The sequence below is a fragment of the Brenneria uluponensis genome (assembly GCF_032395385.1).
Classification (GTDB): domain Bacteria; phylum Pseudomonadota; class Gammaproteobacteria; order Enterobacterales; family Enterobacteriaceae; genus Prodigiosinella; species Prodigiosinella aquatilis.
Genome location: NZ_CP135917.1, coordinates 4607713 through 4665383 on the forward strand (window position 1 = coordinate 4607713; position 57671 = coordinate 4665383).

At 49.9% G+C, this 57671-nt stretch carries 49 protein-coding genes (1 of these 49 running past the window's edge); 29 read left to right on the forward strand and 20 right to left on the reverse strand.

The window, feature by feature from the left end; all coding sequences use genetic code 11:
• The 3 genes from RS889_RS21510 to RS889_RS21520 all read left to right on the forward strand — a co-directional run.
• Window positions 1-1907, forward strand: the 3' portion of a protein-coding gene (locus RS889_RS21510; protein ID WP_315708660.1) for an LTA synthase family protein. The gene continues 82 nt to the left of window position 1, outside the view; the window shows 1907 of its 1989 coding nt (coding positions 83-1989); its start codon lies beyond the left edge, outside the window; its stop codon occupies window positions 1905-1907.
• A 225-nt stretch (window positions 1908-2132) separates the two neighbouring features.
• Window positions 2133-3839, forward strand: coding sequence for a bifunctional ornithine lipid synthase OlsF (gene olsF / locus RS889_RS21515; RefSeq protein ID WP_315708661.1), 1707 nt, complete (start codon window positions 2133-2135; stop codon window positions 3837-3839).
• Window positions 3840-4002: 163 nt separating this feature from the next.
• Window positions 4003-6327 (forward strand): Tex family protein, encoded by a 2325-nt coding sequence (locus tag RS889_RS21520; protein WP_315708662.1) that lies wholly within the window; start codon window positions 4003-4005, stop codon window positions 6325-6327.
• A 97-nt stretch (window positions 6328-6424) separates the two neighbouring features.
• Here RS889_RS21520 and bioH read toward each other — a convergent pair whose 3' ends face one another.
• Entirely contained in the window at window positions 6425-7198 is a 774-nt protein-coding gene (gene bioH / locus RS889_RS21525; RefSeq protein ID WP_315708663.1) for a pimeloyl-ACP methyl ester esterase BioH, read from the reverse strand.
• A gap of 57 nt (window positions 7199-7255) precedes the next feature.
• Here bioH and gntX point away from each other — a divergent pair, with 57 nt between their 5' ends.
• Window positions 7256-7957 carry a DNA utilization protein GntX gene (gntX, locus tag RS889_RS21530; RefSeq protein WP_315708664.1) on the forward strand — a complete coding sequence of 234 codons (702 nt, stop codon included), beginning with the start codon at window positions 7256-7258 and terminating at the stop codon, window positions 7955-7957.
• 59 nt (window positions 7958-8016) lie between these two features.
• A complete protein-coding gene (nfuA, locus tag RS889_RS21535) occupies window positions 8017-8592 on the forward strand; it encodes a Fe-S biogenesis protein NfuA (protein ID WP_021014118.1) in 576 nt (191 codons plus the stop codon).
• A gap of 196 nt (window positions 8593-8788) precedes the next feature.
• Here nfuA and malQ read toward each other — a convergent pair whose 3' ends face one another.
• The 4 genes from malQ to glpG are packed head-to-tail and all read right to left on the reverse strand — an operon-like array spanning window position 8789 to window position 15018.
• Window positions 8789-10906, reverse strand: coding sequence for a 4-alpha-glucanotransferase (gene malQ / locus RS889_RS21540; protein WP_315708665.1), 2118 nt, complete (start codon window positions 10904-10906; stop codon window positions 8789-8791).
• A 12-nt stretch (window positions 10907-10918) separates the two neighbouring features.
• Window positions 10919-13363 (reverse strand): maltodextrin phosphorylase, encoded by a 2445-nt coding sequence (malP, locus tag RS889_RS21545; RefSeq protein WP_315708666.1) that lies wholly within the window; start codon window positions 13361-13363, stop codon window positions 10919-10921.
• 46 nt (window positions 13364-13409) lie between these two features.
• Window positions 13410-14168 carry a DeoR/GlpR family transcriptional regulator gene (locus tag RS889_RS21550; RefSeq protein WP_021014115.1) on the reverse strand — a complete coding sequence of 253 codons (759 nt, stop codon included), beginning with the start codon at window positions 14166-14168 and terminating at the stop codon, window positions 13410-13412.
• A gap of 25 nt (window positions 14169-14193) precedes the next feature.
• Window positions 14194-15018 (reverse strand): rhomboid family intramembrane serine protease GlpG, encoded by an 825-nt coding sequence (gene glpG / locus RS889_RS21555; protein WP_315708667.1) that lies wholly within the window; start codon window positions 15016-15018, stop codon window positions 14194-14196.
• 486 nt (window positions 15019-15504) lie between these two features.
• Between glpG and rbsK the strand changes: the two genes are divergently transcribed.
• From rbsK to RS889_RS21570, 3 genes are all read left to right on the forward strand, one after another.
• Complete coding sequence (rbsK, locus tag RS889_RS21560) at window positions 15505-16716, forward strand: ribokinase (RefSeq protein ID WP_315708668.1); 1212 nt, start codon at window positions 15505-15507, stop codon at window positions 16714-16716.
• Window positions 16717-16771: 55 nt separating this feature from the next.
• Window positions 16772-17707 (forward strand): dihydrodipicolinate synthase family protein, encoded by a 936-nt coding sequence (locus RS889_RS21565; RefSeq protein ID WP_315708669.1) that lies wholly within the window; start codon window positions 16772-16774, stop codon window positions 17705-17707.
• 81 nt (window positions 17708-17788) lie between these two features.
• On the forward strand, window positions 17789-19087 hold the full coding sequence (locus RS889_RS21570; protein WP_315708670.1) for an MFS transporter: 1299 nt from the start codon (window positions 17789-17791) through the stop codon (window positions 19085-19087).
• Between the two features lie 51 nt (window positions 19088-19138).
• Here RS889_RS21570 and glpE read toward each other — a convergent pair whose 3' ends face one another.
• The 3 genes from glpE to ulaG all read right to left on the reverse strand — a co-directional run bounded on the left by glpE (window position 19139) and on the right by ulaG (window position 21609).
• Window positions 19139-19459 (reverse strand): thiosulfate sulfurtransferase GlpE, encoded by a 321-nt coding sequence (glpE, locus tag RS889_RS21575; protein WP_021014112.1) that lies wholly within the window; start codon window positions 19457-19459, stop codon window positions 19139-19141.
• 76 nt (window positions 19460-19535) lie between these two features.
• Window positions 19536-20291 carry an HTH-type transcriptional regulator UlaR gene (gene ulaR, locus RS889_RS21580; RefSeq protein WP_021014111.1) on the reverse strand — a complete coding sequence of 252 codons (756 nt, stop codon included), beginning with the start codon at window positions 20289-20291 and terminating at the stop codon, window positions 19536-19538.
• A gap of 253 nt (window positions 20292-20544) precedes the next feature.
• On the reverse strand, window positions 20545-21609 hold the full coding sequence (gene ulaG, locus RS889_RS21585; RefSeq protein ID WP_021014110.1) for an L-ascorbate 6-phosphate lactonase: 1065 nt from the start codon (window positions 21607-21609) through the stop codon (window positions 20545-20547).
• A gap of 452 nt (window positions 21610-22061) precedes the next feature.
• Between ulaG and RS889_RS21590 the strand changes: the two genes are divergently transcribed.
• The 6 genes from RS889_RS21590 to glpD all read left to right on the forward strand — a co-directional run bounded on the left by RS889_RS21590 (window position 22062) and on the right by glpD (window position 27576).
• A complete protein-coding gene (locus RS889_RS21590) occupies window positions 22062-23459 on the forward strand; it encodes a PTS ascorbate-specific subunit IIBC (RefSeq protein WP_021014109.1) in 1398 nt (465 codons plus the stop codon).
• A 16-nt stretch (window positions 23460-23475) separates the two neighbouring features.
• Window positions 23476-23796 carry a PTS ascorbate transporter subunit IIB gene (ulaB, locus tag RS889_RS21595; RefSeq protein ID WP_021014108.1) on the forward strand — a complete coding sequence of 107 codons (321 nt, stop codon included), beginning with the start codon at window positions 23476-23478 and terminating at the stop codon, window positions 23794-23796.
• Entirely contained in the window at window positions 23793-24263 is a 471-nt protein-coding gene (ulaC, locus tag RS889_RS21600; protein ID WP_021014107.1) for a PTS ascorbate transporter subunit IIA, read from the forward strand. The genes ulaB and ulaC overlap by 4 nt, the downstream gene beginning before the upstream one ends.
• A 10-nt stretch (window positions 24264-24273) precedes the next feature.
• A complete protein-coding gene (locus tag RS889_RS21605; protein ID WP_315708671.1) occupies window positions 24274-24927 on the forward strand; it encodes a 3-keto-L-gulonate-6-phosphate decarboxylase UlaD in 654 nt (217 codons plus the stop codon).
• A 9-nt stretch (window positions 24928-24936) separates the two neighbouring features.
• Entirely contained in the window at window positions 24937-25797 is an 861-nt protein-coding gene (locus RS889_RS21610; protein ID WP_315708672.1) for an L-ribulose-5-phosphate 3-epimerase, read from the forward strand.
• A gap of 279 nt (window positions 25798-26076) precedes the next feature.
• On the forward strand, window positions 26077-27576 hold the full coding sequence (gene glpD / locus RS889_RS21615) for a glycerol-3-phosphate dehydrogenase (protein WP_021014104.1): 1500 nt from the start codon (window positions 26077-26079) through the stop codon (window positions 27574-27576).
• 59 nt (window positions 27577-27635) lie between these two features.
• Here glpD and aaeB read toward each other — a convergent pair whose 3' ends face one another.
• The 3 genes from aaeB to aaeX are packed head-to-tail and all read right to left on the reverse strand — an operon-like array spanning window position 27636 to window position 30764.
• Window positions 27636-29594, reverse strand: coding sequence for a p-hydroxybenzoic acid efflux pump subunit AaeB (aaeB, locus tag RS889_RS21620; RefSeq protein WP_315708673.1), 1959 nt, complete (start codon window positions 29592-29594; stop codon window positions 27636-27638).
• An 11-nt stretch (window positions 29595-29605) separates the two neighbouring features.
• The gene (aaeA, locus tag RS889_RS21625; protein ID WP_315708674.1) at window positions 29606-30553 is read right to left on the reverse strand and encodes a p-hydroxybenzoic acid efflux pump subunit AaeA; all 948 of its coding nucleotides are present in this window, start codon (window positions 30551-30553) and stop codon (window positions 29606-29608) included.
• Window positions 30554-30560: 7 nt separating this feature from the next.
• Window positions 30561-30764: a p-hydroxybenzoic acid efflux pump operon protein AaeX gene (gene aaeX / locus RS889_RS21630; protein ID WP_021014101.1), complete on the reverse strand. Its 204-nt coding sequence runs from the start codon at window positions 30762-30764 to the stop codon at window positions 30561-30563.
• Between the two features lie 420 nt (window positions 30765-31184).
• On the opposite strand from aaeX, the gene aaeR reads away from it, so the two are divergent.
• Window positions 31185-32129 (forward strand): HTH-type transcriptional activator AaeR, encoded by a 945-nt coding sequence (gene aaeR / locus RS889_RS21635; protein ID WP_021014100.1) that lies wholly within the window; start codon window positions 31185-31187, stop codon window positions 32127-32129.
• 78 nt (window positions 32130-32207) lie between these two features.
• On the opposite strand, the gene tldD is transcribed toward aaeR, so the two are convergent.
• The 7 genes from tldD to mreB all read right to left on the reverse strand — a co-directional run bounded on the left by tldD (window position 32208) and on the right by mreB (window position 42342).
• Window positions 32208-33653: a metalloprotease TldD gene (gene tldD, locus RS889_RS21640; RefSeq protein WP_315708675.1), complete on the reverse strand. Its 1446-nt coding sequence runs from the start codon at window positions 33651-33653 to the stop codon at window positions 32208-32210.
• 46 nt (window positions 33654-33699) lie between these two features.
• Window positions 33700-37536: an AsmA2 domain-containing protein YhdP gene (gene yhdP, locus RS889_RS21645; RefSeq protein WP_315708676.1), complete on the reverse strand. Its 3837-nt coding sequence runs from the start codon at window positions 37534-37536 to the stop codon at window positions 33700-33702.
• Between the two features lie 132 nt (window positions 37537-37668).
• Window positions 37669-39138 (reverse strand): ribonuclease G, encoded by a 1470-nt coding sequence (gene rng / locus RS889_RS21650; RefSeq protein WP_021014097.1) that lies wholly within the window; start codon window positions 39136-39138, stop codon window positions 37669-37671.
• Entirely contained in the window at window positions 39128-39721 is a 594-nt protein-coding gene (locus tag RS889_RS21655) for a Maf family protein (RefSeq protein ID WP_315708677.1), read from the reverse strand. Before RS889_RS21655 ends, rng begins: the two co-directional genes overlap by 11 nt.
• Before the next feature lie 9 nt (window positions 39722-39730).
• Entirely contained in the window at window positions 39731-40219 is a 489-nt protein-coding gene (gene mreD, locus RS889_RS21660) for a rod shape-determining protein MreD (protein WP_315708678.1), read from the reverse strand.
• On the reverse strand, window positions 40216-41202 hold the full coding sequence (mreC, locus tag RS889_RS21665) for a rod shape-determining protein MreC (RefSeq protein ID WP_021014094.1): 987 nt from the start codon (window positions 41200-41202) through the stop codon (window positions 40216-40218). The genes mreD and mreC overlap by 4 nt, the downstream gene beginning before the upstream one ends.
• Before the next feature lie 96 nt (window positions 41203-41298).
• Window positions 41299-42342, reverse strand: a complete 1044-nt coding sequence (mreB, locus tag RS889_RS21670; RefSeq protein ID WP_021014093.1) for a rod shape-determining protein MreB — start codon at window positions 42340-42342, stop codon at window positions 41299-41301.
• Between the two features lie 34 nt (window positions 42343-42376).
• Here mreB and RS889_RS21675 point away from each other — a divergent pair, with 34 nt between their 5' ends.
• The gene (locus tag RS889_RS21675) at window positions 42377-42538 is read left to right on the forward strand and encodes a hypothetical protein (RefSeq protein ID WP_157831353.1); all 162 of its coding nucleotides are present in this window, start codon (window positions 42377-42379) and stop codon (window positions 42536-42538) included.
• A 120-nt stretch (window positions 42539-42658) separates the two neighbouring features.
• On the opposite strand, the gene csrD is transcribed toward RS889_RS21675, so the two are convergent.
• Window positions 42659-44608, reverse strand: a complete 1950-nt coding sequence (csrD, locus tag RS889_RS21680) for an RNase E specificity factor CsrD (RefSeq protein WP_315708679.1) — start codon at window positions 44606-44608, stop codon at window positions 42659-42661.
• 158 nt (window positions 44609-44766) lie between these two features.
• On the opposite strand from csrD, the gene acuI reads away from it, so the two are divergent.
• The 11 genes from acuI to fis all read left to right on the forward strand — a co-directional run bounded on the left by acuI (window position 44767) and on the right by fis (window position 54589).
• Window positions 44767-45750: an acrylyl-CoA reductase (NADPH) gene (gene acuI / locus RS889_RS21685; RefSeq protein ID WP_315708680.1), complete on the forward strand. Its 984-nt coding sequence runs from the start codon at window positions 44767-44769 to the stop codon at window positions 45748-45750.
• Window positions 45751-45969: 219 nt separating this feature from the next.
• Entirely contained in the window at window positions 45970-46971 is a 1002-nt protein-coding gene (gene msrP / locus RS889_RS21690) for a protein-methionine-sulfoxide reductase catalytic subunit MsrP (RefSeq protein WP_315708681.1), read from the forward strand.
• Complete coding sequence (msrQ, locus tag RS889_RS21695) at window positions 46972-47571, forward strand: protein-methionine-sulfoxide reductase heme-binding subunit MsrQ (RefSeq protein WP_315708682.1); 600 nt, start codon at window positions 46972-46974, stop codon at window positions 47569-47571.
• Between the two features lie 240 nt (window positions 47572-47811).
• Complete coding sequence (gene aroQ, locus RS889_RS21700) at window positions 47812-48264, forward strand: type II 3-dehydroquinate dehydratase (protein ID WP_021014088.1); 453 nt, start codon at window positions 47812-47814, stop codon at window positions 48262-48264.
• 21 nt (window positions 48265-48285) lie between these two features.
• A complete protein-coding gene (accB, locus tag RS889_RS21705; protein WP_021014087.1) occupies window positions 48286-48744 on the forward strand; it encodes an acetyl-CoA carboxylase biotin carboxyl carrier protein in 459 nt (152 codons plus the stop codon).
• Between the two features lie 11 nt (window positions 48745-48755).
• Window positions 48756-50099 carry an acetyl-CoA carboxylase biotin carboxylase subunit gene (gene accC, locus RS889_RS21710; RefSeq protein WP_021014086.1) on the forward strand — a complete coding sequence of 448 codons (1344 nt, stop codon included), beginning with the start codon at window positions 48756-48758 and terminating at the stop codon, window positions 50097-50099.
• Between the two features lie 295 nt (window positions 50100-50394).
• Entirely contained in the window at window positions 50395-50637 is a 243-nt protein-coding gene (locus RS889_RS21715; protein ID WP_037380501.1) for a YhdT family protein, read from the forward strand.
• Window positions 50627-52078 (forward strand): sodium/pantothenate symporter, encoded by a 1452-nt coding sequence (gene panF, locus RS889_RS21720; protein ID WP_315711155.1) that lies wholly within the window; start codon window positions 50627-50629, stop codon window positions 52076-52078. Before RS889_RS21715 ends, panF begins: the two co-directional genes overlap by 11 nt.
• A gap of 16 nt (window positions 52079-52094) precedes the next feature.
• Window positions 52095-52982 carry a 50S ribosomal protein L11 methyltransferase gene (gene prmA / locus RS889_RS21725; protein WP_021014083.1) on the forward strand — a complete coding sequence of 296 codons (888 nt, stop codon included), beginning with the start codon at window positions 52095-52097 and terminating at the stop codon, window positions 52980-52982.
• Between the two features lie 321 nt (window positions 52983-53303).
• Window positions 53304-54269 (forward strand): tRNA dihydrouridine synthase DusB, encoded by a 966-nt coding sequence (gene dusB, locus RS889_RS21730; protein ID WP_315711157.1) that lies wholly within the window; start codon window positions 53304-53306, stop codon window positions 54267-54269.
• 23 nt (window positions 54270-54292) lie between these two features.
• Window positions 54293-54589: a DNA-binding transcriptional regulator Fis gene (fis, locus tag RS889_RS21735; protein WP_012883002.1), complete on the forward strand. Its 297-nt coding sequence runs from the start codon at window positions 54293-54295 to the stop codon at window positions 54587-54589.
• Window positions 54590-54719: 130 nt separating this feature from the next.
• Here the strand turns inward: fis and RS889_RS21740 are convergent, their stop codons facing one another.
• Entirely contained in the window at window positions 54720-55865 is a 1146-nt protein-coding gene (locus RS889_RS21740; RefSeq protein WP_021014081.1) for an endonuclease/exonuclease/phosphatase family protein, read from the reverse strand.
• A 290-nt stretch (window positions 55866-56155) separates the two neighbouring features.
• On the opposite strand from RS889_RS21740, the gene RS889_RS21745 reads away from it, so the two are divergent.
• Both RS889_RS21745 and RS889_RS21750 read left to right on the forward strand, forming a co-directional pair.
• Complete coding sequence (locus tag RS889_RS21745) at window positions 56156-56926, forward strand: amino acid ABC transporter substrate-binding protein (RefSeq protein ID WP_021014080.1); 771 nt, start codon at window positions 56156-56158, stop codon at window positions 56924-56926.
• A 26-nt stretch (window positions 56927-56952) separates the two neighbouring features.
• Window positions 56953-57618: an amino acid ABC transporter permease gene (locus tag RS889_RS21750; RefSeq protein ID WP_021014079.1), complete on the forward strand. Its 666-nt coding sequence runs from the start codon at window positions 56953-56955 to the stop codon at window positions 57616-57618.
• Window positions 57619-57671 lie beyond the last annotated feature (53 nt).

A 57671-nucleotide genomic window follows, 5' to 3' on the forward strand; every position in this document is an offset into this window, starting at 1 on the left:
GTTTTATCATGTTCCACACTTTTGCGGATCAACAGCAGTTGGCAGGGCACGGTAATGCCATTAGCCGAATGTGGCTGACCGGGTTACGCTATGATTTACGCGCCATCTCTATTTTACTGTCACCTTTACTAGTATTCGGTCTGCTGATGAGTTTACACGCCACCAGTTGGCGTTGGCTGTGCCGTCTGGCTCCGATTTATCTTGGGCTGGTCACCGTCATCACCATCACTATCGCCATCAGTAACTACTTCTATTACCAGACCTATCACACCTACATTGATATTTTCGCTTTCGGGCTGATTGACGATGATACCGACGCCATATTAATGAATATCTGGCAGGATTATCCCGTCGTCATCGCACTCCTGACGGTTATGCTGTTTTGTCTGCTGTCGGTACGGTTGGGCAAGAGAGCATTCGCTCCAGAGGCGACCCCGCCACAGCCTTTTTCCCGGCTCGTATTTATCGGCTATCTACTGATCAGCCTGATGCTGTTTTTTGCCATGATTCGTGGCAGCATGAATACCTTCCCACTGCGTCGTAATGACTCACAAATTTCCTCTATTACCATTCTCAACAAACTGGTTCCCAATGGGTTAATGGCATCAGCGTGGGCGATGGGCGACCGTGATGAGGATGTCAGCTTCAACGCTGTCTCGCATCAGGACGGCGCAGCGTTGCTGCAACAGACTGGGCTGGCGTCGCTGGACGCACGTACCCCAGCCAATCCCTGGCTGGCGCAACACAAGCCTAATGTGGTTGTCGCTCTGATGGAAAGCATGGGAAGCAACATGCTGGCCTTCGACCATCTACCGGATAACGACATGCTGGGAGCCTTGCGTACGCACTTCACCAGCGATTTTGTTTTTCGCCGTTTCGTTTCCGAAGGAAATGGCACCGCACCGTCTTTTGCGGGACTGTTTTTCCACAGTCCGGTGCAGAATATCAGTCACTCGTCCGCCCAGTATGTGGTGTTGAATAACACACCGTACGCCACATACAAAAAAGCGGGCTACAAGATCATTTTCATCACGTCCGGCAGCCGGATGTGGCGCAATTTTGGTAACTATCTGCCGCGCCTGGGCGTTGATCAGATCTATGATCAAAGCTCACTGATGGAAACTTATCCTGAATCCGCTAAATCTTTAACCGACTGGGGCGTACCAGACGAATATGCCTTCCGCATGGCGGAGAAACTGCTATCTGAGGCCAAACAGCCGCTGTTTATCAGTATTCTGACTATCACCAACCATCCCCCGTACAAAGTGCCAACGACATATCGCCCGAATCCAGTACATGCCGGGCCGGACATGATGGCCCATGCCGAAGTCAGTCAGGAGGAACAGGAGGAAATCAGCCGGACTTACCAGTATGCGACTAATGCGCTGGGTGAATTTGTTTCGGCAGTAAAAGCCTCTGGCAGCGGTGAAAAAACGCTGATTGCGGCCAGCGGCGATCATCAGATGCGCCGGTTAAAAGCACTCTCTTCACACGAACGCTTTCTGGATCGCGCGGTTCCCTTTTATCTTTATATTCCCAAGACAATCCTGGAGCACAGCGCCTGGCGTTTTGATCCCACCCGTCCCGGATCACACAAGGACATTATGCCGACACTGTATGCCTACAGCTTGTCCGATACGCCTTATCAGGCACTGGGTGGCAGGAATATGCTCGCTCCGCAAGACGACCCTAGCCGGGCGTTTGGTTACAACCAGGTACTGTGGATCGATGCGCAGGGCGCGATGCCTATTGGCAGTACAGTTCGTTACCCCTGGAGTGCAACCAACCCGATGATGGTAGAAAGTGAAAGTCGGACCACGCCCCCGGAAATTCAACAAAAAAGCACAGCTTACCCTGCACTACTACGCTGGCAAATCAACGCTCAGGAGAAAGGCTTTACGGATTGAATGCCCGGTCTGTGTAGTTTCTCCTAGCCAGACATGCTGTTGATATTATTTCCGCGCAACAGCGTTCCATGCTGAGCTTACTCCCTGATTAACAAGGCTTCTCTTTCCTGTCTGGAAGAGCGGCGTTGTTAATTGCTTACTATCGGTAAAAATTATTTGTACTTTGACATAAAGATGTCATTTCCATCACTTAGCGTGTCGTCAGTCGGTTATGGAGAGCTATTTATGTTTAGTCTAGATGCCATACTGCAAGACGTCGCACCTCATCGCCACACGCCACCTTGGCAACGCTCGGTTTTACGCACACTGTTATTCGAAAATGAAATGCAAGAGTTTGCCCAACGTTATCCACATCTGAAAGGATTGGATCTGGTTGAGCAGATACTGGATCACTTACATCTTGATTGCGAGATGATCGATGGTGATCTGGAAAACATCCCCAGTCAGGGCCCGGTGGTAATGGTCGCCAACCATCCAATCGGATCACTCGACGGTCTGGCGCTACTGCGTACCGTCGCCAGTGTCCGGCCGGATGTGCGTATTGTTGCCAGCCAACTATTATCTTACGTAGAACCACTGAAACAGTTATTTTTCTCGGTGGATAACTTTAGCAACCGCACTAAACGCCATCAAATTGCCGCAATTCAGGAGCACCTGAGCAACGACGGTGCCGTCATTTTGTTCCCGGCTGGCGAAGTTTCCCGTATCAGTCTGAAAGGGATCCGTGACGGTCACTGGCACAGCGGCTTTATTCGCATGGCCGCCAAAGCACGGGCGCCAATAGTGCCGGTTCATATTAGCGGTCGCAACAGTGGCCTGTTCTATCTCTCCTCGCTGATATATCGACCACTGTCCACGCTGCTGTTAGTGCGGGAAATGTTTCTCCAGCAGGGTAATAAACTGCGGATTAAGATTGGTGCCCGTATTCCTTACGCCATCTGGAGTCAGGGCGACTTTCAACCTAACGATCTGGCCGCCCGTTTTCGACGTCATGTTTACCGTCTGGGGCAGGGAAAGCCAGGTTGTTTTTCTGGTGAGAAGCCCATCGCGCTGGCAGAAGATCGCATATTACTCAAGCGAGCGCTGGCGAATTGCGAAACATTAGGTACCACACCGGATGGCAAAACGGTTTATCTGTACCGGCGTGGTAATGAAGATTATGTCCCACTCCTGAGAGAACTGGGCCGACTGCGCGAAATCGCCTTTCGGGCCGTGGGTGAAGGCTCCGGTAAACGACGAGATCTGGATAGTTTTGACGATGACTATCTGCACCTGATTTTGTGGGATGAAAGTGATCTGGAAATTGTTGGCGCTTATCGTTTTACACCGACGGCACAGTTAGTTGCCGAAAAAGGCGAGAGCGGTCTCTATAGCCATAGTTTGTTCCATTATGGCGAAGAGATGAATCCAGTACTTGCTAGTGGTATAGAGCTCGGTCGCAGCTTCATCCAACCTCAATACTGGGGCAAACGCGGCCTGGAGTACCTATGGCTGGGTATTGGCGCTTATTTGGCCCGTTATCCACAGTATCGTTACCTATTTGGCCCGGTTTCGCTGTCTAGCGCACTACCGCCGCCCGCACGGGATTTGCTAATCGCCTTTTACCGGCTACATTTTGCACCTGACCAATTGCTAGCCCGGTCACGGCGACCCTATCCAGCATCATTACCCGATGTGCTGAAACAGTTTGAAGGTATTGATTATCAAAAGGATCTGGCCCGTCTGAAAAACATTCTCGGTAATATGGGTTTTTCTATCCCCACGCTCTATAAGCAGTATTCCGAATTGTGTGAACCCGGCGGCGTTCGATTTATCGATTTTGGTGTTGATCCCGACTTCAACAACTGCATTGATGGGCTGGTGCTGGTGGATCTTCAGAAACTCAAAGAGTCTCGCTATCAACGTTATATCGCGCCATTTTGTACGCCATAATCCATACCTGATAATCATTCCAGCCCTGCAATAACGCAGGGCGCTTCTTTGATCGTTCACGAAAAACCACCTCGCCATACAACTGGCAATTTGTGTCATCAATACGTATAACTGTCCCCCAGCGTTTTATCCTTAAATCAACGACTCACTACCCGACAACATTATGAATAACGTATTAAACAAGATTATTGCTGGCGAATTACAGGCACGTACCGAACAGGTCAGCGCGGCCATTCAGTTGCTGGATGAAGGCAACACGGTTCCGTTTATCGCCCGCTACCGTAAAGAAGTTACCGGTGGGCTGGACGATACTCAACTACGTCAGTTGGAAACTCGTCTCGTCTATCTGCGCGAGCTGGAAGAACGCCGGCAGACCATCCTGAAGTCGATTGATGAACAAGGCAAATTAACCGAACCACTGGCGGCTGCCATCAATACGACGCTTAGCAAAACGGAACTGGAAGATCTCTATCTCCCATATAAACCCAAACGCCGCACCCGGGGGCAGATTGCCCTTGAAGCCGGACTGGAACCACTGGCTGACAGCCTGTGGAATGACCCGAGCCAGACACCGGAACAGATCGCCGAAACCTACATCAATGTCGACAACGGTGTGGCGGATGTCAAAGCCGCGCTGGACGGCGCACGCTACATTCTGATGGAGCGCTTTGCCGAAGATGCGGCCTTGCTGGCCAAAGTGCGTAACTACCTATGGAAAAACGCGCATCTGGTTTCCGGTGTGGTGGCAGGCAAAGAGGAAGCCGGTGCCAAATTCCGCGACTATTTCTCACACCACGAACCGATTGCCCAGGTTCCTTCTCACCGAGCGCTGGCCATGTTCCGTGGTCGTAATGAAGGCGTGTTGCAATTATCACTGAATGCCGATCCGCAATTTGATGAACCGCCCCGTGAAAGCCATTGCGAACAGATAATCATCGACCACCTGGGCTTGCGTCTCAATAACGCCCCGGCAGATGATTGGCGGCGTGCGGTAGTGAACTGGACCTGGCGTATTAAAGTGCTACTGCATCTGGAAACTGAATTGATGAGCAGCGTGCGTGAAAAAGCGGAAGATGAAGCCATTAACGTTTTCGCCCGTAATATGCACGATTTGCTGATGGCGGCACCAGCTGGGATGCGAGCCACTATGGGACTGGATCCCGGTCTGCGTACTGGTGTAAAAGTGGCGGTGGTGGATGCCACTGGCAAATTGGTCGCCACCGACACCATTTATCCGCACACCGGTCAGACTGCCAAAGCCGCATCCTCCGTCGCCGCATTGTGCATCAAGCATCAGGTTGAGTTGGTAGCGATTGGTAACGGCACCGCCTCGCGTGAAACCGAGCGTTTCTTTCTGGATACCCAAAAACAGTTCCCAGATATCAAGGCACAGAAAGTGATCGTCAGTGAAGCTGGTGCGTCAGTGTATTCGGCTTCTGAACTGGCGGCGCTGGAATTCCCCGATTTGGATGTTTCCTTGCGTGGGGCGGTATCTATCGCCCGTCGCCTGCAAGACCCGCTCTCCGAACTGGTCAAAATCGATCCGAAATCCATCGGTGTCGGCCAGTATCAACATGATGTCAGCCAAAGCCTGCTAGCGAAAAAACTGGATGCCGTGGTAGAGGACTGCGTAAATGCCGTCGGCGTCGATCTGAATACCGCGTCAGTACCACTGCTGACCCGTGTAGCCGGTCTCACCCGCATGATGGCACAAAATGTGGTGGCTTGGCGTGATGAAAATGGACGCTTCCGCAACCGTGATCAACTGTTAAAGGTCAGCCGTTTGGGCCCGAAAGCCTTTGAACAGTGTGCAGGGTTCCTGCGCATCAACCACGGCGACAACCCACTGGATGCCTCTACCGTTCATCCGGAAGCCTATCCGCTGGTAGAGCGTATTCTGGCGGCAACCGAGCAGAAATTGCAGGATATCATGGGCAATGCCAATGCGTTGCGCAGCCTTAAACCGACGAATTTCATTGACGAACGTTTCGGTCTGCCAACCGTCACCGATATTCTGAAAGAACTGGAAAAACCAGGGCGCGACCCACGGCCAGAGTTCAAGACTGCCAGCTTCGCCGAAGGTGTGGAAACGATGAATGATCTGATGCCGGGTATGATTCTGGAGGGCGCAGTCACCAACGTGACCAATTTCGGCGCTTTCGTAGATATTGGGGTGCATCAGGACGGTTTGGTACATATTTCGTCGCTAGCCGACCGTTATGTAGACGACCCGCACAAAGTCGTGAAGGCCGGTGACATCGTGAAAGTAAAAGTGCTGGAAGTGGATCTGCAACGTAAACGCATCGCGCTCACCATGCGCCTGGATGAGCAGCCGGGAGAAGCCACCAGCCGTCGGAGCAGTGAGGCTCGGGACAATACACCACCGCGGCAGCCTGGCGGTAAAAACCGGCCCCGCAGTGGGAACAACGCACCGGCAGGTAACAGCGTCATGGGTGACGCGCTGGCCGCCGCATTTAAAAAACGCTGATAATCAAACGGGAATGGCGCCGCCATTCCCGCTGTTTCAATTGCGAGCCAGATATAGCCACATCCAGAGGATCAGTGAAAACCGCACCCACCAGCGTCTAGCGTAACGAATGGGTAAACGACAATAACTGCTCAATAAAGATGTCTGGGTGCGAAATAAATGGCGCATGGGCAGCTTTAGGTATCACAACTGATGTCGATTGCGGTAACTGTGCATCCAGCAAACCCGCTACTTTCCGCGGCACTAATCCATCCAATCCGCCATAAACACGCAAAAAAGGCCGTCGCAGCGCTGCCAGCGGCTGACGTAAATCTACATGGCGTAGCATCTCCAGTCCGCCAATCAGCACCTCAGCACTAGGGGCTGGTTGTCCGGTTACCACTGATTTCAACAACCGGGCATCTTGTTTCGCGCTATCCGTACCTAGCGTTTGCAACGCCAGAAAACGTTCTACCGTGCGCTGGAAATCGTCACTGAGCTGCTGCTGAAAACCCGCCAACACTTCCGGTTTGATACCCGGCCAGTCCGTCCCGGCACTGAAGCAAGGAGATGATGCCAACGTAATCAACGCGCTAACCCGCTCCGGTGCCATCAAAGCGATTTGACTGGCGACCAATCCTCCCAGTGACCACCCCAACCACACTGCTCGCTGCGGTGCCTGCGCCAAGACATGCACGGCCATCTCCGCTAACGGCATCGGGCCATATCCTTGACTTTGTCCATATCCCGGCAGATCCACCTGATGCAAGCGAAAATGCGGCGACAATCGCGTTACTATGCCATTCCATACCTGGGCATTCAGTCCCCATCCGTGCAGCAGCACAAGTTCGCAATCTCCCGAACCTTCCGTATTCCAATACAATGTCTCCATGCGTTATTGTCCACTCCGAAAATGTTGTGCGATGTTATCTTCATCAAGGAAGACGTTATGTTCACTTTCATGGCGCGATGCTGGTTGTGTCAGCAACCGATCTATCATAGCCATCATGGTATTTGCAGTCACTGCCTGCGTCACCTGCCAACACCACCGACCTGTTGCCCACGCTGCGGTCTGCCGGCCAGTTCTTCATCCCTTGCTTGTGGTCGTTGTCTGCAAAAACCTCCCCCATGGCATGCCCTGCTGTTCGTCAGCGACTATCAGCCACCCGTGAATACGCTGCTCAAACAGTTCAAGTTCCAGCGACGTATCGAGCTGGCGCCTGCGCTGGCCAGGCTGATCCTGCTACAGTGGCAGAAGCGTTACCGGCACGACTTTCTGAGTATGCCAGACACTTTTTTCAGGCCAGACATGTTGTTTACCGTACCGCTACACAAGCAACGCCACTGGTGGCGAGGATTTAATCAGACAGAACTGCTCGCGACGACGTTAGCCCACTGGCTAGGCTGTGATTATGCCCCCCATGCCTTGACGCGCACCCGCAAGACGCGACCACAGCAAGAGCTGGATGCCACCACCCGGCGCAGGAATTTACGCAATGCGTTTGACTGTAACGTATCACTGGTGGGGAAACGGGTTGTGTTGCTGGATGATGTGGTTACGACCGGCAGTACCGTCGCCGAAATCAGCCGAGTCTTGCTGGCTCAAGGTGCGTCCTGCGTGCAGATTTGGTGTTTATGCCGCACCTTGTAGTTCCGGGCAGGATGGGCGTATTATAACCCACTAGCATAGTCAACTATTGAGTTAATATTATGATCCATATTACTGACGCAGCTCAGGAGCATTTTGTCAAACTGTTGGCAAAACAAGAAGAAGGCTCGCAGATTCGTGTCTTCGTTATCAATCCCGGCACACCCAATGCGGAATGCGGTGTGTCCTACTGCCCACCCGATGCCGTTGAAGCTAGTGATACCGAGCTGAAATTTGAAAAACTGTCCGCCTATGTGGATGAACTCAGCGCACCTTATCTGGAAGATGCCGAGATCGATTTTGTTACCGACCAACTGGGTTCCCAGCTGACGCTAAAGGCACCTAACGCCAAAATGCGTAAAGTGGACGATGATGCCCCGCTGATGGAGCGTGTAGAATACGTGCTGCAATCTCAGATTAACCCGCAATTGGCCGGTCATGGTGGTCGCGTTACACTAATGGAAATTACCGATGACAATTTGGCCATCCTGCAATTCGGCGGCGGCTGTAACGGTTGTTCCATGGTGGATTACACGCTGAAAGAAGGTATTGAGAAAGAGTTACTACAGAAATTCCCAGAGCTGAAAGGCGTCCGGGATCTCACTGAACACCAGCGCGGCGAACACTCCTACTACTGATTTTTCTGTATAAATGTCCCCGCTCAGCAATCTGTCCTTTAACCTGGGACAGATTGCTGTTGGTAGTATCGGGATTATTATCCTGGCGAAAAAGGTATCTTTCTAAACTACAACATATTGATTAACATTATTTTTTAGTTTATCGGCCGTAGTGGCAATGCAATATTCGCAGGATTAACGCTAGCCAATTACCGATTCACTGGCTTTCTGATTTCTTTTTACGTTTATTCGCTGGTCGGGGCATAGATTCACCGCGACGCAGATCAATATCGCGGATCAAACGTTCCAGATAGCGATCATCAAACACAGAATCCAGCGTCCTGCTCAGCTTACGCCGCCAGTTCGGATATTCCCCTCGCCCGGTTCCCGGTACGTTCACCGGGGTTGCCATATCCAGCCAGTCTTCAATTTGCAGACCCAATAACGCACTATTGCTGTCAGCCAGATAACGCTGTACACCACGATTAAGCTGAGCGCTCATGGTTGTTAGCGAGGCATTGCGTCCTACTCGTTGCGGCAACAATCCATGTGCGTGCAAGGCATCCAATAGCCCTTGTTTCGCTTTTTCACGCGCCTTTATCTGTTCCTGCAAGATCTCGGGGCTCGGGTACAAACCGAGATCTTTGCCCAGTGTCAAATCCACACCCTGCCAGTAACCACGCAGTGTCGCCAGATCGTGAGTAGTAATGGTGGCCATCGCCCGGCGGGGATAGTCCTCCGGCGCACGAAAACGATTCTGCTTATCTTTTTCAAAAAACAGCACTTTATAGGAGTAGATCTTGCTGTCATGCAGCTTGCCAACAATCTCGTCTGGAACCGTACCCAGATCCTCACCAATCACCAGACAGCGTTGCCGCTGACTCTCCAGTGCCAATACGGCCAGCAAATCATCAACCGGATAAAAGACATAAGCGCCATTCACAGCCGGTTCTGAATGCGGAATCCACCATAAACGCAGCAGCGCCATGACGTGATCGATACGCAATGCGCCACTATGGGCCATGTTGCTGCGAATCACATCAATAAAGGGTTGATAACCATATCGCTGTAACTGCTGTGGACTCATCGGCGTAAGTTGCCAATTCTGACCCATCGGGCCCAGCGCATCCGGTGGTGCGCCGATACTGGCCTCCAGACAGTAAGTTTGCCGGTCATGCCAAGTATCGACTCCGCCCCGCGCGACACCGACAGCCAGGTCTCGATACAGACCGATAGGCATCCCCAGTTGCTTGCTATGAGCAAAACATTCCGCCAGTTGTTCATGCGCCAACCACTGTAGCCAACTATAAAAGGCAATATCGTCAGCATGCTTTAGCCGAAACGCGCTAACCGCCGCCCCTTGTACATCCCGATAACCTTCAGGCCAGTGCAACCAGTCAATAAAGTTTTCACCCTGATGATTCAGATAAGCTTGCAGTACATCATAGGTCGCTTGCTGCTCCAGGCTTTTACCACCATCTTTCACAAACTGCTGGAATGCAATAATGTGCGGATCCAGCTGGCTACGATGATTAAAATGCTGAAATGACAGACGCAGTGCGGTGAGTTTCAATGTGGTCACAACATCATAATCGACCCAGCGGTTGGCACGAGCAGCAGACAGCGTGCGTTGTGTTTCTTCTTCCTGCCACCACTGTTGAGCACTCACGCTCTGATGGAAATCATCAACCTGATTCACATCGATATAGACGATATTCAGCCAGTTACGGGATGAAGGGCTATAAGGACTGGCCGCCTCTGGATCTGCCGGATAGAGTGAATGCAGAGGATTAAGTCCCACAAAGGCCCCGCCCCGCCTGGCGATCTGTTCTACCAAAACTTTCAGATCGCCAAAATCACCAATACCCCAGTTATTCTGAGAACGCAGGGTGTAAAGCTGGATGGTTACCCCCCACCAGCGTTTCCCCTGCTCCAGGGGTTCGGGCTCATAACAACATAACGGAGCGATAATCAAGCGGCATGACCATTGCTGATTATTCTGCATCAATGTCAGTTGGTGATATCCCAGAGGAAGATTGTCAGGCAGTACCAACTTTGTACCACCAGTGATCTGACCTTCGATCATGCCGCCTTTTTCATAACTGAACGCCCAATGGTATTCGCCTTGACCTGCCAGCGGCACCACTGTCTGCTCCCCCTGCCGAAACACTTTCACTGGCGGCACCGGTGCCTGCTTATCGTTACTATCACCCAGTATTTGCAGTAGTTTTTCTTTAATCTCTCTGGCTATCACCTGTTCATTGCCGTAAGCATCGGTATAAGTCTCCGCAATTCCCACTTGCTGGGATACGGCCTTTTTCGCCTTCAGTACCATTTTATTTATTCCTTAACAACGCATTTGCCAAATGCGTTTCTGGTAATCATGAATCGCCCGATCAGCACTGAATATCCCCATTCTGGCGGTATTCAGTACACAACGATGCGTCCATTCATCCGGTTCACGATAGAGCGTATCCACACGCTGCTGTATTTGACAGTAAGGAGCGAAATCAGCCAGGACAAGGTAGGGATCGCCATTCTCCAGCAAGCTATTCAGCAAAGGCGCAAAGGCGTCTTTATTGCCCTGGCTGAAAGCACCACTGGCAAGCTCATCTAGTATGTCTTTTAACAATGCATTATCGGCGATGTAACGTGACGGTTCATACCCCTGATTTACCAATGCTTTAACCTGATCAACGGTATGGCCGAAAATAAATAGATTTTCTTCTCCTATCTGCTGCGACATTTCCACATTGGCCCCATCAAGAGTACCAACCGTCAGTGCTCCATTGAGCGCCAACTTCATATTCCCAGTACCTGAGGCTTCTTTGCCTGCCGTCGAAATCTGTTCAGATACATCAGCGGCAGGAATAATACGTTCTGCCATCGATACTCGATAATCTGGTAGAAATACGACTTTCAGACGGTCATTACACCGGGTGTCACGATTGATTTTATCTGCCACACAATTGATGGCATAGATGATATTTTTCGCCAATACATAGCCCGGTGCCGCCTTGGCGCCGAACAGAAAAAGGCGCGGCACGATATCCAGTTGTGGATTATCTCTTAATTGTCGGTACAGACCGAGAATGTGCAATAAATTCAAATGCTGACGTTTATATTCATGTAAACGTTTAATCTGCACATCGAACAGCGCATTCGGATCAATAATCAGCCCCTGTTCCCGGGTCAGAAACGTCGCCAGTCGCAACTTGTTATCCTGTTTTATCTGCCGGTAACGCTGACGAAACCCTGCATCATCCGCAAAGGGAACCAAGCCCTCCAGTGCTGGCAAATGATTCACCCATTCGGCGCCCAGCGTTTCATCAATCAGCGCCGACAACGACGGGTTACACTGTTTAAGCCAGCGGCGCGGCGTGATCCCGTTAGTCACATTATGGAATTTCCCCGGCCAGAGCTGATGGTATTCGGGAAAGAGGTCTTTTATCACCAGTTCGGAGTGCAGTTCCGCCACGCCATTAACCGCAAAACAAGCCACAACACACAGATTAGCCATGCGGATCTGACGGTGATGCAGCACCGCCAAGCGCGCCCAGACGTTTCGATCTCCCGGCCACCGCTGATCAACCAGGATCTTAAAGCGCACGTTGATTTCCCTGATGATAGCGAAATGACGTGGCAGCAGCCGACGAAACAGCCTTTCGTCCCAGTGCTCCAGCGCTTCCGGCATCAACGTGTGGTTAGTATAAGCGAACAAACGACAGGTAATCTGCCAGGCGTCATCCCAGCACATCTGGTGGTCATCCATCAACAGACGCATGGTTTCCGGGATCGCCAGTGTCGGATGGGTATCGTTTAGTTGCACGACTTCATAGTCAGGCAGCGACGTCAATTCCAGACCGGCTTGCACATGTCGGCGCAGGATATCCGCCATTGCACAAGCACACTGAAAATATTGCTGCATAAGACGCAAACGTTTACCTGCCTGATGATTGTCATTCGGGTATAACACCTTGGTCAGACTGGCGGCTGCGATCCCTTTTTGCTCGGCTTTCAAATAATGACCAGCATTGAACAAGGAGAGATCAAACGGATCCGGATCAGTCGCCTGCCATAGCCGCAACGGCTGTACGATACCATTACGATACCCAATAACCGGAATATCCCAGGCTTCTCCTGTTAGCCTCAGCGCTGGCAACCAACATTCACTGCCATCGGGCTGCCGTTCCACATGGCCGCCGAAACCGACTGCCGTGGACAGTTCCGGACGCGGGTGTGCCCACGGATAATCGTTTCGCTGCCAGTCATCCGGTGTTTCACACTGAAATCCATCTTCAAAGTGCTGGCGAAACAGGCCATATTGATAATTCAAGCCATAACCGATGGCGGGTTGCCCAACCGTCGCCATCGCATCCAGATAACAGGACGCCAAACGCCCCAACCCGCCATTACCCAACGCCGGATCGATTTCTTGTTCCAGAACATCGCTTAATACCAATTGATGCTCTGTCAGTGCATTAGCGACATCGTCATACCAGCCAAGGCTTAACAGATTATTCCCGGTCAGACGCCCAGGCAAAAACTCCATTGACAGATAATTGACATGACGCAGCACCGGTTTATCGATAGAGGATACCGTCTTGCCAGAAGCTGATGGCAGCGGTTTAGGAGAAAACGTCAACGCCATCAGTTGCTCTGAAAGTGCAGCACTTATCACCCGCCAGCACAGACGAGGAGATAACTCGCCAAGGGCTGAAACACCGTAAGCCTGCTGCTGGCGCAACAGGGTGGACGCGAACTGTAACGGATTAAATGAAGACGAAGACATCGCGCCTCTCTCCTCTGTCTGTGTGATGGGAAAAGGCACGTCGGGATTAGCACAACTCCAACTGTACCTTATGCTGCTCGATAATTTTCAGCACACTGGATGGCGGTAATTGATCGGTAAAAAGGTAGTCGATCAAGTCCATATTACCCAAATTGACCATAGCATTTCGGCCAAACTTAGAGTGGTCGGTCACCAGCATCACACAACGGGAGTTTTCGATAATCGCCCGTTTGGTGCGGACTTCGTGGTAATCAAACTCTAGCAATGACCCATCCATGTCAATGCCGCTAATTCCCAAAATGCCGAAATCCAGCCGAAACTGGGAAATAAAATCCAGCGTGGCTTCCCCCATAATTCCGCCATCACGACTACGGACTTCCCCGCCAGCCAGGATAAGACGAAAATCCTCTTTGGCCGTCAGCAACGTTGCCACATTCAAGTTGTTGGTAACCACACGCAAGTCATTATGATTCATGAGCGCATGGGCAACCGCTTCCGGCGTGGTACCGATATCAATAAAAAGTGTGGCGCCATCAGGAATCTGACTGGCAACCTTCCTGGCGATACGGTTTTTTTCATCCGACCACATCATTTTACGATCATGATAAGCGGTATTTACTGAACTGGAAGGCAACGCCGCGCCACCGTGATGGCGATGAATTTTATTCTGTTCAGCCAAATCATTAAGATCACGGCGAATAGTTTGCGGACTGACAGCGAAATGTTCCACCAACTCTTCGGTACTGACGTACCCTTGCCGACGCACCAGTTCAATAATCTCATCATGCCGTTGTGTTTGCTTCACATTCATCCCTCTCAAACATTTGGTTTTACCGCTGCCTGTTACGTGTATCCCAAAAAGCCATCAGTAGCCCGATGACCAGACCCGCTACGTGTGCCCCATTGGCAATGGACATGCCTAAGATATTGAAATACCCGGCAACCAACCACAATAGCGCAAATACCATCAAACCACGCTGCAAATGCAAGTGGCCATGTGGTTCCCGCTCGCCCCTCAGCCAGACATATCCCATCAGGGCATAAACCACTCCAGACAAACCGCCAAAGTAAATACCGCTGAACCATGATTGTACCCAGCCGCTGGCGACCGACGACAGTAACAGGATGACAAACAATTTACGGGTACCCAGCGTTTTCTCTACTGGGCCGCCCAGATACCACCACCACAACAGATTAAACAGAATGTGCAGCGGTGAGAAATGCAACAGAATATGGCTAAACCAACGCCAAAGCTGGAATCCTTGACCAGGGCCAGGGAAAGCCAACAGAGGCATAATGCGGTTCACACCATAGATCTGCATCAACAGATAAACGGCGATGGTCGCCACCATCACTGACAATGTAAGCAAACCGGCGCCTTGACACACAATTTGCAGATAAGAAAATGACTGATAACGAAGTCCTGATTTGGTAGAGCCAGTTTCCCAACTGGCCGCCTGATAACGCTGGTGGTGAGGTTCACGTAAAAATTGTTCCAATTCCTGTTGTACCCGCACCAGTTGCTTTTCATCAGGCAATAACAACTCGGCCTCGTTCCCGTTCATATGCATCACAAGTTTGACTTTCTGCGTATGCATATAATCAACAAACGCCTGAGCCAAACGCGGATTCGATAACGCAATAATTCGGATCATAGCTGCTGCAACATCCTCGTTTATCGACCTCAATAAAACTGACATTAAAACACGTATACCCACTAAATTTCAGATGCAGGAAAGCAGCAACCGAATGAATCCCCAGGAGCTTACGCAAGTCTGGAACCGGGTGGCAAGCCTGCCGGGAATATATTTGGACGTGGCTTGTCGTGGCCCTAAAAGTGCGAGATTCAGGGATGGACCGGGCAACTGAGGGCAGGCGACGCACCAACAACGTGAAAGATGGCGGGTATATCACTATCAATTCAGCATAATGGTCAACTATACCTATTACACTTTACCCTGTATGCGTGATGTTCGTCACATCTCTCCATCCTTCCATTTTATTTCCCATAACAACCTGTTCACGCATTGACATATTTTGTGCTGATTTTTGTTTACTTCCGTTTAGTCCGGCAACCTATGATCACAGTCACTTTTTAGCCAATAGCGCTCACTTAATCTCAATAGGGAGGCGTGAATATTATGTTTCTTGAAGAACGGCGAAATAAGATTCTAGAATATCTGGATAAATATGATCGTGCCAGTGTGAAATATCTAGCACACCTTTTTGACGTTACTAAAGAAACCATACGCAGTGATTTAAATGTGTTAGCTAGCCGGAATTTAATTCAACGTTGCCATGGCGGCGCTATGGTTATACGACGGCACTTGCAATCAGAACTAATTACTGAAACCGGGAAAGATTTTGAAGTTTTATTAAAAAGCATAAAAAACCCGGAAAGAAATATTGCCATAAAAAATAAAGGAAATACGATGAATGGTAAAGTTTGTATTCTTGGTTCTTTTAATGTGGATATCATTGCCAGAGTCGAACGATTCCCAAAAGGAGGGGAATCGCTATTGGCTCAGGGAAGCGCATTAGGACCGGGAGGTAAAGGCGCTAATCAAGCGATGGCCGCCAGTCGTGCTGGTGCAAAAGTGCATTTCGTCTCAAAAGTAGGAAAAGATCAATTCAGTCATTTTGCTTATGAACATCTTTCCAAATCGGAAATACATTCCTTTAAACTTTATCAGTCTGATACCGAGCCCACAGGAAACGCCATTATTTATGTTTCCCAACAGAATGGCGAAAATATGATTGCCATCTATCCCGGCGCAAATAAAACCATTACCGACGAAGAAATTGCAGAGATCATGCCTGAACTTGAAAACTCAGACGTATTGCTGCTGCAACTGGAAAATAATTTTTCATCCCTATTAAGTGTCATGAAATTAGCCAAAGCGCTAAATACAAAAATCATTCTCAATCCAGCACCTTATTCAAGTGATGTACTTTCCTGTCTGGATTACGTTGATGTCATCACGCCTAATGAAACAGAAGCGTCGTTACTCTCCAACATTGAAGTCAACGATTTAAGCAGTGCCAAAGCGGCCGCACAGAAAATCCATGCTCTCGGAGCTCCCCGCGTCATCATTACCATGGGTTCACAGGGAGCATTAATTTTCGACGGACAGCAATTTCAGCATATTCCAGCCTTCCCTGCTGTCAGTATTGATACCACTGGTGCCGGAGATGCCTTTAACGGTGCCTTTGCCGCCGCGTTGGCTGCTGGTCAAAGCGTTGTACAAGCCGCCACTTACGCCAACGCTTTTGCTTCATTATCCGTTGAACGAGAAGGCGCATCCAACATGCCAACTCATCGACAGGTCGCTGCCCGCCTTTCCCAGCACTGAGTATATGTTGTCCTTAAATTTCCCATTCTGAATTTGTTAGCCGTAAGGAGTAAAAATGAACGTTATCGAAGGTATTGTCCCCGTCATGCTGACCCCCTTTAACACGGGCAACGGCATTGATTATCCCGGTTTGGAAAGACTTATCGAGTGGTATCTGGAAAAGGACGTCGATGCCTTGTTTGCCGTATGCCAATCCAGTGAAATGCTGTTTCTGAGCTTGCAAGAACGAGTAGATCTGGCACGTTTTGTGGTTGAAAAAGTCGCGGGGCGCTGCCCGGTTATCGCCTCTGGTCACATCAGCGATGACATCAACGACCAGATAAACGAACTGACCGCCATGGCAGAAACCGGCATTGACGCACTAGTGCTGGTGACTAACCATCTTGACCCCATGCATCAGGGCAGTGATACCTTTTTCAGCACATTGCACACTCTACTGGAAGTGCTACCAGCAACGCTGCCGCTTGGTCTGTATGAATGCCCAGCACCTTATCGTCGCTTGCTGACCGACGAAGAACTCGTCCATTGTGCGCAAACGGGTCGCTTTGTGGTGTTGAAGGATGTCAGTTGCGATCTGCCAACCGTGGAGCGCCGGGTAAAACTGACAGCTGACACCCCACTGAATATTATTAACGCCAACGCCGCCATTGCTTTTCCTGCCATGCAGGCCGGGTCGAAAGGATTTAGCGGCGTATTTACCAATTTCCATCCCGAGCTCTATAAGTGGCTTTATTCCCATCGTCAGGATTCATCGCCATTCACCCAAGAGTTAGCAACATTCTTATCCCTCGCCGCGGTGACAGAGACATTGGGTTATCCCAAGAATGCCAAAATTTATCACCAGCGTTTAGGTACATTTCATCATGAATTCTGCCGTTCGAATAAAGATGACGTGCTGGAAAAATATTGGGCACTGAGCGTTATCCTCGACCAGATACATCAAGGTACAGCGCATTATCAGGAAAAGATTCGCCAGGGAATGAACCATTGAATCCTTAATATATGGCGCATCTTTTATTCGCAGAATAATAACTGAAACTCACAGAATCCTTTTTATGGATGGCTGACCATCATGAATAACGCGACCTCTACTACCCTTGAAAATAGTACCATAGTAAAAAAGTCCCCAGTGACACGCTTACGCTGGGGAATTATATTTATTCTTCTCATGTCCGCCGTGATTAATTATCTCGATAGAGCCAATTTAAGTATTGCAAATACCACTATTGCTAAAGAATTTGGTTTCAGTGCAACACAAATGGGCATGCTGCTATCTGCATTTCTGTGGCCATATGCCATCGCTAATCTTCCTGCCGGCTGGCTGGTAGATAAATTCGGGCCCAGAAAAATGTTTTCCTGGGCTGCAGGGTTATGGTCCGCTGTTACTATCATGGCCGGGTTTATTAATGGTTATTCCATGTTTTATGGATTACGCATGTTACTAGGAATATCCGAATCACCTTTTTTTACATCCGGTATAAAAATTACCCATCGCTGGTTTTCAGATCAGGAACGCGGGCTACCCACCGCGATTATTAATACCGGTTCACAGATCGCCAATGCTGTCGCCCCCCCGATATTAACCATATTGCTATTAACCCTAGGATGGCGCGGCATGTTTATCGCCATCGGCTTGACGGGAATTCCCTTGTTGTTGTCCTGGTTGAAGTTTTACCGTGAACCTACCCCGGCAGAAGAGGAAGAGATTCATACTCCATCCAACACCTTTATTCAGGCAACAGAGGAACCACAGGACAATAAACGCAGTTGGAGTAACTTGTTCAGGCACAAAACCACTTGGTTTATGATTCTGGGCAACTTCTCAATCATGTTTACCATTTGGGTCTATCTAACCTGGTTGCCCAGCTACCTGGAAAAATCGCTGGGTTTCAGCCTGAAACAGACTGGCTGGATTGCGTCAATCCCCTTCTTTGCTGGCATCGTCGGCGTCTTGTGTGGTGGTGTAATCTCGGATCGCTTGATACGACACGGCATAAGTGCCATTACTTCTCGCAAAATCCCCATCGTGCTGGGAGCGGCCCTGGCTGCCTGTTTTGTCGCACCAATCCCGTTTGTGCACAACAACACGTTCACCATTTTACTGCTCTCTCTAGGGTATTTTTGCTCTCAACTGCCCTCTGGCGTAATTTGGACACTGGCAACCGATATCGCGCCCAAACACCAGGTGGCATCGTTAGGAGCGATTCAGAATTTTGGTGGTTTCCTGGGGGCGGCCAGTGCGCCGATCATCACCGGTATCATTCTTGATACCACCGGTATGTTTACCGACGTCTTTTTCCTCGGCGCGGGACTACTCATGCTGGGGGCATTAAGCTACGGTTTGTTTGTCAGAAAACCGATTCAGGAATAAGTACGTGACGGACGGGTATGGCGTGGCTGACACGCCATACCCGAGTGATTATCAGGCTCCCACCACGTCCTGTGGAAAGCGGCGCTGCCAGGCATCAAACCCACCGTCAATGCTATACACAGATTCAAACCCCAGGCTCAGCAGATACTGCGCGGTGTTACGACTGCTGATACCGTGATAGCACATCACCATGACGGGTTGCTCAATATCGGCCTGACGAACAAAATCGGCCAACGTTTCATTGGTCAGGTGAGTCGCACCGGGCACATGGGCAACACCAAAACTTTGCGCATCACGGATATCCAACAAGGCTTCTCCTTGCTGCCAACGCTGATAGGCTCGTTCTATATCGATCGCTTCAAATTGTTCCATCACCCAACCTCATTGTTACCAGACTGTGACCATTCTAACTCACCTACCGTGGCAGGAAACCCAGTTGAATGCGGGGTTATACCAAAATGACGTCAACTTTCTGGTCACGCAGTTGCTGCACGATGTTCGGATTCGCCTGTTTGCCCGTGATAACCACGTCAATCTGGTCGGCACGACTGAACAGCATACCCGCTCGTTCGCCGACCTTGCTGCTGTCCACCACCACTACCAATTTGCCGACGAAATTCAGCATCTTTTGCTCAGCCATTGCCGTCAGCATATCGGTTTTATACAACCCTTCGGCTGTCAGCCCTTTACCACTGGTAAACATCCAGTGTCCGGCATAAAGGCTGGCGTCTCCGTCCTGCGGGGCAAGGGTGATGGACTGACTTTTATTGTACTGCCCGCCCATGATCACCACACTGTCGTGTTCCTGGTCAATCAGGTAATTTGCCAGGGGCAGATAATTCGTGATGACCTGAATATCCTTGCCACAAATCTCCTGCCCCAGCAGAAAAGCGGTGGAACCACAGTTAATCACCACGCTTTGCCCTGGGCGGCAAAGTTCGGCCGCCGCTCTGGCGATACGCATTTTTTCATCTACATTCTGCGCCTGATAAATATTCAGTGGCGTCCATGTCGGGCGCGGCAGGCTTACGGCTTCCGCACCATTACGTACCTTGCGCAATTTACCTAATTCGTTGAGCTTGTTGATATCCCGTCTCGCCGTGGCCGGAGAAATAGCGAACTGTTCAATAATATCGGCAACGGTGAACTGCCCTTGCCGCTGCAGAAAATCAATAATGGCATTATGACGCTGTGATTCAGTCATGCTGGCTCCGCCCAAATTATGCTTATCTGCCAATTATAATGAGCACTTGCGATAATTTGAATCATAACTTGTCAAAACATACGCATTGGGTTGTCGTAGAATGAAAAAGCCGTCTTATGGATTAATGCCCACCCGTTAAAAAACCGGGATACCGGGGCGATCACCACGTTCGGCTTTTCCGCCGGGAACCCAACGTGATGATTCCCCTAAAACAGGCCTAAGTGGACAGCCTCAAGCCTTATGTCTACACCCATTACAGGAATGACGTGAAGGGAAGATCCGGCTCTATAGTAAAACAATCATCAAACCCTCGTGGGTAGTGATACTCCAGCTTGTCCTTGTCCAGTGGCCAGGTAAATTTACCGCCAACCTGCCAGATGAAAGGTTTGAAACCGTATTGCAGACGATCTTTTTTCATCTCCCACAGCACGCGAATCTCCCGTGGATCGGCCTGAAAATTCGACCAGATATCATGGTGAAACGGTATCACGACTTGGGTATGTAACGCTTCGGCCATCCGCAGAATATCGGCGCTAGTCATCTTGTCCGTAATGCCACGGGGGTTTTCACCATAGGAACCCAGCGCAACATCGACCTGATACTCATTACCATGTTTGGCGTAGTAGTTGGAGTAATGTGAATCGCCACTGTGATACAGATTTCCGCCGGGGGTTTTGAAGAGGTAGTTGATGGCGCGCTTGTTCATGCCATCCGGCAATACACCCTGTGCTTTCTGCTCGGCGGGCAACGTGATCAGTGCCGTCCGGTCGAAAGCATCTAGCGCATGTATTTCAATATCTTTGATTTTTATCACGTCCAAAGGTTTCATCACAATACAGCGATCCCGTGGAACACCCCATTCGACCCACAGATTGACGCAGGTTTCCGGCCCGATAAACGGCACGCTGCTGTCACAGTTTTTCATCACCGCTGCCGCTACGTTCACATCAATATGGTCATTGTGATCATGGGTAGAAACCACCGCATCAATCTGCCGGATAGCGAAGGGATCGAGCACGAAAGGCGTGGTGCGCAAGTTCGGCTGAAGCTTCTTCACGCCAGCCATGCGCTGCATCTGATGGCCATTTTTCATCAATGGGTTACCGTGACTCTGCTTACCGGTACCACACCATAAATCCACACAGATATGGGTATCCCCTTCAGATTTAAGCCAGATGCCGGTACACCCCAGCCACCACATAGCAAAGGTGCCTGGTGCAACTTGTTCCTGTTCAATTTCCTCGTTCAGCCAGGTTCCCCATTCAGGAAACGTATTCAAAATCCATGAATCACGGGTGATGCTTTCAATCTTACTCATAGTCTGAACCTCATCGTTACTCGTCTTGATGTGTTTGCACAGTGATTATAAATCACAATAAATCATTAAAAGATTACTTATGACTGGATAATTAAAATCTATCACTGTTTAATCATGCTGACAATTCACAGACCACACACAAAAAATGCAATATCTGCTCTTTCAAATTTGTGATCCAAGCAACAAATAAAGTTTAAATATATGATATTAATCAAAATAAAAATAAGGCAACACAATAAACAAGAATCAATTTTATCTTGAATAATAATTTGCGATGTTTCTCACAAATAATCACAAATAGCCTTTTTGTGATTATTTGTGATTGCTACAGTACATCTGTCCCAACAAAAAAATGCCTGACCGCGCCAGAGTGAAGCAGGTGTGCCCAATGAATTTCAAGATGACGGGTATATGACGCGTAACAGGATTACCAAAAGCCGAACGGAGTGCTTATGGAAACCCTCTACAATATCTTTACTGTTTTTTTTAATCAGGTCATGACCAATGCCCCGCTGCTGTTGGGGATCGTCACACTTATTGGTTATCTGCTGTTGCGCAAAAGCGCCACGGTTATCATTAAAGGCACCATCAAAACCATTATCGGTTTTATGTTGCTACAGGCAGGTTCTGGCATTCTGACCAGCACCTTTAAACCTGTCGTCGCGAAAATGTCGACTGTTTTTGGTATCAATGGTGCGATTTCAGACACATATGCCGCCATGATGGCAACGGTTGAACGCATGGGGAATGCCTACAGTTGGGTCGGCTATGCCGTATTGCTGGCACTGGCGCTGAATATTCTCTATGTCTTGATGCGTCGGGTAACCGGAATCCGCACCATCATGTTGACCGGGCACATCATGTTCCAGCAAGCAGGCTTGCTGGCCGTATTCTTCTATATTCTAGGCTACCCAATGTGGACCACTATTCTCTGCACGGCAGTGCTGGTGTCGCTCTATTGGGGTATCACCTCCAACATGATGTATAAACCCACGCAGGAAGTGACAGATGGCTGTGGATTCTCCATTGGCCACCAGCAACAGTTCGCCTCTTGGCTCGCTTACAAACTGGCCCCTTACCTGGGTAACAAAGAAGAAAGTGTTGAAGACCTGAAATTACCAGGTTGGCTGAATATTTTTCACGATAACATCGTCTCGACCGCGCTTGTGATGACGGTATTTTTTGGCGCCATTCTACTTTCTTTCGGTTTAGACACCCTGCAAAAGATGGCAGGCAAAACCCACTGGACCATCTATATCCTGCAAACCGGCTTCCAGTTTGCCGTAGCGATTTTCATCATCGTACAGGGTGTACGCATGTTCGTGGCCGAGTTGTCCGAAGCATTCAATGGTATCTCCCAACGCTTGATTCCAGGCGCGGTGCTGGCCATTGACTGCGCTGCCATCTACAGCTTTGCCCCCAACGCTGTGGTGTGGGGTTTTATGTGGGGAACCGTCGGCCAGTTAATTGCCGTCGCCACGCTGATTGGCATTGGTTCTCCCATCCTGATCATCCCCGGCTTCATTCCCATGTTCTTCTCCAATGCCACCATCGGTGTATTTGCCAACCATTTTGGCGGTTGGCGCGCTGCGCTGAAGATCTGCCTGGTGATGGGAATGATTGAAATCTTCGGCTGTGTCTGGGCCGTCAAACTTACTTCTCTCAGTGCCTGGATGGGTATGGCCGACTGGTCGATTCTGGCCCCACCGCTTATGCAGGGCTTAACACTCGGCCTATGGTTTATGTCCGTCGTGATTGTCATCGCACTGATCTATATGTTCTTCGCCAGCCGCTCACTGCGTGCTGAAGAAGACGCTGAAAAGAAACTCGCTGAATCAACAGCGAACTAATTCTGGAGACATCATCATGACAGTTCGAATTCTGGCGGTATGTGGCTGTGGTCAAGGCAGCTCCATGATTATGAAAATGAAAGTCGGACAGTTTCTGACCCAGCAAGGCGTCAACCACACGATGAACAGTTGCGCCGTGGGGGAATACAAAGCTGAACTAAGCGGCGCAGATATCATCATCGCCTCTACACAGATGGCGGACGACATTACGGTCAGTGGGAACAAATATGTGGTCGGTGTACGCAACATGCTTTCCGCTACAGAATTTGGCCCCAAGCTGATGGACGTGATAAGCGCCCATTTTCCTGCCGATCTCAAACAGCAGGAGACGCCATGAAATTACGAGACTCACTGGCTGAGAACCGCTCAATACGTCTGCAAGTAGACGCGGCAACCTGGCAGGAAGCCGTGAAGGTCGGCGTAGATCTGCTGGTGGATGCCAATGTGGTGGAACCGCGCTATTACCAGGCCATTCTGGATGGCGTGAAGCGTTTCGGCCCCTATTTCGTTATTGCTCCCGGTCTGGCCATGCCACATGGCCGCCCGGAAGAGGGAGTAAAAAAAACCGGTTTTGCTCTGGTAACGCTGAAAACACCGCTGATTTTCAATCATGAAGACAATGACCCGGTCGACATCCTGATTACGCTGGCGGCAGTTGATGCCAACACCCATCAAGAAGTGGGCATTATGCAAATCGTCAATCTATTTGAAGATGAAGCCAATTTTGACCGCCTGCGTGCCTGCCGCACCGAGCAGGACGTGCTGGATTTAATTGATCAAACCGCTGCGGCGGCAACCTGTTAAGGATAAAACCATGTCTCAGTTACCGATGTTACAGGTGGCGCTGGATAACCAGACGCTGGCTCACGCTTACCAGACTACTCGGCTGATTGCCGAAGAAGTGGATATTATCGAAGTCGGCACCATCCTGTGTGTTGGCGAGGGCGTCCGTGCCGTACGGGATCTGAAAGCACTTTACCCGCACAAGATTGTGCTGGCAGACGCCAAAATCGCCGATGCCGGCAAAATACTCGCCCGGATGTGTTTTGAATCCAATGCGGATTGGGTCACGGTGATCTGCTGTGCAGACATCAATACAGCAACCGGCGCACTGGAAGTGGCCCGCGAATTCAAAGGAGATGTACAGATTGAACTGACCGGTTTCTGGACTTGGGAACAGGCACACGCCTGGCGTTCAGCCGGTATCCAGCAAGTGGTTTATCACCGTAGCCGAGACGCGCAAGCGGCGGGTATCGCCTGGAGCGATACCGACATCACAGCCATCCGGCGGCTGGCGGATATGGGCTTCAAAGTGACTGTTACCGGTGGGCTGGCGCTGGCAGACTTACCATTATTCCGCGGTATCCCGATTCATGTATTTATTGCTGGCCGCAGTATCCGCGATGCCGCCGATCCCGTGCAGGCTGCGCGCGAATTCAAACGCAGTATTGCCCAGCTCTGGGGTTAAGGGAAAACCATGCTCACGAGAACCGTACCGCTCGGAATCTACGAAAAGGCATTGCCACCCGGTGAAGACTGGTTGGCCCGGTTACAGTTGGCCGGCGAACTGGGCTTCGATTTTGTTGAAATGTCGGTGGATGAAAGTGATAGTCGATTGGCACGACTTGACTGGAATCGTGAGCAGCGCCTGCAACTGGTCAACGCTGTCGCAGCGACTGGCATACGGGTGCCGTCCATGTGCCTGAGCGCACACCGCCGTTTTCCTTTGGGGTCCGAAGATAACGCCACTCGTCATCAGGGACTGGAGATTATGAGCAAGGCTATTGCGCTTGCACAGGATGTGGGTATCCGCGTCATTCAACTGGCAGGATATGATGTGTATTACCATCAAGCCAACAACATCACCCGTGAACGTTTCCGCGACGGACTGCAACAGGCAGTGGAAATGGCCAGCCGGGCTCAGGTTACTCTGGCCATGGAAATTATGGACTATCCGCTGATGAACTCCATCAGTAAGGCTTTGGGATACGCCAACTATCTGAACAATCCGTGGTTTCAGCTCTATCCGGATATCGGCAATCTGTCTGCCTGGGATAACGATGTGCAAATGGAGTTGCAGGCGGGTAAAGGTCATATTGTTGCGGTACATGTCAAAGACACCCGTCCCGGTATATTTAAAAATGTCCCATTCGGTAGTGGTGTGGTGGATTTCGAACGTTGCTTCAGAACGCTAAGGGAATCCGGTTACTGTGGCCCTTACCTGATTGAAATGTGGAGCGAAACAGCCTCGGATCCCATCAAAGAGATAAAAGCGGCCCGTGATTGGGTAAGACAACAGATGAGCCAGGCTGGCCTGTTAGTCGAGGAGACCGCCTGATGGAGAAACATGTTAGCTTCAAGCATGGTCCCTAGGCATAAGACCGCTGACCTCCCCCTGCCTCAGATAACTCGCCGCTATCACACACATTGAGTGACTGCGGCTTTTCATATCGTAACCCGCTGAAATATCCCTGAGATTTATAAAGGAATAGCTAACAAATTGTTATTCCCATCACGCTTAAATGTTTTTATCTGGTTAACACTTGGCTATCATGTTTGTTTTCGATTACTATCATGAGCGAAAACGAACATTTATTATTACGGCGGAGGAAACAACGTGGAAACCAAAGATCTGATCGTGATCGGCGGAGGAATAAATGGTGCAGGCATTGCAGCAGACGCCGCCGGACGCGGGCTGTCTGTTCTACTGCTGGAAGCACAAGATCTAGCCAGCGCTACCTCATCCGCCAGTTCCAAACTGATTCATGGTGGCTTGCGCTATCTGGAACATTACGAGTTCCGTCTGGTGGGAGAAGCCCTCTCTGAACGTGAAGTGTTACTGAAAATGGCACCACACATCATCTTTCCGATGCGTTTTCGCCTGCCTCATCAACCACATCTGCGTCCGGCCTGGATGATTCGTGCCGGCTTGTTTATGTATGACCATTTAGGTAAACGTGTCAGTTTGCCTTCCAGTAATGGCCTGCGTTTTGGCCCGGAGTCAGTTCTGAAACCCGAACTGACACGCGGTTTCGAATATTCAGATTGCTGGGTGGATGATGCCCGACTGGTCGTGCTGAACGCTCAGGAAACAGTACGTCACGGTGGCGAAGTCCGTAATCACATGAAAGTCACTCGCGCCCGCCGTGAGCAAGGGCTATGGATAGTCGAGGCCATCGATACACTTAATGGCGAAACTCATCACTGGCAAACAAAAGGGCTGGTTAACGCCACCGGCCCCTGGGTCAGACAATTCTTTGACGAAGGGCTGGAGTTGCCTTCCCCGTATGGTATCCGTCTGATTAAAGGCAGCCATATTGTCGTGCCCCGGGTTCATGATGGGGAACAGGCTTACATTCTGCAAAATAAAGATCACCGTATCGTTTTCGTGATCCCGTGGCAGGATGAATTCTCAATTATTGGTACTACCGATGTGGAATACCACGGTGATCCCCGGCAGGTCCATATTGATGACCATGAAATCAACTATTTGTTGGATGTTTATAATGATCACTTCAAGAAACCGCTGACACGTGAAGACATAGTATGGAGCTACTCCGGTGTGCGTCCTCTGTGTGACGATGAATCCGACTCACCGCAAGCCATAACCCGTGACTATACATTGTCCGTGTCGGACGAACATGGGCAGGCACCGCTGCTGTCGGTCTTCGGTGGCAAACTCACCACCTACCGCAAGCTGGCAGAACATGCGATGGACAAACTGGCAAAATATTATCCGCACGCCAGCAATGCCTGGACGAAAAATGCCATACTGCCGGGCGGTGATATCAACGGTAGCCGTGATGAATATGCGGCTAAACTGCGCCGTCGTCACAATCTGCCGGAAAGTCTGGCGCGCCGCTACAGCCGAACTTACGGCAGCAATAGCGAAAAAATTCTGGGCAATGCCAGTAGCCTTGGTGAATTAGGTGAACATTTCGGTCATAACCTGTATGAAGCCGAACTGCGCTATCTGGTGGATAATGAATGGGTTATTACGATGGAGGATGCGTTATGGCGGCGTACCAAACTGGGCATGTGGCTGGATGAATCCCAGCGACAACGCGTTAGTGCCTGGCTGGAGTCCTATCGAAGCCAGATCGCACAAGCTAGTTAACTAGCCCAACAATGACGGTCTGCCATCACACGATGGTGGACCGTTATCCACACCCGGATTCAACCGCTCAGAGCATGTTTATAACGATGTAGCATAGCGGTAAGACGCCCTACCGATAATGTTACATTTTCGTCCACCTGATGTTCACGCAACATTTGCTGATAGTCGGCCATTTCGTCCAGTAACTGCGCGAAATAGCGACTGCGCAAAGTATCACGGGAAGAATCCATCACCCGTTCCGCCGTGGCCCGCATCTGGCGATGACTGGCAGATAGCCTTTCACTGACCGGAATGTCCAGTTTCCGAAATCGCTGGTGCATAATGATCAACGACAACGCCAGACGATATTTGGCAATATCACCAGGAAACATATTCAACAACAAAAGCAGATACTGGTATAACGCTGGCAGATAGTTTTCCTTACGTCGGGTTTTGTTGGTTGTCAGCGCCAGAACCGCACCATAAACAAAACGGTTCAGCAGCATTCGTCCGGTGCGTATCTGGGTATTATCACGGATCAGCAGAATCACCATCCATGCTAGAAAACAGCCAATGATTTGGCCGATGGCATTATCCAGAAACTGAGAAAGATTAAAGGTCATCGGATTGTCGAGCACCAGAATATTGATCGTGCTGGCCAGCGCCCCCAATGACCCCAATCGCCGCTTCTGTACTTCAATGCCAATGATAAATGCCATACCGCCAAGACTGAGACACAGCAGGAACAGGCTCTGCTGGGTGGATGGCAGCACCAACATAAACATTAGCGCCCCCAGAGGGAGCGCAAACAACGTGCCAAACATAAAGTCTTTCGCCACCATCCGGGGATTCGGCAATCGCATCGCCAATGACGTCACCACAGCAATCATCACCATACAAACACTACCGGACGTCCAACCAGTGCTCAGCCAGAACAGACAGCCCAGGGCCGTTGCTACACTGGTACGCAAACCATTAATCATTGCGTGGTGAGTCTCTGCCGAGGTCACCTTAATCGCGGCATCCTCTTCCAGCAACTCGGCTTCCACCCGACTGATACGCGCATTAGCCTGTACTCCCTTTGCCAGTAATTGATAACGGGTCGCCGCCCCCACCCACCCCGCCAGTGTTGACGGTAGGCTTTCACTATGACTGGCAACCACCAGATGACGGAGCTGCTTGAGATATTTATGAACATCAGCCGGAGACGACGCTGGTTGTTCCAGTATTATGGTAAGGCCACCTTTCACTGGCATTGTACTATCTTGCAAAACCACATAGGTTTCACAGGCATGGGTGATCATCATCCAGGATTGGGTCAGCATCGTTTTAAGACGGCGGTTACTGCTTTGCCAGCGGGAGGACTCCAGCATCAGATGGCTGCGCATCCCGTTCAGGGTATGGGTTTTACGCACCAGCGCGCTCCAGTCGGCATCCAGATCTTCTTTAGATACGCCATTAACGCAGCGCTGCATCAATCGATATTGGTCTACCAACAAATCCCCCACCACACGATCAAGATCTTGCTTGATGGATCGCGGGGAAAACAGCAGATCCGCCAGAATTGCACAGACAATCCCCAGCACGATCTCACTGCAACGTTCCACGGCAAACTGCGGTGTTTCCAAAGGGACATTTTGTGTCGTGACAATGATAATCAGCGCGGTATAACCCGCCAGTCCATACACATAGGCGTTTTCCACCTTGACCAACGAGGAGATCCAAACACAAACGCCGGTCCACAAGCAACAGAGTATCAGCATCACCAACGGGGCACGAACAGTAGCAATAATGATGACAACTGCGGCAATACAACCGAGAAATGTTCCGAGAATACGTAATATTCCACGATGACGAATCGAACCGGAGAAAGGCTCGCCCCCGGCGGCAAATGCCGGGCCCGCCGCCACGATAGCCGCAGTAAGCACTGCCCAGCGTGGCGTTTCCAACTGCAAATAAAAACCGAGCAGCAGCGATAGCACAATGGAAAAGCTAAGTTTAGAGGCGAAGCGAAATCGGGGAAAAACGGGACTTTTCATTATCATATCGCTTAACCGAATTCACGTAGTCGATGCATCAGCTTCAGCAAAGGTGACATTGATTTAGTATTTCGCGTTTGATCACCGGTCACCACCACCGTGGCAGTCGTCCCCGCCGGATAAAGATTGCCCATTTGTTGGTCAAGTTTGATTCTTACCGGTACGCGCTGTGCCAGACGAACCCATTCCAGATTGGAATCCACCGTCGCCAGACCTTTTGTATCGATATCACTGCTACTGTTGTTAACCCCCGCCGCCACACTGTCTACCGTACCGTAGAGAATACGGTTACTTCCCAGCGGGGTAATTTCTACCCGAAAACCGGGACGAACCCCTTCCAGCTTGGTTTCTTCCAGATAGGCCAGCAAATAGAAAGAATCCTTTTTCACCAACGCTACCGCAGTCGACCCACGGGTAATATATTCTCCCTCCTGCACATTGAGATTGGTTACCCAACCATCTGCCGGAGCACGCACGACAGCCCGGTCCAGATCGAGCTTTGCCAGCGCCAGCTCCGCTTCTGACTTCGCCAACTGATGCGTGACGGTTTCCAATTCATTAGAAGACTGGTCGATCGCTTCCTGTGACATCGCTTGCACGCCAAGATGCAGACGCCGGTTTGCCTCCCGCTTTTTCTCTGCCACCAATGCCTGATAGTAAGCGACATCAGCGTCAGCCTCTGCCACCGCGTCTTGATAACGGAGCGGGTCGATGACAAACAGTACATCACCCCGCTTCACTAGCTGATTATCGTGAACCTTCACTTCTTTCAGTAAACCGCTGACATCGGGCGCAATTGCCACAACATCGGCAGTGAATTTTGCATCACGCGTCCAGGGCGATTCCGTATAGAACGCCCACAGACGAACCAACGCGACTACCGCAAACAGCACGAAAGCCAGCGTTATCGCCACACGACCGAATTTTTTGATGATGATGGTTATAGCGGGTGTTTTCACAGCGACCTCAAAGACCGAAACGGCATAACAGATAGAACAGACAGCAAAACAGGGCGGTATTGAACAGTGCGGGATGCCAGACAACGTCATAGATACCGGTAGGCTGCAACAGGCGGATGCTGGCAAAAAACAGTGCCAGTGATACCAGAAGTACAAAAAAAACCGGTGGAAAAGACAAACCAAACAGCACCATGACCGGGAGTGAACCCATCCTCTTTTTCCTTATTTATTCTGCTGATCAATGCACTTTGTCGACTAAAACAAAAAACGATCCTCCGCGAGCATGACAACTCACAGACCCGGTGCGGAGTAAACCGACAATAAGGGTGATTACAGGTACTGACTTAATGAATATTCCCATCATTCTGCAAGTTGCAGTTGCGCGGAATTACTCGCCCCATCCCTGAGCCTCACCCCTTTGAGGCCGCGGCAGGCCACATTCCTGCAACGCGAAATATATTGGGTATAATTAATGCGATGTTAAATCAGCGTTTAGTCTATCGAGATAACAACAGTCGGGAGGAAGTCTGTTAATACCGGCCCATCATTGTTAGACAAGCCATATTATGGAGACTTACTATTGTCTTATCTACATAGTGTGATCTAAATCACTTTTAAGCCAGGGTTAACAATGGAACGACTAAAAAGCATGTCGGTGTTCGCCAAGGTAGTGGAGTTCGGCTCTTTTACCGCCGCCGCCCGCCAGTTGGAAATGAGTGTTTCAGCCGTGAGCCAGGCAGTTACCAAACTGGAAGATGAGCTACAGATCAAACTATTGAATCGCAGCACGCGGAGTATCGGGCTGACGGAAGGAGGAAAGATTTACTATCATGGATGCCGCAGGATGCTGCACGAAGCGCGTGAAGTGCACGAACAACTTTATGCCTTTAACAACACCCCCATCGGTACACTGCGCATTGGCAGCTCTTCCACCATGGCACAAAATGTCTTGGCCACGATGACGGCGGAAATGTTGAAAGAATATCCAGGGCTCTCCGTTAATTTGGTCACCGGTATTCCAGCTCCCGACCTGATTGCCGATGGTCTGGATATCGTCATTCGTGTCGGTGCCCTACAGGACTCGAGCCTGTTTTCCACCCGGCTGGGTACCATGCCGATGGTGGTTTGTGCCGCCAGAAGCTATCTGGCGCAACATGGTACACCGGAAAAACCTGCCGACATCGCTAACTTTTCCTGGTTGGAATACAGTGTGCGGCCAGACAGCGAATTTGAGCTGATTGCGCCGGAAGGCATTACTACCCGGTTGGCGCCGCAGGGGCGTTTCGTCACCAATGACTCCCAAACCTTGATCCGCTGGCTGAAAACCGGCGCAGGTATCGCCTATACACCTCTGATGTGGGTCCTTGACGATATTAAACGGGGGGACGTGGAAATTCTGTTTACCCGTTATCATTCCGATCCGCGTCCGGTATATGCACTGTATACACGCAAAGACAATCTGCCACTTAAGGTGCAGGTATGTATTAACTATCTGACGGAATACTTCAAGAAAGTCGCCCTGGTATATCAGGGCTATCGGCAGGAGAACCCGCTATCTGATCAACCAGTGAAATAACTGTTGGCATGCTCTGCCCAGTAAAAAAGCCGCGTTAAGCGGCTTTTAACATCTTTCAGTCATGGCGGTTAACGCCAATCAGGCCGTGCCGCCGACGGTCAGGCTATCCAGTTTCAGCGTCGGTTGTCCAACTCCGACTGGCAGGCTCTGCCCCTCTTTACCACACACGCCGACACCGTTATCCAGCGCCAAATCGTTACCGACCATAGAAACCTGCTGCATGGCCTCAATACCAGAGCCAATCAGCGTCGCACCTTTTACCGGTTTGGTAATACGGCCTTTTTCTATCAGATAAGCTTCTGAAGTAGAGAACACAAATTTGCCGGATGTGATATCCACCTGGCCACCGCCGAAGTTCGGTGCATACAGGCCATATTCCACACTGGAGATAATATCTTCCGCTGTGGATTTGCCCGCCAGCATGTACGTATTAGTCATCCGCGGCATTGGTAGATGAGCATAAGACTCACGACGCCCGTTACCGGTTGGCGCTACGCCCATCAACCGGGCATTCAGCTTGTCCTGCATATAACCTTTCAGTACACCGTTCTCAATCAGTACATTGTACTGGCCGGGAACACCTTCATCATCCATCGCTAATGAACCACGACGCCCATCCATCGTGCCATCATCCACGATCGTACAGAGTTCCGAAGCCACCAGATTCCCCATCTGACCACTAAATACCGAAGTACCCCGGCGGTTAAAGTCACCTTCCAGACCATGACCGACGGCTTCATGCAACAGCACACCCGGCCAGCCGGCACCCAGTACCACCGGCATTGACCCAGCGGGTGCCGCCACGGCAGAAAGATTAACCAGCGCCATGCGCACCGCCTCTTTCGCCCAGGCTTCCACCCGGATCTCGCCATCCGTCTGTTGCCAGAAATAATCATACCCGGTACGGGCACCACCACCACTGGCACCGCGTTCACGCTTGCCATCTTCCTCGACCAATACACTGACTGACAAACGCACCAGCGGGCGGACATCCGCCGCCAGCGTACCGTCCGTCGCCGCCACCAGCACTAACTCATACACGCCGGTTAAACTGGCACTAACTTCCTGTACGCGTGGGTCCGTCGCACGAGCCGTTGCATCTGCCCGGTGCAACAAGGCAATCTTCTCTTCCCGTGTCAGACTGTCCAGCGGGTTCATGTCGGAATAAAGCCCACGATGCGGCACATCGCCCAAGGTACGGACAGTGCCGGTACCCTGTTCCCGAACAATACTGCGAGCCGCCTGTGCGCTCTGTTGCAACGCATTAAGCGTGATCTGGTCGGCATAGGCAAACCCGGTTTTCTCTCCGCTTACCGCGCGAATACCGACCCCTTGATCGATATGGTAAGACCCTTCTTTAATAATACGGTCCTCTAATACCCAGGATTCATGGTAACTCGACTGGAAATAGAGATCGGCATAATCCAGACGACGTTCATTTAACGATGCCAGAATCGTGCTTAAATCGTGATAACTCAGCTTGTTGGTTGTGAGTAATTGCTCACTGACAAACGTCAGACTCATAGGATGTCACTCTTATTGTCGATGTAATCGGATGAACATACCGCAGTTAGCGGACCGCTGCTTCAGCAGGCTTTGTTTTTTGCGGCTCGCGCAGTACTTCCTGAATCTTCGGCTGATCAAGGCTACCGGAAATCTGGTAACGAATCAGAGAAATTTTATTCCATAGTGGCGCCAACGCTTTACTGGCAGCAAAAACAGCGGCACCGATTAGCGGATTAACCGCAAAGGCGGTTGCAACGCCGACAGTTGCAGAAATTTCTGGCGCGACCACCGCCTCCATGGCAATTTGGTGTTTTACCAGATCGACATCGCCCTTCATGGCGATATCCGCTGCCAGACCATCCACCAGCAGATTGTCCGTATGCAGTACACCCTCTTTTATCCATGCAGTGCTATTAATGGAATCAAAGTAGAAACCTTCGCTGAACGTATCGCGGAAATCAAACTGTAGCTTACGCAGCAACGCGTCAAAACTGACCAAACGTAATAACTGCCCCGCCTGACCGGTGCTCACATTGGTAATTTCCCCTTTACCAATGTGCGTTTTCAGGATCCCGCTCAAGCTGGGAATATCCGGTTCCCAGGGTGTGCCACGCCAGTACAGATCATAATCCACGCTGAATTCGCCAGCGCGCAAAGGCGTTTTCACACCGAACCAAGCGGTATTTTTTGTAAGACTGGCACCAGATAAACGACCTTTCACCGCCGTCCGCACGCCTTTACTGCTTTCCTGCCAGCTACCATTAATCGTCAACCGGGATTTACCCGTGTCAATCACACCATCACTAAGCAACAGTTTATTCCGTTCCGGCTGTAGTGCTCCCTGGATTCGGCCCATGTTCTGCCCAAGTATCCAACATTCCCGGCAGTTCACCTGGATGGCTGGCCAGTCTTCAAGTTTGATGGCTGGATCATTCAACGGGGATTTTTTCTCCGCCAGCGCTATCGGGTTGGTAGCGTCGTCGCTTTTCCATTGAGGATTATAATAAAGATAACGAATATCGCTCTGCCACGCGCCACGATTGGGAATATCTATTTTGCCGTCAATTTCCTGCCCTTTTATCCCGACTTCCTCACTACTAATTCGGTTTTCTTTGGTAAGTATCAGATCGTGCCACCTCTGGCCAAGGATGTTCAATTCCGGGGTTTTCAGAATCACTAATGCCGGCCAATGGAAATTGCTGCTATTACTGGTGCCACTGAGCGATGCACGAATGGCAGGCAACAATCCCAGCCAACCCTCACCATCCAGTGCTGGTACATCCAGCATCAGCGAAGACTCTTTCGGTAACCGCGGAACGACGTTAGCGTTATTCTGCCAGGCTCCCCGCATCAGTGTCAGCGCACTGTCATGCAACTGCCACTGACTGATAAAGCGTTGCGCCTTACCTAGGCTACCGTTGAACATAAACCCGTTGACATCACCTTTGACCGTGACATGAAGCGGTAGAGCCGTTCCAGCTGTCTTATTCAGAGGTAGCGGTAAGTGACTACTCACTCCCTTGAGATTCGTCTGTAAATCAACATCATAACTGGCCTCACCCTTGTAAGGCAGGCTAACGGCTACCGTACTTTGCCAATTGGCACTACCTGCCAACGCTGACGCCAACGGCGTGGGCATCCCCGATAAACGGGAAGCCTGCCAGTCACCTTGCAAACCCACGTTAATCTGAAAAGCCTTTGCCTGCTCCTCAGTAGTGAAATTCACTGATATAGGCTGTCCCAGCCAGTTGGCCTGCAGATTATTACTGACAAGAGCACCGTTGTTATAGTGGAACCGTCCGGTCAAATTCTCCAACGTGGTATCTAATGGCTTAATCAATAACGTATTGTCATTCAATACCACATCACCACTAGCCTGAACATCTCCAACATCTAACGGAATATCCAGATGTAGAGAACCATTAACCATACCGCCAATCTGTAGCGCGTCCAGTGCCGAACCCAATGAGGACTTCATCGGCGTCTGGTTGAAGTAATGCCTCACGTCTTCCCCTGGCCCATGAAGATCGCCATTAACCAGTAATTGCTCTTTAGCGTAATCGGGAATAATAGCGCTGATATTCGTCCCTTCTACCTTGCCCAACCAGGCATGCGGCGCGGACATCCATAGGCCATTATTGAGAAAGTTCAGCGTAATATCCTGTTCGGTAAGCACAGGCCAGCCCGGTTGAAATTCGAAGATGGCGTTTTTTACCGGAACCCAGACCTGGAACTGTCCTTCATGATGTTCAAATGGGAAATCCTGGGGATTACCAGCAAAAATCAACGTGCCGTTATCCACCCGCCCAGCTTTCAGAGCACTGCTCAAATAATCCACCAGCGGTTTCCCCATAAAGGGTTCGGGATAATAACGCCAGGCGTCGGCAGCGTCGGTCAGGCGCAACCCGGACAGAATATCCAGACGAGGTTTACCCTTTGCTGGCTGACGATAGTGAAAATCGCCGTTAGCCCATAGTGATTTAGCCCGCACATCCAGCCCTTGGGCCCATAGCTCCCAGCCCTGATCATCATCGCGCCAGTTGATGGTGCCACTAGCCTGACCAATTTCCAGCGGAGCACGGAACATATTGGGATAAGGGAGTACACTTTGTTTCAGTGACAGCCCCACTTGCCCACGCGCAATGCTACCGCTAGCTGAACCAGAGAAATGATTCACGCCGGGGATCAGTTGCCAGTTCTGCCAGCTAACATCCTGCCATTTCACCTGAAAACGGGTTTTTTCCGGTTGCAGCAGCGGAATATCCAACGCCAATGCGGTCAACCGTCCCTTTGGCTGTAATGCCAGCCAACGTTGTTCCAGCGTTGGTGTGGCGGTTGCGAGCAGTGGCAATAGAGGAGAAAACCGTTCCAAATCAAGATTACTGGCCCGGATACGCAGTTCCGACTGATGATCAGGCCCCAACATAGCATCGCTCTTCGGTAACCACAGCGCGGAAAGTCGCCCCTTTGACCAAAGTACCCCATCAGTGGACATCGTCAAGGCAGGGACTTCAACCTGCCAACCGTTTTCACGGCGACTGGCATGTACCGTCATATTATCGATACTCAGGCGATGAGCATTTTCCCCCTCTCGCCAACTGGCTGTCCCTTTATTCAGAAGCAGATCTCCAGAATAAATACTCCCTTCCCGCACATTCAACCAGGCTGCCAGGCTGAAGTCCGCGCTTTCCAGACCAGTATTACTGCGTATCCAGCGACCAAGCCAAGGTTTCATATCAATATTGTCGGCTTGCAGATAAACCGTACCGTTATCCAACCACCCTTGATTGTCACGCAGATCCATACGCATCTGCACCACGCCATGCTGCCCATTAAAGCTCGAGAGGCTGATTAACCCCTCTGCGCGGTGGCGGTTGTTACGATTGAGCCAGGTCAATTGAGGAATGCTCAGTTCAGCATGTGTACCGGAAGGCGTCAGGAACGTGATATGGCTGTCGCGCAAATCGAAGTGGTCGAACTGACGGAGGAAAAGATCGCTTAGTCTGCCTGGCTCCAACAGATTGCCCTGATGCTGAGCATTCAGCGGTGTTTTCACATCAAGATGCATGTGATAAAAGGTGAGATCACGAAACTGCCAGCGCAAATGCAACAAGGATTGCCAGACATCCAGTGCCAATGTGATGCGCTCCGACTGCCAGTCAGCATCCGGGCCGTTGGCACTGAAATTCTGAATTTCAAGCGTCGGCCCGAAGGTCTCCCAACTGCCCCGCAACGCCTCCACTTCCAATGGAATACCCGTGACGGACTGCGCCCATGCCACCACCTGTGGTCGGAAATAATCTAACTGTGGCAGTACTACTCTCAGGCCGCTAACGACCAGTGCACACAACACAATTAAAGTAGCACCCGTGGCTAACAATATTCCGGGCAGTCGCCTCACGCATCTCTCCTTGTTTTTCGTCGTGGACAACGAACGAAAACCATATAGTCCAAGCTCCGGCCGTCGTGATGATGACCGCACAGAAGCCATTTCCTCCCACGGACTGACATCCACAGGATAATTCAGTCAGTGTCACATCATGACAACATCAAACTGTTCCTGACTATACAAGGGTTCAATCTGCACTTTGACCTGTTTGCCCACGAAAATTTCCACTTCTGCCAAGGCATGAGATTCTTCGCTTTTCAGTGCATCACAAACCAAGGGTGAGGCATACACCAGGAAGCGGTCAGAGTCATAGGCATGATGGACACGAACAATTTCACGCATGATTTCATAGCAGACGGTTTCCACCGTTTTCACTCTGCCCCGACCATGGCAGGTGGGACATTCATTACACAATACATGCTCTATACTTTCACGGGTACGTTTGCGTGTCATCTCTACTAATCCTAGTTGAGAGAAACCACTAATACTGGTTTTCACCCGATCTTTACTCAATGCCAGCTCTAATGAATTTAGCACGCGCCGGCGGTGATCCTCATTATTCATGTCAATGAAATCAATAATGATAATCCCACCAAGGTTACGTAACCGTAGCTGGCGGGCAATGGCCTGGGTTGCTTCTATATTGGTATTGAAAATGGTTTCATCCAGATTGCGATGGCCCACAAACGCGCCGGTATTGATATCAATAGTGGTCATTGCTTCCGTTTGGTCAATGATCAGATAACCACCTGATTTCAACTCTACTTTCCGATCCAGCGCTCGCTGAATTTCGTTCTCCACATCGTAGAGGTCAAAGATAGGTTGTTTACCGACGTAATGCTCCAGCTTGCTGGTCATTTCCGGAATATACTCTGCGGTGAACACCAGTAGAGAATCATAGGTCAACCTGGAATCGACGCGAATACGATCCAGCGCCGCGCCGGCAAAATCGCGCAGAATACGCTGTGCCAGAGCCAGTTCACCATAGAGTCTGTACTTGGTCTGGTTGCGTTTTTTACGCTCCATCACCTTGCTCCACAAACGCTTAAGGAACGCGGCATCCTGCATCAATTCCTCTTCACCAACGCCTTCCGCTGCGGTGCGAATAATAAACCCGCCCTGCTCATCACAATATTCTGCTACTGTTTTTTTCAGACGCTCACGCTCTGTTTCACTTTCAATTCGCTGTGAAACACCCACATGGGAGGCTCCCGGCATAAAAACCAGATAGCGTGAAGGTAGCGTAATATCCGTCGTTAAGCGGGCTCCTTTGGTACCCAGCGGATCCTTGACCACCTGCACCATCAGATCCTGTCCCTGACGTACCAACTCAGCGATATCCCGGACATGGAAATTTTTCTGTTCATCCCCGGCGACACACTCAGTGTGGGGCATAATATCGGAAGCATGGAGAAACGCCGCTTTATCCAGGCCAATATCCACAAAAGCAGCCTGCATGCCTGGCAATACACGGCTCACGCGCCCTTTATAAATATTGCCGACAATATCGCGCTTGGCTTCTCGTTCAATATGAATTTCCTGCAGAATGCCGCCGTCAATGTAAGCCACTCGCATTTCTGAAGGTGTAATGTTTACCAACAACTCAGCGGTCATGGGTTCCTCTTACTTTACGCAATGCAGAAAAATGATTAAATAATTCAATAGTTTCTACCAATGGCAATCCTACCACGGCGTGGTAGCTTCCGACGATCGATCTGACAAAGCACCCACCTTTCCCCTGGATGCCATAAGCGCCCGCTTTATCCATAGGTTCACCACTGGCAACATAGTGTGCAATATCCTGATCGGATAGCTCACGGAACACAACATCGACGATAACGCACTGGCTTACGATTGCTTGCCGATCGGCCAGCGCCAGCGCTGTCATCACCTGATGGTGCCGACCAGAGAGTGCCGCCAGCATGTCTGACGCCTGCGCTTCATCACGCGGTTTTTCCAGTATCTGACCATCCAGCACCACAATGGTATCGGCACCCAGCACCGGCAAATCCAGCGGTGCTACAGCAACGCCTGCAATGGCTTTTTCCTGCGCCAGGCGGTTAACATAACTTTCTGCTGTTTCGTTGGGCTGCCGCTGCTCAACAACATCAATGGAGAGTGTTGCAAATGGGATATCCAACATCCCAAGCAGTTCTCGGCGGCGGGGTGACGATGAAGCCAAATACAGTTCGACCATTAAGTTGCCTCACTGCACCGCAAAGTGACGGCGGATTTTCCGCATCAGCAAGAACAACCACGGCCAGAGCACGCCGTCCACCACACTATTCCAGAAAATTTCTGGACGAAAAGAGACATTGATCACCAGAAATTCGGCCCAGAACACCAGCAGATCTAGCACAAATGACAACAGCATGACGATTAACGCCTGCTGCCACAGAGCCATATTGCGAAACAGTTGGAATTTAAACGCCACCAGATAAGCGATAATGCTCATCCCCAACGCCCGAACACCCAGCGTGGACCCTAAAATCAGATCCATAATTATCCCTAAAACAAATCCCGTCCCCACATTTACCCGGTGCGGCAACGCCATGACCCAGTAAATAAGGATCAACATCAACCAGGAAGGGCGATAAATATAGATTTCATTCGGCCAAGGCATAATCTGCAACACCATCGCTACTAGAAACGAGGCCCAGATAATCCAGTATCCATGCCGGCGATAGAGATTCATGGATGTTCTCCTGATGAATTCCCTTTCGCTGGGGTATTGTTAGTGGGTGGCGCAGGTGGCCCCATTTCACTGGGTGGGGACAAAACATGTGGCATCATCTGCATTAGACGCTCGTTCGCGATACGGTGCACTTCCTGTGGAGTCATCACGGTCTTGGTACTATTCCTGCCGCCCCACAACAACAACAGATAGCGTAAACGCTGTAATTCTGCAGTAGGGTGCGCCTGAATAATGGTATAAGCACGCTGCGTATCCACCTTGACCGAAGAGACCACCGCAACTGGGTAACCTTCAGGGAAACGCCCCCCCAACCCAGACGTTACCAGCACATCACCAACACGAATATCAGTATTATTGGGCAGATGTTCCAGTTGTAAATCATCGGTGCAGCCATTACCCGCCGCAATCACACGGATGTCATTACGCAACACCTGAATCGGCAAAGCATGGGAAGCATCACAGATTAACAGCACACGACTGGTTAACTGACCAACCGCAACGACCTGTCCCACTACACCTTTATCACTGATTACCGGTTGACCCTCATAAACCCCATTAACCGCGCCTTTATCGATAACCACCTGATCGCTGTATGGGTCTGTACCGGAAGAAATAACCTGCGTCACCATTTTCTGCTCATCCTGACGCAACGGTGACCCCAGCAGTTCACGCAGACGGGCGTTCTCCTGCTTGAGTTGACCCAATAAAAGCAGATCGCTGTTTTTCAGCAATAATTCCTGACGTAACGCCGTGTTTTCCAGTTGGTACTGTTTCCGGGTAGTTAAGGTTGCAGACACGTTATCCAGCACTTCGCGTGGCCCATTCGCCAGAAAATAGAAAGGACTAACGGCCGTATCCATGTACGTTCTGATTTTTACAAACATCCCCAACTGACTGTCAGCAATAATGATCGCAATGGCAGTAACGACAGCAAGAAAAAGTCGCAGTTGCAGGGAAGGGCCCCGGCTAAAAATCGGCTTCATAAAATTGCATATTCCTCGACAATAAAAAGGGGGCTACCACGTGGGATGAAAAAAAGACTTCATCCATACGGTCCCCCCCTCTTTTTTCTGGCCGGATTATTCTTCGCTAAACAAATCGCCGCCATGCATGTCGATCATCTCCAACGCTTTACCACCACCACGCGCCACGCAGGTCAGAGGATCTTCAGCCACTACCACCGGAATGCCGGTTTCTTCCATCAGTAACCGATCCAGATTACGCAGCAGCGCACCACCACCGGTCAGCACCATACCGCGCTCTGAAATGTCAGATGCCAGTTCCGGCGGGCATTGCTCCAACGCCACCATCACGGCACTCACGATCCCTGTCAACGGCTCCTGCAAGGCTTCCAGAATCTCATTGGAATTCAGAGTGAACCCTCGAGGTACACCCTCGGCCAGGTTACGACCACGAACTTCAATTTCAAGGACTTCATCACCTGGATAGGCAGAACCGATTTCATGTTTGATACGTTCGGCAGTGGCTTCACCAATCAATGAACCATAATTACGACGGACATAATTAATGATAGCTTCATCGAAACGGTCACCACCAATACGGACTGACGAGGAGTAGACCACACCGTTGAGCGAAATAACGGCGACTTCTGTTGTACCACCACCGATATCCACCACCATAGAACCGGTGGCTTCAGAAACCGGTAAACCCGCACCAATAGCGGCCGCCATCGGCTCTTCAATCAGAAAAACCTCACGGGCGCCAGCGCCTTGAGCGGACTCGCGGATAGCACGACGCTCCACCTGTGTCGCACCCACTGGCACACACACAAGAACGCGGGGACTCGGGCGCATAAAGCTATTGCTATGCACCTGTTTAATAAAGTGTTGAAGCATCTTTTCGGTCACAAAAAAGTCGGCAATGACGCCGTCTTTCATCGGCCGGATAGCAGCGATATTGCCTGGAGTACGGCCTAACATCTGTTTAGCCTCATGCCCAACGGCGGCCACACTTTTTGGAGAGCCGGCACGATCCTGACGAATAGCCACTACAGAAGGCTCATTCAGTACAATGCCCTGTCCTTTTACATAAATAAGGGTATTGGCGGTACCCAAGTCGATGGACAAGTCGTTAGAAAACATGCCACGAAATTTCTTAAACATAACTAAGGGATAATCCTGCAAGCTGGGGGCGGAAATGAAATCCGCCTACTTTACCAACCACACGCAGCAGCGACAAGGCTCGAACACGCTCTGCTACGGTGAAAAAGTGTATATTGCACAAACTGCCATGATCCGGGAAACCCACAGTATGGCATTTCTTCAAATGGCGGAAGGCATTATTACGCACTTCCCCTAAAAACTGCGCTAACAACAGACATAAAACCTAACATTTTAGTGATTCACTACTCACATAAAGCAGATACCACTCACATTAAGGCAGAAGTTATTCTACGCCAATTCGCACAGGACTTTTACATTAAACATAAGCACGAGATGAATATTTTTTCAGCGCGTTACCGACCGGCTCAGATGAAGCAAAAAAATCTCCCTGCCCACCACAAACACCTTTATCCAGCAACGTTTGCCACTCCGATTTGGTTCGAACGCCAACGGCAAAAACTTTGACGTGAGTACCTTTACAAGCCTCGGTCAAGCTCTGAACAAACAGCTGGTTCTCCAGTCTTTTTTCCAGACTGCGCACCAATCCCGGGTGCAATTTGATAATTTCAATCTGTAGCGATTTAATGTATGTCGTGCTAACCAGCGTCAAACCGGCCTGCGTTACCGCCAACCGACACCCCAATCCGGAAATCAGACTGAGTATCGGACGTAAACGGCCGATATATTGACACACATCTGCCTCTGCAAGTTCAAAGAAAATACGTTGGCGTTGCTTTTTCGGACATTGTAGCAACGTTTCCCGCAGCCAATGTAAAAATGGACGCTGTAAAAGTGAGTCCACCGTGATGGGAAGTGCCAGCACAGCCTCCGGCCAGCTTACGGTCAGTGCAATGCTGCGGGTTATCAGTTGACGATCATAACTGGCGGTTAAGCCCAGTTGTCGTACTAACGGCATATATTCCGCCGCCAACAGCTCTTGCGAACCATCATAAATACGGCTGATTAATTCTCGATGATGCACTTCGCCTTCCCGCGTGATAGCCGGTTTTTGATATAATCGCGGCCCGCCACGCGACAGTGTGTGCTCCAGTAGCGTGCGCCACTTGACGCTCCCACGGCCTTTATCCGGAACCTGGCGGTCATACACACACCAGCCATTCCCTCCTTGTAATACCGCATTACGGGTAGCATCTTCTGCACTCTCCATGACCTGTTCGGCACTCTGGCCGCTATGATAGGCGCAGATGCCGATATGCAGAATGTCTTCTCTCTCAATCAACGGCGTCACCGGCAGGATATCAATCGCTTTCACCAGTTGAGCAGCAATCGTATCCGCTTCTTTTAACGTCCGATGTGGTAACAGTACGGCAAAATCGCTGTGATAATAGCGCGCTAGCAAGGCCGAAGGATAACGCAGTACAAATGTTGAAAGCAGGTTAATCAATGTATAGCGGTATTCTTCAATGACACCACCGTAACCATGCGTCTCCTCCAGAGTTTCGAAATCTGGCAGACGAATCATCATCACCACGCCATGTGTGCCCACATCTTCTGCATCTTCCAGTTGAGTAGTGAGCTGACTGTCAAAAAAGAGCCGATTATTGAGCCCGGTTTCCGCATCCTGCGCCGCGAAAGCGCGAATTAATGTATCCACCCGTCCACGCTCCTCCCGCGCTTCCACCAAATCCGCCAGGAGTTGATCCAACGCCCCGCTAGCATTTACTGGCCATTCATGCACAGAACCATGCATGACGGTTTCACGCTCACCATACAGGATAAGTTTGGCCCGTGTTTCCAACTGTTCCTGACCTGCCGTTTGCCTGCGAAGCCAGCGAATAGAGAAAAATACCGCCGTCGCCATGATGGCGATAGCCAATAGAACAGAAAGCATCGACATCAAATAACGAGGTATGCCAATCAGCGGATCGATATACGTGACGCTCACCGACATATCAATATGATGCAACAACGGCAGTTGAACATAGCGATAAATAAATGCCGGCCCGCCACTATCATTAACCTGTGTTTCCGGCAATCGCTGAAAATAAATACGCTTATGCCCGTCACGTATTTCCAGCTCAACAACCCCAGCAGTTTTCATTACCGCCGGGAGCCAAAGCTGTATGTTATCAGGAGATTGCACGAGTAAAGCCTGGTCGATACTGGCCGCGAGAGTACGTAATTGGTACTCCATTCGCTGGTGGCTGTAATTGATAAAACTAAAAACACCACTCGACAACATTAAGAAAATAGCCAATGTTGTTAGCAATGTTATCAGCATGGAAATTTTTGCAGTAAATCCCATCCCTGCGTTTTAACCCCCGCTTTTCGAATATTTCAATAATGCTTAATTGTGTACTCTATCTGTATTCTTTGCGGCTTATCAGTTCTCATATTACCTGTTACAAATATAGTCATTAAATTATTTCGCTCTAATTTTTGTCTCTCTGAAGGAGGATTTTCATGCAGGCCTTGGTTCTCGAACAACAAAATGGGCTTCTCCTGTCCAATATTCAGGATATCAGCCAGGAACAACTTCCTGACGGTAACGTAACGGTAGATGTGGAATGGTCTGGGATTAACTATAAGGACGCGCTGGCCATTACCGGCAAAGGGAAAATCATTCGCCAATTTCCAATGGTACCCGGCATCGATTTCGCCGGGACAGTGCGCCAGAGCGAAACGCCGGATATTATAGTAGGCCAGTCCGTCATTTTGACGGGCTGGGGGGTGGGTGAAAACCATTGGGGCGGTCTGGCAGAACAAGCCCGGGTGAAAGGAGAGTGGTTGGTCACGCTGCCAGAAGGATTAACATCCCGTCAGGCAATGATTATCGGTACTGCTGGCTTGACGGCAATGCTGTGCGTCATGGCATTGGAAGATGGCGGTATTACACCAGAATGTGGAGAGATCGTGGTAACCGGCGCCAGCGGTGGTGTAGGCAGTACGGCGGTGGCGTTACTGGCCGCTCTGGGTTACCGGGTTACAGCGATCAGCGGCCGCGCCGGTAATACCGACTATCTGCACCGATTAGGCGCGAAACAGGTGCTGGATCGCAACGAATTTACTGGTGATACCCGCCCGCTGGAAAAACAGCGCTGGGCGGGGGCGATTGATACGGTTGGGAATAAAGTTCTGGCCACCCTTCTGGCACAAATGGATTATAACGCTACCATTGCCGCCTGCGGTTTGGCTGGCGGTATAGCCTTGCCCACCACGGTGATGCCTTTTATTTTGCGTAACGTCCGTCTACAAGGCGTGGATTCTGTCATGGCTCCTCTACCTCGTCGTCAGCAAGCCTGGCAACGATTGGCCACGCTGTTACCAGCCTCATTTTATGAACAGGTTACGCAGGAAATCACTTTAGAACAGGTATCAGAAACCGCATCCGCCTTGTTGGAGAACCGGGTTACAGGCCGAACGGTGGTCCGGATAGGGAAACCGTGATCACTCATGATGACCGTTGACTGCTTTTAGCTAGATCTTTGCTAATATCAGGCTGGTTATTCCGGCCTGATATGTTATTCACAATAGGTAATAACAACGCCAAACCCAGCGCAATATCCAGTAAAAAAGATGATTTTCCCTGCCGCACTTTTTCCCGCATACTCGAAGGGATAATAAGCTGAATTACCCTGCATTAAATGAAAAAATCGGGAGTTCGCCATGCATAAACATCGCAAATTAACAGAAGCCGACGTTACCCCAGAGTCACTTTTTCTTCAGCGTCGTACCGTACTGAAAGCCCTTGGTATTACTGCCGCGACACTGAGTCTTCCACTCAGTGCCAAAGCCGATCTGTTGTCCTGGTTTAAAGGTAAAGATCAACCACCAGCACCGCCCAGGAAGCCATTGTCATTCAGCCAACCAGCGAAATGGCATCCTCAATTGACACTTACGCCAGAAGATAAGGTCACCGGCTATAATAATTTTTATGAATTTGGCATGGATAAAGCAGACCCGGCCGCCAAGGCTGGCGGATTAAAAACCGAAGGCTGGAAAGTACAGATTGATGGTGAAGTCGCAAAACCGGTAACACTGGATGTTGACGACATCCTTCGGCGTTTTGCTTTGGAAGAGCGGATTTACCGCTTCCGCTGCGTTGAAGCCTGGTCGATGGTCATCCCCTGGGTCGGTTTTGAACTGTCAAAGTTGATCAAGCTTGCAGAACCGACCAGCAGCGCCCGCTATGTCGCCTTCCAGACACTATATGATCCCGATCAAATGCCCGGACAGAAAGATCGTTTCGTCGGTGGTGGACTGGATTATCCGTATGTAGAAGGGCTACGGCTGGATGAAGCTATGCATCCACTGACGCTACTGTCCGTCGGTGTTTATGGCAAAACACTCCCGCCACAAAACGGAGCACCAATACGATTGGTTACCCCATGGAAATACGGCTTTAAAAACATTAAATCCATTGTGCACATCCGGTTAACGAAGGAACAGCCACCCAATACCTGGAATATGGCTGCACCGAACGAATATGGTTTTTACGCCAATGTGAACCCGAATGTCGACCATCCACGCTGGTCACAGGCAACCGACCGGGTTATTGGATCAGGAGGACTACTGGATGTACAGCGGCAGCCTACACTGTTATTTAACGGCTACGCTGACCAGGTGGCATCTTTATATCAGGGACTAGATCTTCGGAGAAACTTTTAAATGCGCTTAACCGCAAAGCAGATTCGCTTATTAAAAGTTGTACTTCATCTGGCGGCGTTCTTGCCGCTTATATGGTTGATTATCGCTGTCAATCAAGGCGCGTTCAGCGCTGATCCGGCAAAAGATATCCAGCATTTTACGGGCAGGATGGCGCTGAAACTATTGCTGGCTACGCTGGTGGTGACACCACTGGCCCGTTACGCCAAACAACCGTTACTGATACGCTGCCGTCGCTTACTAGGATTATGGTGTTTTGCCTGGGCAACATTCCATTTACTCAGTTACACTTTATTCGAATTGGGAATAACTCACCTGAATTTACTGGGAAATGAGATTATTTCTCGACCTTATCTTACCCTGGGCATGGTAAGTTGGCTGGTGCTGTTTGCACTAACGTTGACCTCCACTCAATCATCACAGAGAAAACTGGGTTCGCGCTGGCAAAAATTACACAATTTCATTTATTTGGTCGCCATCCTGGCGCCAATTCACTATCTTTGGTCAGTAAAATCTCTGTCACCGCAGCCAATAATTTATGCCTTCATTGCGGTCATTTTATTGCTTTTTCGCTATAAAAAGCTCCAGAAATGGGGGCGTTAATCATGCATAATGCACCGATTTCCAAACTGATATCCCCGCTTCCTGCTAAGCCGTTGTGTGGTAACAGGTCTGATATCTCCGCAGATAAGACCAGTATTTAGCTGCCAATTGCTACGATATGGCTATAATGTCCACCTTTACTTCGTTAAACCTAACCTTTTACTTCACCAAAAGGTGACAAACGGATAGCTTCGCGTTATTTTGTGCGACACTAAGCTAATCGCGGGAGATAGCAGCACAATGGCAGACAAGTTTCACATTTTGCTTTTGAACGGTCCAAACCTGAACCTGCTGGGCACCCGCGAGCCAGATAAGTACGGGCATACAACGTTAGCGGAAATCGTTAACCAACTAGGAAAGGAAGCACTGGCACTGGACGCTCAGCTTTCTCATCTGCAATCCAATGCAGAACATGAGTTGATTGACCGTATTCATCAGGCCAGAGGGAAAACGGATTTCATTCTGATCAACCCGGCAGCCTTTACTCACACCAGTGTAGCGCTGCGGGATGCATTGTTAGCGGTAGCTATCCCGTTTATTGAAATTCATCTGACCAACGTGCATGCATGTGAATCTTTCCGCCATCACTCCTACCTTTCTGATATTGCTGTAGGCGTGATATGTGGTCTTGGGGCAGATGGTTATAGCTATGCTTTACAGACAGCGGTAAAACGCTTGTCAACTTCCAATTAACAAGAGTACGGAACCACATTCATGGATATTCGTAAAATCAAAAAACTGATCGAACTGGTTGAAGAATCTGGCATCTCCGAGCTGGAAATTTCCGAAGGTGAAGAGTCAGTGCGCATCAGCCGTATCCCAGCAACATCCAGCTTCCCGGTAATGCAACAGGCATATGCTCCCATGTTGCAACAGCAGCCAGCCGCCATTGCAGCACCTGCGCTCGAAGCGGCCGCCGCGGCTCCCGCTACGATTGCCGGACACATCGTACGCTCACCGATGGTAGGCACCTTCTACCGTACACCAAGCCCGGATGCCAAACCGTTTGTAGAAATTGGCCAGCAAGTGAATGTCGGTGACACACTGTGCATCGTTGAAGCCATGAAAATGATGAATCCCATCGAAGCTGATAAAGCAGGTGTGGTGAAAGCCATCCTGATCGATAACGGCCAACCGGTTGAATTTGACGAGCCACTGGTTGTCATCGAATAACGAGGCTTACCATGCTAGATAAAATCGTTATCGCTAACCGCGGAGAGATCGCGTTGCGTATCTTACGCGCCTGTAAAGAGTTGGGCATCAAAACTGTTGCCGTTCACTCCACCGCGGATCGCGACTTGAAACATGTATTACTGGCGGACGAAAGCGTATGTATCGGCCCCGCCCCGTCCAATAAAAGTTACCTGAATATCCCGGCGATCATTTCTGCTGCCGAGATTACCGGCGCGGTGGCAATCCACCCCGGTTACGGATTTTTGTCGGAAAATGCCAATTTTGCCGAACAAGTTGAACGTTCTGGTTTTATTTTCATCGGCCCACGTGCTGATACCATCCGTCTGATGGGGGATAAGGTTTCAGCGATCAGTGCCATGAAGAAAGCAGGCGTACCTTGTGTACCCGGTTCTGACGGCCCGCTGGGTGACGATATGGACAAAAACCGTGCGGTGGCAAAACGCATTGGCTATCCAGTCATCATCAAAGCCTCTGGCGGCGGTGGCGGCCGTGGGATGCGCGTGGTTCGCAGCGATAAAGACCTGGCTCAGTCCATATCCATGACTCGTGCCGAAGCGAAAGCGGCGTTCAACAACGATATAGTTTATATGGAGAAATATCTGGAAAACCCACGACACGTGGAAATTCAGGTATTGGCTGATGGTCAGGGTAGCGCCATCTATCTGGCAGAACGCGATTGCTCCATGCAGCGCCGTCACCAGAAAGTGGTGGAAGAAGCACCGGCGCCAGGCATCACCAATGACTTGCGCCGTTACATTGGCGAACGCTGTTCCAAAGCCTGTGTCGATATCAACTACCGTGGTGCAGGTACATTTGAGTTCCTGTATGAAAATGGTGAGTTCTACTTTATCGAAATGAACACCCGTATTCAGGTAGAACATCCGGTAACTGAAATGATTACCGGCGTAGACCTGATCAAAGAGCAGTTACGTATCGCCGCAGGTCAGCCCCTCTCTATCAAGCAAGAAGAAGTAACCGTGCGCGGTCATGCGATAGAATGCCGTATCAACGCCGAAGACCCGATAACGTTCCTGCCAAGTCCTGGGCAAATCACTCGTTTCCATGCTCCGGGTGGCTTTGGGGTACGTTGGGAATCGCACATTTATGCCGGTTATACCGTACCGCCGTATTACGATTCCATGATTGGCAAACTGATCACCTACGGTGAGAATCGCGATGTGGCGCTGGCTCGTATGCGTAACGCGCTGGCTGAACTGATCATCGATGGCATTAAAACCAACATCGACCTACAGATGAAAATCATGAGTGACGAAAACTTCCAGCATGGTGGTACCAACATCCACTATCTGGAGAAAAAACTCGGCCTGCAATGATTTTCTGTCTCGAGTAATCAAAACGGCCTTTAACATCGGGGTAATAATCGTCCATGCCGGCGAAAGCCAGGATCCCTAGACAATTAATACCTTAATTCAAAATGGGTTCTCGTATCTGCGAGAGCCCATTTTAATATCGATAACATTTTGTCGATCATCAAAAAACAATGAAATGAACACTCACTGAAATCAGCCTTTTTATTTTTAGTGCTATTTCTTGCTAGGCAATTGGCCCACATACCGTAAAATCCTCTGTTTTGTGACATCTATACTGCCTACTGGCTTTGGGGAAAAAATGGATAAACGTTTTCTTCAGGCACACCGGGAAGCCCGCTGGGCGCTGGGCCTAACGCTGGCGTATTTGCTCGCCTGGATTTTAACTGCCTACCTGCCTGATAACGCCCCTGGGATCACCGGATTACCCCACTGGTTTGAGCTGGCTTGTCTGTGGTTACCTCTACTTTTTATCGTATTGTGCTGGTTAATGGTTCACTTTGTCTTTCGTGATATAGCATTGGAGGATCATGATGCAGAGTGAAGTCATCCTGCCGCTGATCACGTATTTACTGTTGGTTTTTGGTTTGTCGGTTTATGCCTACCGCCGTCGCCAGCAAGGCAGTTTCCTGACCGAATATTTTCTCGGCAACCGTTCCATGGGCGGTTTCGTGCTGGCCATGACACTGACGGCCACTTATGTCAGTGCCAGTTCTTTTATAGGAGGTCCCGGCGCTGCCTATAAATACGGGCTGGGTTGGGTGCTGCTGGCGATGATCCAATTGCCTGCGGTATGGCTGTCATTAGGCATTCTGGGAAAGAAATTCGCTATTCTGGCCCGGCGCTATAATGCGGTTACTCTCAACGACATGTTGTATGCCCGCTATCAGAGCCGATGGCTGGTGTGGATAGCCAGCTTAAGTCTGCTGGTGGCGTTCATCGGTGCCATGACGGTACAGTTTATCGGTGGAGCACGTTTGCTGGAAACGGCTGCCGGGATCCCTTACGACACCGGGTTGTTGATTTTCGGCATCACGATTGCCCTCTACACTGCCTTTGGCGGATTTCGCGCCAGTGTACTAAATGATGCGATGCAAGGGCTGGTAATGCTTGTGGGTACTTTCCTGCTGCTCGCTGCGGTGATTAAAGCCGCCGGAGGACTGGGCCAGGCAGTTGAAACACTCCGGCATATCGATCCAGAACTGGTTACACCTCAAGGGGTGAATCATATTCTGACGCCGACATTCATGACGTCCTTCTGGGTACTGGTCTGCTTTGGTATTATTGGCCTTCCTCATACTGCCGTGCGTTGTATTTCCTATAAGGATAGTAAAGCGGTACACCGTGGTATTGTGCTAGGCACGATTATTGTCGCCATACTGATGCTGGGCATGCATCTGGCAGGCGTGTTGGGCCGGGCAATTCTGCCGGACCTGAAAATTCCGGATCAAGTCATCCCAACACTGATGATTACCGTATTACCCCCGTTTGCAGCCGGGATTTTTCTGGCCGCACCAATGGCGGCAATCATGTCCACCATCAACGCACAGCTTTTGCAATCCTCCGCGACAATCATCAAAGATCTTTATCTGGGCCTGTACCCGCATCAACTCAGCAACGAACGGTTACTCAAGCGGATATCCAGTCTGGTGACGGCAATTCTTGGCCTGCTGCTGCTACTGGCGGCCTGGCATCCACCAGAGATGATTATCTGGCTGAACCTGCTGGCTTTCGGTGGGCTGGAAGCCGTATTCCTGTGGCCGCTGGTACTGGGTTTATACTGGGAGCGCGCCAACTCAGCTGGCGCACTGAGCTCCATGATATGCGGTGCAAGCTGCTACACCTTGCTTGCCAGCCTTGGCATTCAGTTGGCCGGATTCCACCCTATCGTGCCTGCGCTACTGCTAAGCCTGGTGGCATTTCTTATTGGTAACCGGTTTGGGCATGACCATACAGCGCCGGTTATTGCTTCATCATCACTTTAAGGTTATAGAGGCTGCTATGCCGTGGATTCAACTGAAAATTAATACCTCCGGTGCACATGCGGAGCAACTTGGCGATGCATTGGTAGAAAGCGGTGCCGTCTCCGTTACATTCCAGGATACACACGATACCCCCGTGTTCGAACCACTACCGGGCGAAACCCGCCTGTGGGGCGATACTGACGTTACCGGTTTGTATGATGCCGAAACCGATATGAGTGAAGTTATCTCTATCCTGGAACAGGAACCGTTGTTGGGTACGGGATTTCAACATAAAATCGAGCAACTGGAAGACAAGGATTGGGAACGCGAGTGGATGGACAATTTCCACCCGATGCAATTCGGCAAACGGCTGTGGATTTGCCCCAGCTGGCGGGAAATTCCCGATCCTACCGCCGTTAACGTGATGCTCGATCCCGGGTTGGCATTTGGTACGGGTACGCATCCCACCACGTCACTATGTCTGCAATGGCTCGATGGGTTAGATTTGCAGGGCAAGACCGTTATCGATTTCGGCTGTGGTTCCGGCATTCTGGCTATCGCTGCGCTAAAACTGGGCGCCGCGCGTGCCATCGGCATTGATATCGATCCGCAGGCCATTCAGGCCAGCAGGGATAATGCACAACGTAATGGCGTCTCCGAACGTCTGGAGTTGTACTTACCACAAAATCAACCCACAGATTTATCTGCTGACGTAGTCGTTGCCAACATTCTGGCAGGCCCGTTGCGCGAACTGGCCCCGCTGATTAGTGAGTTGCCAAAGACCGGTGGATACCTCGGTCTTTCGGGCATATTGGCCACACAGGCCGTTAATGTCGCAGCGGCCTATCAGGATAAATTTCAACTCGACCCAGTGACAGAAAAAGAAGAATGGTGCCGAATTACCGGGGTTAAAAAAACCGCATAAATCGGGCAACCTGACTGAATTGATAGTTATTCGTGATAGCCTTGCCGATGAATGATTAGCGGCCAAATCGCCTCATGATCGAGTCTCTATCAGGCCTAGGCGAGGATTCATGGCAGATGTTTTATTTACTTTAGTTGTTCAATAAAACAACGATGTATGTATAACTAATTGTAATGGAAAGGGAAATAAAAAATAGCGGAACAAAAAGATTCGTTTCATTGATCTATTCCGCTTAATTGCTCAAAGTTTGGCCTTTCATATCGCGTAAAAAATGCGTAATATACGCGCCCTTGCAGGCACAGTATGGTCACTCTTTTGTCTATGCACATTGGACAATTTCAGCTTCCCAATCGGTTGATAGCCGCCCCAATGGCCGGTATTAGCGATCGCCCATTCAGAGCACTTTGTCATGCGATGGGCGCTGGAATGACAGTCTCCGAAATGCTCTCTTCCAATCCGGAAGTCTGGCGTTCGGACAAGTCACGTTTACGCATGGTACATAGTGATGAACCCGGTATACGGGCTGTGCAGATTGCTGGCTGCGATCCGCAGGAAATGGCATCAGCAGCCAGAATCAATGCAGAAAATGGTGCACAGATTATTGACATCAATATGGGATGTCCGGCCAAGAAGGTAAACCGCAAGATGGCAGGATCTGCATTATTGCAGTATCCGGATCTGGTTAAACAGATCCTGAATGCGGTAGTGAAAGCGGTAGACGTACCGGTAACACTAAAAATCCGTACCGGCTGGGCGCCAGAGCACCGCAATTGTGTAGAGATTGCCAAATTGGCTGAAGATTGTGGTATCCAGGCCCTCACCATTCATGGACGCACACGAGTATGTCTATTTAATGGCGAGGCGGAATACGACAGTATTCGGACAGTTAAGCAGGCCGTTTCCATTCCCATTATTGCGAATGGCGACATTACTGACCCGCATAAAGCCAGAGCGGTTCTTGATTACACCGGGGCTGACGCCCTGATGATAGGACGGGCTGCTCAGGGAAGACCTTGGATCTTTCGGGAAATCCAGCATTATCTGGACACAGGGGAGCTGCTGCCACCCATGCCATTGGCAGAGGTCAAGCACTTGTTGATCGAGCATATACGGGAATTGCACGACTTTTATGGTCCAGGCAAGGGATTCCGTATAGCACGTAAACACGTATCCTGGTATATCCAGGAGCATGCCCCAAACGACCAGTTTAGGCGCACATTCAACGCCATTGAGGATGCCAGCAAGCAGCTGGAGGCGTTGGAGGCATATTTTGAAAATCTTGCGTAAACAGAAAAAGAGCTGACAGAACTATGTTCGAACAACGCGTGAATTCTGACGTACTGACTGTTTCCACCGTAAACTCTCAGGCTCAGGTAACCCAAAAACCCCTGCGCGACTCGGTTAAACAGGCACTGAAGAACTATTTTGCTCAATTAAACGGTCAGGATGTCAATGACCTGTATGAGCTGGTACTGGCTGAAGTTGAACAGCCACTGTTGGACATGGTGATGCAATACACCCGCGGCAACCAGACCCGCGCGGCCCTGATGATGGGCATCAACCGTGGAACATTGCGTAAGAAATTGAAAAAATACGGCATGAACTGATACTAATCAGTTGAACCAATTTATTAAAAGCGCTTTACCAGAAATGGGAAGCGCTTTTTAATAAGCATTATTCACATCCAAATGTTGTGGATTAAGCCAGCCGACCAAGCTGAACAAGGCCATCTCCTTGTCAGTCAATATCCACATCCACCCATAACGCAGCATGGTCCGAAGCACCTGTATCCCAGGATGTCACCTCAGGAAACGGTTCAACGGGTTCTGCTCCTTCTTGTGCTGCAATCTTGTCGATGTCATAAATACCACGACGCTCTACGCCCCAGGTAGTCATGGCCTGATACAATGGCGTGGACAAAAAAATGTAATCAAGCTGATTGAGTCTCTCCCCTTTTTTGCCCCCGGCATAATAATAGGTATAACGTTCTGACTCTGGCCATGCAGGATCAATGACCGGATGTAAATCTGGCAGACTAAATAATGCTTCCAGGCTTTTCCAGGAGTTGGAAGAATCTTCATTAAGATCCCCCATGACAGCAACGTAGTCTTGTTTCAAGTCATAGGTCTGTGTGAGTATTTCAACAACTTTTGCCGCCTGATCACGGCGTTTCTCTGCTGATCTCTTCCGTTCTTCTTCCGTTCGCCCATTCTGGCTTTTAAAATGATTACACAGCACCGATATCGGCTGTTTAAGCCCGATATCAATCATGACTTCCAGACAGTCGCGGCTGAACACCGGATCAAACTGCTTGCCGGCATCAAAGACATGAGTACGCAATTGAATAATATGATGGCGAGTCAGACAGGCGACATCAATACCGCGAGGATCATTCGGGCTATCAATCATCACAAACTGGTTAAACTTTTGTTTGCCAAGAATCTGACTATTGAAATTCTTCAGCACTCCCATATTTTCCACTTCAACGGCACAAAGGATATCAGCATTGAGTGTCGCAATGACTTTCCCGGTATTTTTCCGCTGTTGATCACTAAAATTTTGTGATTTAAAGGTTATTTCGCCGATCCAATCACCACGCCCACGGCAGCTTTTGTTAATCCTGAATCCGGTTTTACCCGCGTTTTTCTTCCATCCCCCTAGTGAGCCAGCATCCTTACGGATATCAATATAAGGTTGAAGAACAACCGTCAGGTTAAAAACACTATCTTTCAGGGTATCGTCATAGGTGGCATTGTCCAACAGCATCTGGAGCTGGCGAACTTTATCCAGTAATTCATTAATTTTTTGTGAATCAGGCAAATTCAGGATGAGAGTACGGTGGAACAGGTTCTCAACGTTATAACTGGCAATTCTAAGCTTCATCGTTTCCCTCTCCTGTTAATTAGCAACCAAGGCAATGACGAGATGCTGTTATAAAAGCAGAGTTGTTACCACGAGGTGGCGTGTTACCGACATCATGATGTACTAATGTTACAAGTGTAGTTCGCCTTATTGATAAGCCAACTTGATACCATGGTAAAAAAGGGGGTGAACACTATATTCATTGTTGATATAAACCATTGCTTTATATGATTGGTAAAACCACACCACATCACATAGATTCGTAGTCTTTCCAGCTAACAACAGCAGATGCCATTTTTGTAGGAATTAACATGAAAAAAATAAGCTTTGCGTTACTGACCAGTGCGTTATTTGCCACTAGTTTTCTGGCTCAAGCTCAGGATGATCTCAGTGCCATCAAGGCGGCTGGCGTAATCAAATTTGGTACCGAAGGTACTTACGCACCTTATACCTATCATGATCAGTCAGGAAAACTGGTTGGATTTGATGTAGACATTGGTCGCGCGGTAGCTAAAAAACTGGGTGTCAAAGCAGAATTTATTGAAGGACGTTGGGATGGCTTGATTGCTGGGGTGAATGCCAAACGCTACGATGCGGTCATCAATGAGGTCGGGATCACGAAAGAACGCCAGGCAAAATTTGATTTCTCCAAACCTTATATTGACGCCAAATCCGTATTGATTGTCCGTGGTGACAATACCAGTATCAAGACCTTCTCTGATCTGAAAGGCCACAAATCAGCCCAAAGCCTGACCAGTAACTACTCCAAGCTGGCCAGCAGTTACGGCGCAAACATTGTCCCGACCGATGGTTTTAACCAGTCACTGGAGCTGGTACTCACTGGCCGTGCAGACGCAACTCTGAATGATAATCTGTCATTCCTGGACTTCAAAAAACATAAACCGGATGCCAATGTCAAAGTGGTTGCCACCGCAGAAACGGGCGATCCATCGGCAATTTTGGTACGTAAAAACCAGCCGCAATTAGTAAAAGCGCTGAACAAGGCACTAGATGAAATTAAAGCTGACGGCACTTATAAGATGATTTCTGTGCGATACTTCGGGCAAGACATTTCCAGGTAATTGCATTGATATTGGAGCTATTTTAGATGCCATCATGGCTACAACTCATGGCAAACTCCTTTTGGAGTTTGCTGTCTGCCGGACTTAAATTTACTGTCCCTCTTGCTATTTTCTCTTTCATTTTCGGATTAGCGCTGGGAATCACTCTCGCCCTAGTCCGGTTGTATGGCCCTAAGCCACTGAAGTTAATAGGTGATTTCTACGTATGGGTGATCCGTGGTACACCATTGTTAGTACAGCTATTCCTGATCTTCTATGGATTACCGAGTGCCGGTATCACGCTGGATGCTTTTCCGGCAGCGTTGATTGGATTTAGCCTTAGTGTAGGTGCCTATAGTTCAGAAATTGTGCGCGGGGCAATATTGTCAGTACCAAAAGGCCAGTGGAATGCAGCGTATTCATTAGGGATGAGTGGTTCACAGGCGGTTCGTTGGGTGATATTTCCACAATCGGTGTTTGTCTCGCTACCGCCGCTGTCCAATACCTTTATCTCCTTGATTAAGGACACGTCCCTCGCGGCCGTCATCACCGTGCCCGAAATGTTTCTGTCCGCACAACGGATTGTCTCAGTTACCTATGAGCCACTGATTCTGTATATCGAAGCGGCACTGATTTATCTGATGTTCAGTACCGTTTTAAGCCAGTTACAGGTGCGGCTTGAAAAACATTATCAACGTCATATCGTCCACTGAGTTGTTTGGTGATAACCGGCGTCTCTGACATCCCCATTCATGGGGATGTTATT

What these genes read in the sequence shown, in the direction of transcription:
- panF (WP_315711155.1), top strand. Translation starts at nt 50,627, where the DNA reads ATGCAGAGTGAAGTCATCCTGCCGCTGATCACGTATTTACTGTTGGTT.
- RS889_RS21520 (WP_315708662.1), top strand. Translation starts at nt 4,003, where the DNA reads ATGAATAACGTATTAAACAAGATTATTGCTGGCGAATTACAGGCACGT.
- bioH (WP_315708663.1), bottom strand. Translation starts at nt 7,198, where the DNA reads ATGGAGACATTGTATTGGAATACGGAAGGTTCGGGAGATTGCGAACTT.
- msrP (WP_315708681.1), top strand. Translation starts at nt 45,970, where the DNA reads ATGCATAAACATCGCAAATTAACAGAAGCCGACGTTACCCCAGAGTCA.
- glpG (WP_315708667.1), bottom strand. Translation starts at nt 15,018, where the DNA reads ATGATCCGAATTATTGCGTTATCGAATCCGCGTTTGGCTCAGGCGTTT.
- acuI (WP_315708680.1), top strand. Translation starts at nt 44,767, where the DNA reads ATGCAGGCCTTGGTTCTCGAACAACAAAATGGGCTTCTCCTGTCCAAT.
- malP (WP_315708666.1), bottom strand. Translation starts at nt 13,363, where the DNA reads ATGTCTTCGTCTTCATTTAATCCGTTACAGTTCGCGTCCACCCTGTTG.
- RS889_RS21740 (WP_021014081.1), bottom strand. Translation starts at nt 55,865, where the DNA reads ATGAAGCTTAGAATTGCCAGTTATAACGTTGAGAACCTGTTCCACCGT.
- ulaR (WP_021014111.1), bottom strand. Translation starts at nt 20,291, where the DNA reads ATGACTGAATCACAGCGTCATAATGCCATTATTGATTTTCTGCAGCGG.
- RS889_RS21570 (WP_315708670.1), top strand. Translation starts at nt 17,789, where the DNA reads ATGAATAACGCGACCTCTACTACCCTTGAAAATAGTACCATAGTAAAA.
- RS889_RS21590 (WP_021014109.1), top strand. Translation starts at nt 22,062, where the DNA reads ATGGAAACCCTCTACAATATCTTTACTGTTTTTTTTAATCAGGTCATG.
- RS889_RS21715 (WP_037380501.1), top strand. Translation starts at nt 50,395, where the DNA reads ATGGATAAACGTTTTCTTCAGGCACACCGGGAAGCCCGCTGGGCGCTG.
- aaeR (WP_021014100.1), top strand. Translation starts at nt 31,185, where the DNA reads ATGGAACGACTAAAAAGCATGTCGGTGTTCGCCAAGGTAGTGGAGTTC.
- prmA (WP_021014083.1), top strand. Translation starts at nt 52,095, where the DNA reads ATGCCGTGGATTCAACTGAAAATTAATACCTCCGGTGCACATGCGGAG.
- aaeB (WP_315708673.1), bottom strand. Translation starts at nt 29,594, where the DNA reads ATGAAAAGTCCCGTTTTTCCCCGATTTCGCTTCGCCTCTAAACTTAGC.
- ulaG (WP_021014110.1), bottom strand. Translation starts at nt 21,609, where the DNA reads ATGAGTAAGATTGAAAGCATCACCCGTGATTCATGGATTTTGAATACG.
- RS889_RS21605 (WP_315708671.1), top strand. Translation starts at nt 24,274, where the DNA reads ATGTCTCAGTTACCGATGTTACAGGTGGCGCTGGATAACCAGACGCTG.
- RS889_RS21565 (WP_315708669.1), top strand. Translation starts at nt 16,772, where the DNA reads ATGAACGTTATCGAAGGTATTGTCCCCGTCATGCTGACCCCCTTTAAC.
- accB (WP_021014087.1), top strand. Translation starts at nt 48,286, where the DNA reads ATGGATATTCGTAAAATCAAAAAACTGATCGAACTGGTTGAAGAATCT.
- csrD (WP_315708679.1), bottom strand. Translation starts at nt 44,608, where the DNA reads ATGGGATTTACTGCAAAAATTTCCATGCTGATAACATTGCTAACAACA.
- RS889_RS21750 (WP_021014079.1), top strand. Translation starts at nt 56,953, where the DNA reads ATGCCATCATGGCTACAACTCATGGCAAACTCCTTTTGGAGTTTGCTG.
- rng (WP_021014097.1), bottom strand. Translation starts at nt 39,138, where the DNA reads ATGACCGCTGAGTTGTTGGTAAACATTACACCTTCAGAAATGCGAGTG.
- aaeX (WP_021014101.1), bottom strand. Translation starts at nt 30,764, where the DNA reads ATGGGTTCACTCCCGGTCATGGTGCTGTTTGGTTTGTCTTTTCCACCG.
- mreD (WP_315708678.1), bottom strand. Translation starts at nt 40,219, where the DNA reads ATGAATCTCTATCGCCGGCATGGATACTGGATTATCTGGGCCTCGTTT.
- accC (WP_021014086.1), top strand. Translation starts at nt 48,756, where the DNA reads ATGCTAGATAAAATCGTTATCGCTAACCGCGGAGAGATCGCGTTGCGT.
- fis (WP_012883002.1), top strand. Translation starts at nt 54,293, where the DNA reads ATGTTCGAACAACGCGTGAATTCTGACGTACTGACTGTTTCCACCGTA.
- aroQ (WP_021014088.1), top strand. Translation starts at nt 47,812, where the DNA reads ATGGCAGACAAGTTTCACATTTTGCTTTTGAACGGTCCAAACCTGAAC.
- mreB (WP_021014093.1), bottom strand. Translation starts at nt 42,342, where the DNA reads ATGTTTAAGAAATTTCGTGGCATGTTTTCTAACGACTTGTCCATCGAC.
- RS889_RS21655 (WP_315708677.1), bottom strand. Translation starts at nt 39,721, where the DNA reads ATGGTCGAACTGTATTTGGCTTCATCGTCACCCCGCCGCCGAGAACTG.
- glpE (WP_021014112.1), bottom strand. Translation starts at nt 19,459, where the DNA reads ATGGAACAATTTGAAGCGATCGATATAGAACGAGCCTATCAGCGTTGG.
- RS889_RS21675 (WP_157831353.1), top strand. Translation starts at nt 42,377, where the DNA reads ATGAAATCCGCCTACTTTACCAACCACACGCAGCAGCGACAAGGCTCG.
- dusB (WP_315711157.1), top strand. Translation starts at nt 53,304, where the DNA reads ATGCACATTGGACAATTTCAGCTTCCCAATCGGTTGATAGCCGCCCCA.
- msrQ (WP_315708682.1), top strand. Translation starts at nt 46,972, where the DNA reads ATGCGCTTAACCGCAAAGCAGATTCGCTTATTAAAAGTTGTACTTCAT.
- mreC (WP_021014094.1), bottom strand. Translation starts at nt 41,202, where the DNA reads ATGAAGCCGATTTTTAGCCGGGGCCCTTCCCTGCAACTGCGACTTTTT.
- RS889_RS21610 (WP_315708672.1), top strand. Translation starts at nt 24,937, where the DNA reads ATGCTCACGAGAACCGTACCGCTCGGAATCTACGAAAAGGCATTGCCA.
- RS889_RS21745 (WP_021014080.1), top strand. Translation starts at nt 56,156, where the DNA reads ATGAAAAAAATAAGCTTTGCGTTACTGACCAGTGCGTTATTTGCCACT.
- rbsK (WP_315708668.1), top strand. Translation starts at nt 15,505, where the DNA reads ATGTTTCTTGAAGAACGGCGAAATAAGATTCTAGAATATCTGGATAAA.
- ulaC (WP_021014107.1), top strand. Translation starts at nt 23,793, where the DNA reads ATGAAATTACGAGACTCACTGGCTGAGAACCGCTCAATACGTCTGCAA.
- malQ (WP_315708665.1), bottom strand. Translation starts at nt 10,906, where the DNA reads ATGGTACTGAAGGCGAAAAAGGCCGTATCCCAGCAAGTGGGAATTGCG.
- gntX (WP_315708664.1), top strand. Translation starts at nt 7,256, where the DNA reads ATGTTCACTTTCATGGCGCGATGCTGGTTGTGTCAGCAACCGATCTAT.
- tldD (WP_315708675.1), bottom strand. Translation starts at nt 33,653, where the DNA reads ATGAGTCTGACGTTTGTCAGTGAGCAATTACTCACAACCAACAAGCTG.
- nfuA (WP_021014118.1), top strand. Translation starts at nt 8,017, where the DNA reads ATGATCCATATTACTGACGCAGCTCAGGAGCATTTTGTCAAACTGTTG.
- olsF (WP_315708661.1), top strand. Translation starts at nt 2,133, where the DNA reads ATGTTTAGTCTAGATGCCATACTGCAAGACGTCGCACCTCATCGCCAC.
- ulaB (WP_021014108.1), top strand. Translation starts at nt 23,476, where the DNA reads ATGACAGTTCGAATTCTGGCGGTATGTGGCTGTGGTCAAGGCAGCTCC.